This window comes from Streptomyces sp. NPDC000134 (assembly GCF_042899225.1).
In the GTDB taxonomy this organism is placed as follows: Bacteria; Actinomycetota; Actinomycetes; order Streptomycetales; family Streptomycetaceae; genus Streptomyces.
Window position 1 is genome coordinate 464,793 of the sequence record NZ_JBIAZN010000001.1, and the last position, 54,807, is coordinate 519,599.

The 54,807-nt window shown below is 73.9% G+C and carries 55 protein-coding genes, 1 other RNA gene and 1 pseudogene (1 of these 57 cut by a window edge); 26 read left to right on the forward strand and 31 right to left on the reverse strand.

The genetic code is table 11. From position 1 onward, the window contains the following. On the forward strand, positions 1-190 hold the 3' portion of the coding sequence (locus tag ACFY32_RS02050) for a DUF2277 domain-containing protein (RefSeq protein WP_390673184.1). The gene continues 47 nt to the left of window position 1, outside the view; 190 of the gene's 237 nt are visible here — the last part of the coding sequence; its start codon lies off the left edge, out of view; it ends in the stop codon at positions 188-190. A 5-nt stretch (positions 191-195) separates the two neighbouring features. Here the strand turns inward: ACFY32_RS02050 and ACFY32_RS02055 are convergent, their stop codons facing one another. After that, complete coding sequence (locus ACFY32_RS02055; RefSeq protein ID WP_390673185.1) at positions 196-807, reverse strand: DedA family protein; 612 nt, start codon at positions 805-807, stop codon at positions 196-198. Between the two features lie 305 nt (positions 808-1,112). Here ACFY32_RS02055 and ACFY32_RS02060 point away from each other — a divergent pair, with 305 nt between their 5' ends. After that, entirely contained in the window at positions 1,113-1,643 is a 531-nt protein-coding gene (locus ACFY32_RS02060) for a superoxide dismutase family protein (protein WP_359191193.1), read from the forward strand. Positions 1,644-1,697: 54 nt separating this feature from the next. On the opposite strand, the gene ACFY32_RS02065 is transcribed toward ACFY32_RS02060, so the two are convergent. The 3 genes from ACFY32_RS02065 to ACFY32_RS02075 form a co-directional block, all read right to left on the reverse strand. After that, positions 1,698-2,150, reverse strand: coding sequence for a DoxX family protein (locus ACFY32_RS02065; RefSeq protein ID WP_359191190.1), 453 nt, complete (start codon positions 2,148-2,150; stop codon positions 1,698-1,700). A gap of 194 nt (positions 2,151-2,344) precedes the next feature. After that, entirely contained in the window at positions 2,345-3,976 is a 1,632-nt protein-coding gene (locus ACFY32_RS02070; protein ID WP_390673186.1) for an alkaline phosphatase D family protein, read from the reverse strand. Between the two features lie 67 nt (positions 3,977-4,043). Next, on the reverse strand, positions 4,044-4,688 hold the full coding sequence (locus ACFY32_RS02075) for an HNH endonuclease family protein (RefSeq protein WP_359191184.1): 645 nt from the start codon (positions 4,686-4,688) through the stop codon (positions 4,044-4,046). Between the two features lie 381 nt (positions 4,689-5,069). Here ACFY32_RS02075 and ACFY32_RS02080 point away from each other — a divergent pair, with 381 nt between their 5' ends. Both ACFY32_RS02080 and ACFY32_RS02085 read left to right on the forward strand, forming a co-directional pair. After that, positions 5,070-5,651 carry a TMEM165/GDT1 family protein gene (locus ACFY32_RS02080; protein WP_390673187.1) on the forward strand — a complete coding sequence of 194 codons (582 nt, stop codon included), beginning with the start codon at positions 5,070-5,072 and terminating at the stop codon, positions 5,649-5,651. A 212-nt stretch (positions 5,652-5,863) separates the two neighbouring features. After that, positions 5,864-6,529 (forward strand): HAD-IA family hydrolase, encoded by a 666-nt coding sequence (locus ACFY32_RS02085; RefSeq protein WP_359191917.1) that lies wholly within the window; start codon positions 5,864-5,866, stop codon positions 6,527-6,529. Positions 6,530-6,568: 39 nt separating this feature from the next. Here ACFY32_RS02085 and ACFY32_RS02090 read toward each other — a convergent pair whose 3' ends face one another. After that, positions 6,569-8,098 carry a peptidoglycan-binding protein gene (locus ACFY32_RS02090; RefSeq protein WP_390673188.1) on the reverse strand — a complete coding sequence of 510 codons (1,530 nt, stop codon included), beginning with the start codon at positions 8,096-8,098 and terminating at the stop codon, positions 6,569-6,571. 170 nt (positions 8,099-8,268) lie between these two features. Here ACFY32_RS02090 and ACFY32_RS02095 point away from each other — a divergent pair, with 170 nt between their 5' ends. Beyond that, entirely contained in the window at positions 8,269-10,320 is a 2,052-nt protein-coding gene (locus tag ACFY32_RS02095) for a DHA2 family efflux MFS transporter permease subunit (RefSeq protein ID WP_390673189.1), read from the forward strand. A 3-nt stretch (positions 10,321-10,323) separates the two neighbouring features. Here the strand turns inward: ACFY32_RS02095 and ACFY32_RS02100 are convergent, their stop codons facing one another. After that, positions 10,324-10,836 carry a GNAT family N-acetyltransferase gene (locus tag ACFY32_RS02100; protein ID WP_390673190.1) on the reverse strand — a complete coding sequence of 171 codons (513 nt, stop codon included), beginning with the start codon at positions 10,834-10,836 and terminating at the stop codon, positions 10,324-10,326. A 197-nt stretch (positions 10,837-11,033) separates the two neighbouring features. Between ACFY32_RS02100 and ACFY32_RS02105 the strand changes: the two genes are divergently transcribed. The 3 genes from ACFY32_RS02105 to ACFY32_RS02115 all read left to right on the forward strand — a co-directional run bounded on the left by ACFY32_RS02105 (position 11,034) and on the right by ACFY32_RS02115 (position 12,871). Next, entirely contained in the window at positions 11,034-11,669 is a 636-nt protein-coding gene (locus tag ACFY32_RS02105; protein ID WP_359191169.1) for a hypothetical protein, read from the forward strand. Positions 11,670-11,674: 5 nt separating this feature from the next. After that, positions 11,675-12,340 (forward strand): hypothetical protein, encoded by a 666-nt coding sequence (locus ACFY32_RS02110; protein ID WP_390673191.1) that lies wholly within the window; start codon positions 11,675-11,677, stop codon positions 12,338-12,340. 138 nt (positions 12,341-12,478) lie between these two features. Then, positions 12,479-12,871, forward strand: coding sequence for a hypothetical protein (locus tag ACFY32_RS02115; RefSeq protein ID WP_390673192.1), 393 nt, complete (start codon positions 12,479-12,481; stop codon positions 12,869-12,871). Between the two features lie 199 nt (positions 12,872-13,070). On the opposite strand, the gene proP is transcribed toward ACFY32_RS02115, so the two are convergent. Continuing rightward, complete coding sequence (gene proP / locus ACFY32_RS02120) at positions 13,071-14,453, reverse strand: glycine betaine/L-proline transporter ProP (RefSeq protein ID WP_390673193.1); 1,383 nt, start codon at positions 14,451-14,453, stop codon at positions 13,071-13,073. Between the two features lie 387 nt (positions 14,454-14,840). Between proP and ACFY32_RS02125 the strand changes: the two genes are divergently transcribed. Next, complete coding sequence (locus ACFY32_RS02125) at positions 14,841-16,907, forward strand: bifunctional glycosyltransferase 87/phosphatase PAP2 family protein (protein ID WP_390673194.1); 2,067 nt, start codon at positions 14,841-14,843, stop codon at positions 16,905-16,907. On the opposite strand, the gene ACFY32_RS02130 is transcribed toward ACFY32_RS02125, so the two are convergent. The 8 genes from ACFY32_RS02130 to ACFY32_RS02165 all read right to left on the reverse strand — a co-directional run bounded on the left by ACFY32_RS02130 (position 16,861) and on the right by ACFY32_RS02165 (position 25,852). Next, positions 16,861-18,492 (reverse strand): hypothetical protein, encoded by a 1,632-nt coding sequence (locus ACFY32_RS02130; RefSeq protein WP_390673195.1) that lies wholly within the window; start codon positions 18,490-18,492, stop codon positions 16,861-16,863. The genes ACFY32_RS02125 and ACFY32_RS02130 overlap by 47 nt on opposite strands. A gap of 163 nt (positions 18,493-18,655) precedes the next feature. Continuing rightward, positions 18,656-19,069, reverse strand: a complete 414-nt coding sequence (locus ACFY32_RS02135) for a transglycosylase SLT domain-containing protein (protein WP_359191151.1) — start codon at positions 19,067-19,069, stop codon at positions 18,656-18,658. Between the two features lie 269 nt (positions 19,070-19,338). Next, complete coding sequence (locus tag ACFY32_RS02140; RefSeq protein ID WP_390673196.1) at positions 19,339-20,184, reverse strand: ECF transporter S component; 846 nt, start codon at positions 20,182-20,184, stop codon at positions 19,339-19,341. Further along, positions 20,181-21,854 carry an ABC transporter ATP-binding protein gene (locus ACFY32_RS02145; protein WP_390673197.1) on the reverse strand — a complete coding sequence of 558 codons (1,674 nt, stop codon included), beginning with the start codon at positions 21,852-21,854 and terminating at the stop codon, positions 20,181-20,183. Before ACFY32_RS02145 ends, ACFY32_RS02140 begins: the two co-directional genes overlap by 4 nt. After that, a complete protein-coding gene (locus ACFY32_RS02150; RefSeq protein WP_390673198.1) occupies positions 21,851-23,023 on the reverse strand; it encodes an energy-coupling factor transporter transmembrane component T in 1,173 nt (390 codons plus the stop codon). Before ACFY32_RS02150 ends, ACFY32_RS02145 begins: the two co-directional genes overlap by 4 nt. Then, entirely contained in the window at positions 23,013-23,660 is a 648-nt protein-coding gene (locus ACFY32_RS02155) for an SCO2322 family protein (RefSeq protein ID WP_390673199.1), read from the reverse strand. Before ACFY32_RS02155 ends, ACFY32_RS02150 begins: the two co-directional genes overlap by 11 nt. After that, positions 23,657-24,877 (reverse strand): prenyltransferase/squalene oxidase repeat-containing protein, encoded by a 1,221-nt coding sequence (locus ACFY32_RS02160; protein WP_390673200.1) that lies wholly within the window; start codon positions 24,875-24,877, stop codon positions 23,657-23,659. The genes ACFY32_RS02155 and ACFY32_RS02160 overlap by 4 nt, the downstream gene beginning before the upstream one ends. A 330-nt stretch (positions 24,878-25,207) precedes the next feature. Continuing rightward, on the reverse strand, positions 25,208-25,852 hold the full coding sequence (locus tag ACFY32_RS02165; protein ID WP_390673233.1) for a TetR family transcriptional regulator: 645 nt from the start codon (positions 25,850-25,852) through the stop codon (positions 25,208-25,210). Between the two features lie 173 nt (positions 25,853-26,025). Between ACFY32_RS02165 and ACFY32_RS02170 the strand changes: the two genes are divergently transcribed. Genes ACFY32_RS02170 through ACFY32_RS02180 form a run of 3 tightly spaced genes read left to right on the forward strand, consistent with a single transcriptional unit; the run spans position 26,026 to position 29,200 of the window. After that, complete coding sequence (locus ACFY32_RS02170; RefSeq protein ID WP_390673201.1) at positions 26,026-27,405, forward strand: glycosyltransferase family 4 protein; 1,380 nt, start codon at positions 26,026-26,028, stop codon at positions 27,403-27,405. Then, complete coding sequence (locus tag ACFY32_RS02175; RefSeq protein ID WP_359191130.1) at positions 27,399-28,133, forward strand: methyltransferase domain-containing protein; 735 nt, start codon at positions 27,399-27,401, stop codon at positions 28,131-28,133. The genes ACFY32_RS02170 and ACFY32_RS02175 overlap by 7 nt, the downstream gene beginning before the upstream one ends. Then, positions 28,130-29,200 (forward strand): prenyltransferase/squalene oxidase repeat-containing protein, encoded by a 1,071-nt coding sequence (locus tag ACFY32_RS02180; protein ID WP_359191127.1) that lies wholly within the window; start codon positions 28,130-28,132, stop codon positions 29,198-29,200. Before ACFY32_RS02175 ends, ACFY32_RS02180 begins: the two co-directional genes overlap by 4 nt. A gap of 7 nt (positions 29,201-29,207) precedes the next feature. On the opposite strand, the gene ACFY32_RS02185 is transcribed toward ACFY32_RS02180, so the two are convergent. The 5 genes from ACFY32_RS02185 to ACFY32_RS02205 all read right to left on the reverse strand — a co-directional run bounded on the left by ACFY32_RS02185 (position 29,208) and on the right by ACFY32_RS02205 (position 34,029). After that, positions 29,208-29,495: a hypothetical protein gene (locus tag ACFY32_RS02185; protein ID WP_359191124.1), complete on the reverse strand. Its 288-nt coding sequence runs from the start codon at positions 29,493-29,495 to the stop codon at positions 29,208-29,210. 124 nt (positions 29,496-29,619) lie between these two features. Beyond that, complete coding sequence (locus ACFY32_RS02190) at positions 29,620-30,468, reverse strand: hypothetical protein (RefSeq protein WP_359191121.1); 849 nt, start codon at positions 30,466-30,468, stop codon at positions 29,620-29,622. A 124-nt stretch (positions 30,469-30,592) separates the two neighbouring features. Further along, a complete protein-coding gene (locus tag ACFY32_RS02195) occupies positions 30,593-31,504 on the reverse strand; it encodes an N-acetylmuramoyl-L-alanine amidase (RefSeq protein WP_359191118.1) in 912 nt (303 codons plus the stop codon). Positions 31,505-31,526: 22 nt separating this feature from the next. After that, positions 31,527-32,177, reverse strand: a complete 651-nt coding sequence (locus ACFY32_RS02200; protein ID WP_359191115.1) for a class I SAM-dependent methyltransferase — start codon at positions 32,175-32,177, stop codon at positions 31,527-31,529. Between the two features lie 112 nt (positions 32,178-32,289). Beyond that, entirely contained in the window at positions 32,290-34,029 is a 1,740-nt protein-coding gene (locus ACFY32_RS02205; protein WP_390673202.1) for an MFS transporter, read from the reverse strand. Positions 34,030-34,193: 164 nt separating this feature from the next. On the opposite strand from ACFY32_RS02205, the gene ACFY32_RS02210 reads away from it, so the two are divergent. Continuing rightward, complete coding sequence (locus ACFY32_RS02210; protein ID WP_390673203.1) at positions 34,194-35,129, forward strand: MaoC/PaaZ C-terminal domain-containing protein; 936 nt, start codon at positions 34,194-34,196, stop codon at positions 35,127-35,129. 67 nt (positions 35,130-35,196) lie between these two features. Here the strand turns inward: ACFY32_RS02210 and ACFY32_RS02215 are convergent, their stop codons facing one another. Both ACFY32_RS02215 and ACFY32_RS02220 read right to left on the reverse strand, forming a co-directional pair. Beyond that, positions 35,197-35,367, reverse strand: coding sequence for a hypothetical protein (locus tag ACFY32_RS02215; RefSeq protein ID WP_359191106.1), 171 nt, complete (start codon positions 35,365-35,367; stop codon positions 35,197-35,199). Positions 35,368-35,464: 97 nt separating this feature from the next. Next, positions 35,465-36,607, reverse strand: coding sequence for a hypothetical protein (locus ACFY32_RS02220; protein ID WP_359191103.1), 1,143 nt, complete (start codon positions 36,605-36,607; stop codon positions 35,465-35,467). Positions 36,608-36,796: 189 nt separating this feature from the next. On the opposite strand from ACFY32_RS02220, the gene ACFY32_RS02225 reads away from it, so the two are divergent. The 3 genes from ACFY32_RS02225 to ACFY32_RS02235 are packed head-to-tail and all read left to right on the forward strand — an operon-like array spanning position 36,797 to position 39,662. Then, positions 36,797-37,636: a Nif3-like dinuclear metal center hexameric protein gene (locus ACFY32_RS02225; RefSeq protein ID WP_390673204.1), complete on the forward strand. Its 840-nt coding sequence runs from the start codon at positions 36,797-36,799 to the stop codon at positions 37,634-37,636. Then, positions 37,633-38,376, forward strand: a complete 744-nt coding sequence (locus tag ACFY32_RS02230) for a C4-type zinc ribbon domain-containing protein (RefSeq protein ID WP_359191911.1) — start codon at positions 37,633-37,635, stop codon at positions 38,374-38,376. The genes ACFY32_RS02225 and ACFY32_RS02230 overlap by 4 nt, the downstream gene beginning before the upstream one ends. A gap of 11 nt (positions 38,377-38,387) precedes the next feature. Next, complete coding sequence (locus ACFY32_RS02235; RefSeq protein WP_390673205.1) at positions 38,388-39,662, forward strand: bifunctional RNase H/acid phosphatase; 1,275 nt, start codon at positions 38,388-38,390, stop codon at positions 39,660-39,662. On the opposite strand, the gene eda is transcribed toward ACFY32_RS02235, so the two are convergent. Both eda and yaaA read right to left on the reverse strand, forming a co-directional pair. Beyond that, a complete protein-coding gene (eda, locus tag ACFY32_RS02240; RefSeq protein ID WP_359191094.1) occupies positions 39,637-40,284 on the reverse strand; it encodes a bifunctional 4-hydroxy-2-oxoglutarate aldolase/2-dehydro-3-deoxy-phosphogluconate aldolase in 648 nt (215 codons plus the stop codon). The two genes, ACFY32_RS02235 and eda, sit on opposite strands and share 26 nt — an antisense overlap. Positions 40,285-40,361: 77 nt before the next feature. Next, a complete protein-coding gene (gene yaaA, locus ACFY32_RS02245; protein WP_359191091.1) occupies positions 40,362-41,144 on the reverse strand; it encodes a peroxide stress protein YaaA in 783 nt (260 codons plus the stop codon). A 119-nt stretch (positions 41,145-41,263) separates the two neighbouring features. Here yaaA and ACFY32_RS02250 point away from each other — a divergent pair, with 119 nt between their 5' ends. The 3 genes and pseudogenes from ACFY32_RS02250 to rnpB all read left to right on the forward strand — a co-directional run bounded on the left by ACFY32_RS02250 (position 41,264) and on the right by rnpB (position 43,453). Beyond that, positions 41,264-42,091: an AraC family transcriptional regulator gene (locus ACFY32_RS02250; protein ID WP_390673206.1), complete on the forward strand. Its 828-nt coding sequence runs from the start codon at positions 41,264-41,266 to the stop codon at positions 42,089-42,091. 123 nt (positions 42,092-42,214) lie between these two features. Further along, positions 42,215-42,931: pseudogene (locus ACFY32_RS02255) on the forward strand (DMT family transporter); the annotation flags it as partial. Positions 42,932-43,049: 118 nt separating this feature from the next. Next, an RNA gene (gene rnpB, locus ACFY32_RS02260) (RNase P RNA component class A) lies at positions 43,050-43,453 on the forward strand. Positions 43,454-43,714: 261 nt separating this feature from the next. Here the strand turns inward: rnpB and ACFY32_RS02265 are convergent. The 4 genes from ACFY32_RS02265 to ACFY32_RS02280 form a co-directional block, all read right to left on the reverse strand. Further along, a complete protein-coding gene (locus ACFY32_RS02265) occupies positions 43,715-45,229 on the reverse strand; it encodes a DEAD/DEAH box helicase (protein WP_390673207.1) in 1,515 nt (504 codons plus the stop codon). Positions 45,230-45,511: 282 nt separating this feature from the next. Continuing rightward, positions 45,512-45,715 carry a cold-shock protein gene (locus ACFY32_RS02270; RefSeq protein ID WP_031055606.1) on the reverse strand — a complete coding sequence of 68 codons (204 nt, stop codon included), beginning with the start codon at positions 45,713-45,715 and terminating at the stop codon, positions 45,512-45,514. A 434-nt stretch (positions 45,716-46,149) separates the two neighbouring features. Further along, complete coding sequence (locus ACFY32_RS02275) at positions 46,150-46,485, reverse strand: MerR family transcriptional regulator (RefSeq protein WP_359191079.1); 336 nt, start codon at positions 46,483-46,485, stop codon at positions 46,150-46,152. Positions 46,486-46,943: 458 nt separating this feature from the next. Beyond that, entirely contained in the window at positions 46,944-47,813 is an 870-nt protein-coding gene (locus tag ACFY32_RS02280; RefSeq protein WP_390673208.1) for an ATP-binding protein, read from the reverse strand. A gap of 172 nt (positions 47,814-47,985) precedes the next feature. Between ACFY32_RS02280 and ACFY32_RS02285 the strand changes: the two genes are divergently transcribed. The 4 genes from ACFY32_RS02285 to ACFY32_RS02300 all read left to right on the forward strand — a co-directional run bounded on the left by ACFY32_RS02285 (position 47,986) and on the right by ACFY32_RS02300 (position 51,203). Continuing rightward, on the forward strand, positions 47,986-48,816 hold the full coding sequence (locus ACFY32_RS02285) for a helix-turn-helix transcriptional regulator (RefSeq protein WP_359191073.1): 831 nt from the start codon (positions 47,986-47,988) through the stop codon (positions 48,814-48,816). Continuing rightward, the gene (locus ACFY32_RS02290) at positions 48,813-49,016 is read left to right on the forward strand and encodes a DUF397 domain-containing protein (RefSeq protein ID WP_390673209.1); all 204 of its coding nucleotides are present in this window, start codon (positions 48,813-48,815) and stop codon (positions 49,014-49,016) included. The genes ACFY32_RS02285 and ACFY32_RS02290 overlap by 4 nt, the downstream gene beginning before the upstream one ends. Before the next feature lie 103 nt (positions 49,017-49,119). Then, the gene (locus ACFY32_RS02295) at positions 49,120-49,968 is read left to right on the forward strand and encodes a hypothetical protein (RefSeq protein WP_390673210.1); all 849 of its coding nucleotides are present in this window, start codon (positions 49,120-49,122) and stop codon (positions 49,966-49,968) included. Positions 49,969-50,210: 242 nt separating this feature from the next. Beyond that, entirely contained in the window at positions 50,211-51,203 is a 993-nt protein-coding gene (locus tag ACFY32_RS02300) for a hypothetical protein (RefSeq protein ID WP_359191064.1), read from the forward strand. Between the two features lie 54 nt (positions 51,204-51,257). Here ACFY32_RS02300 and ACFY32_RS02305 read toward each other — a convergent pair whose 3' ends face one another. The 3 genes from ACFY32_RS02305 to ACFY32_RS02315 form a co-directional block, all read right to left on the reverse strand. Then, a complete protein-coding gene (locus ACFY32_RS02305) occupies positions 51,258-52,289 on the reverse strand; it encodes a PASTA domain-containing protein (protein WP_390673211.1) in 1,032 nt (343 codons plus the stop codon). 88 nt (positions 52,290-52,377) lie between these two features. Beyond that, positions 52,378-52,719: a MazG-like family protein gene (locus ACFY32_RS02310; protein ID WP_390673212.1), complete on the reverse strand. Its 342-nt coding sequence runs from the start codon at positions 52,717-52,719 to the stop codon at positions 52,378-52,380. A 39-nt stretch (positions 52,720-52,758) separates the two neighbouring features. Next, the gene (locus tag ACFY32_RS02315; RefSeq protein ID WP_359191054.1) at positions 52,759-53,304 is read right to left on the reverse strand and encodes a DoxX family membrane protein; all 546 of its coding nucleotides are present in this window, start codon (positions 53,302-53,304) and stop codon (positions 52,759-52,761) included. A 156-nt stretch (positions 53,305-53,460) separates the two neighbouring features. Between ACFY32_RS02315 and ACFY32_RS02320 the strand changes: the two genes are divergently transcribed. The 3 genes from ACFY32_RS02320 to ACFY32_RS02330 all read left to right on the forward strand — a co-directional run bounded on the left by ACFY32_RS02320 (position 53,461) and on the right by ACFY32_RS02330 (position 54,655). Next, positions 53,461-53,787: a nuclear transport factor 2 family protein gene (locus tag ACFY32_RS02320; RefSeq protein ID WP_359191051.1), complete on the forward strand. Its 327-nt coding sequence runs from the start codon at positions 53,461-53,463 to the stop codon at positions 53,785-53,787. Positions 53,788-54,025: 238 nt separating this feature from the next. Then, a complete protein-coding gene (locus ACFY32_RS02325) occupies positions 54,026-54,367 on the forward strand; it encodes a hypothetical protein (RefSeq protein ID WP_390673213.1) in 342 nt (113 codons plus the stop codon). A gap of 123 nt (positions 54,368-54,490) precedes the next feature. After that, positions 54,491-54,655 (forward strand): hypothetical protein, encoded by a 165-nt coding sequence (locus ACFY32_RS02330; protein ID WP_390673214.1) that lies wholly within the window; start codon positions 54,491-54,493, stop codon positions 54,653-54,655. Positions 54,656-54,807 lie beyond the last annotated feature (152 nt).

The following is a 54,807-nucleotide window of genomic DNA, read 5'->3' on the forward strand; positions in this document are numbered from 1 at the left end:
GGCCACCGACGAGGAGATCCGGGCCGCCGCCCTCCAGTACGTCCGCAAGGTCTCCGGGTTCCGCGCCCCGGCCGCCCACAACCGCGAGGTCTTCGACCGTGCCGTCGACGCGGTCGCCGCGGCCACGGCCGGACTGCTGGACGGCCTGGAAGTGCGGGGGACCGCCGGGCGGACCGACGTCCCCGGCTGAAGGACTCAGGCGCCGGGGCGGCGCATCACGTACGCCGCGCCCGCGCCCGCGCCGAAGAGGGCGGCGAGGGAGACGGCCGTCGCCACCCACGTCGTGCCGAGCCACTGGCCGCCGAAGTAGCCCAGGGCGACGCTGTACGCGGCCCAGGACAGGCCCGCCAGGGCGGACCAGGGCAGGAACTCGCGGACCCGGCGGTGGGCCGCGCCCGCGCCGAGGGAGACCAGGGAGCGTCCGGCGGGGGCGAAGCGGGCCAGCACGACCAGCGCGCCGCCGCCCCGGGCCAGGGCCGCGCCGAGACGTTCCTGCGCGGTGGCCAGCTTGCGGGAGCGGGCCAGCGCCCGGTCCAGGCGCGCGCCGCCGACCCAGGCGAGGCGGAAGGCGACCAGGTCACCGAGGACGGAGGCGGTGGCGGCGCAGAGCGTCAGGAGCAGGATGTCGGGGACGTCGTGCGGCACATGACCGGTCGCCGCCTTCGAGCCCGCGGCCGCCGCCGTGGCCGCCGTGATCACCAGCACGCCGCTCGGCAGCATCGGCAGGAAGACGTCCAGGAGCACCGAGAGGGCCACCAGCGCGTAGATCCAAGGGCTGCTCACCAGCGGCCCCACACTCTCGAACACCGTGACTCCCCATCGCTTCCCCCCGCGGGCCTGACCATGCCGCGACACGCGGGGACGGCAGGGGAGGCCGATGACAGCCATACAGCGTACGCCCGGGGTGTGACAGAAGGTTCACAGGGGGCTGGTGTGAACGGCACAGCGTGTTCACCCGACTGCCGCGTCCGAGGGGGCGGTCCGGGCGGGCGTCCCGTAGCAACGACGGAGGAACGACGATGGAGCGAGGGGCCGAAAACCGTGCATCTCGCCGACCATCAACCCCGTGCACCCGAGGAAACCGCGTGCACCCGAGGAACGGAAGACACATCATGCTGGCTGGAATATGCGTGGGCGCCGCCACCGCGGCCCTGCTCGCGAGCGGCAGCGGCGGTGGCAGCGGCGGCGCCCATGACCCCGCCCTGCGGACCCAGGCCCGCTTCGAGAACCCCGGCACCGCGACGACGGCACCGGCGTACGACCACAAGCTGGTCCCGGAAGGGGCCTGGATCGAGGTGCGCCAGGAGGTGGCGCGCGACGGGGCGACCGCCGTCGGGCTGCGCGTACGGGGCATGGTCCCGGGCCACGCCTACGGCGCGCACGTGCACCAGAAGCCGTGCGGCGCCGACCCCGCCGCGGCGGGCGGGCACTACCAGCACCGGCCCGGCGCCGGCGCCACCCCGGAGAACGAGGTCTGGCTGGACTTCACGGCCGACGCCCGCGGCGCGGGCCGGGCCGGCGCCCGCCACGACTGGGGGTTCCGGCCGGGCGAGGCGGGCTCGGTGGTGATCCACGACCGGCCGGGCAACTCCGGCACCCGCGTCGGCTGCCTCACCGTGCCGTTCCGCCCGGCGGGGCGCTGACACGGCGGTGCCCTCCGCGACGCACGCGGAGGGCACCGTTTCGCTGTCGCCGGCTCAGGCCACGGCCGGCGTCGTCTCCTCGGCCGGGCGGCGCTGGCCGGAGCCGCGCCGGTCCAGCACCCGGTCCAGGCCGAAGGCACCGGAACCGGTGAAGACCAGCAGCAGGAACGCCCAGCAGAACATCGCGGAGGGCTCCCCGCCGTTCTCCATGGGCCACAGCGCACCGGGCTGGTGCACCTTGAAGTACGCGTACGCCATCGAGCCCGAGGCGATCAGCGCGGCGGCGCGGGTGCCGAGGCCGAGCAGCACCAGGGTGCCGCAGACCAACTGGATGACGGCGGCGTACCAGCCCGGCCAGGTGCCCGCGTCGACGGTGCCGCCGCTGCCCGCGGCGCCGCCGAGGACGCCGAAGAGGGAAGCGGCGCCGTGGCAGGCGAAGAGCAGGCCGACGACTATGCGGAAGAGTCCGAGGATGTACGGCTGCGCGTTTTCGAGGCGTCCTGTCATGTGGGGGGCACTCCTTCGCTGGGGCCGGATTCCGGGGAACCGGTCACTTCGGGGGACGGAAGTGGAGCCGAAAACACGTTAGGCATCCCTAAACAGTGCTTGCAACTTCAACATCCGGCCATCCCGAGATCGACAGCACCCCGACAGCACCCCGACAGCACCCCGACAGCGGGCCGACAGAACCCCGACAGGCCCTAGGACAACCGCGACTCCGTCACCGTCCGCAGACCGTCCTCCGTGGCCTTCTCCAGGCGCAGCCGGGCCGACCGCCCGGACATCGTCAGCGTCATGAGCTGGTTGCCGAACCAGGGCCCGCCCGCGCGCCGCCAGCGCACCGCCGGGCGCGCCAGCCTGCCGTGCCGGGCGAAGGCCCGTCCCAGGACCCGGGCCGGCGCGCTCCAGCCGAAGCGGAAGCCCAGCCGGATGGAGAGCGGCACGGAGTTGTGCACCGGCGAGCAGGTGAGCTGCACGACCCGGGCGTCCGGCCCGCCGTCCGGCCAGGACGGCTCGGCGACGTAGGCGTGGTGGACGTCCCCCGACAGCACGCACACCGTCGCGGGCGCCCCCGGCCCGGTCCCCGCCTCGGCGATGAGGCCGGCCAGCGCGTCGAAGCTGGCCGGGAAGGCCGCCCAGTGCTCCAGGTCGGCCGCGCGGCGCACCTTCTCGCCGAACCGCGCCCAGCGGCCGTCGGGTCCGCCGCGCTCGCCCCGGCACAGCGCGGCGTTCCACCCCTCGATGTCGTGCACCAGGTGGGGCAGCAGCCAGGGCAGCGAGGTGCCGACGAGCAGGTGGTCGTAGCCGCCGCGGCCGTCCAGCACCTGTTCGCGCAGCCACGCCTCCTCGCCCGGGTCGAGCATGGAGCGCCGGTCCTCGTCGAGCACCCGGGCGGCGCGGCTGTCCACCATCACCAGCCGGACCCGGCCGAAGTCGCGCCGGTAGCTCCAGCGCACCGAGGCCGGGTCGGCGTCGGCCCGCTCGGCGAAGGAGCGCAGCGCCTCGGTGCCGTCGGGCCGCCCGGTCACCTCGCTCCAGAGCGGGTCGGCGGCCAGCTCGGCGGGGGAGAGGTTGCCCAGGTGCTGGTGCACCCAGTACGACATCAGGCCGCTCAGCAGCCGCTCGCGCCACCAGTCCGTGGCCCGCATGTCGGCGAGCCAGGCGGCGGAGGTGTTCCAGTCGTCGATCACGTCGTGGTCGTCGAAGACCATGCAACTGGGCACCGTCGACAGCAGCCAGCGCACCTCCGGGTCCAGCCAGGACTCGTAGTACAGGCGGGTGTACTCCTCGTAGTCCGCGACCTCCGCGCCCGGCGGCCGGTCCAGGTCGCGGCGGTCGGCGAGCCAGCGGCGGGTGTCGTCGGAGACCTCGTCGGCGTACACCTGGTCGCCGACGAGCAGCAGTACGTCGGGCCGCTCGCCCCCGGGGTCGGCGGCGATCCGCGCGGCGAGGGTGTCAAGGGCGTCCGGGCCCACCGGGTCGGGTTCGCCGGCCGCGGGGGCGGCCCAGCGGCAGGAGCCGAAGGCGACCCGCACGGTGCCCTCGTCCCGCGCCGGGGTGCGGATCACCGACGGCGGGAACGGCGTGCCGGGCAGCGGCCACACCCTGGTGCCGTCGAGGAAGACCTCGTACGGCGTCGCCTTGGCCGGTGCCAGTCCGGTCACCGGGACCAGGGCGTAGTGGTGGCCCGCCACCTGGAAGGTGCCGGCCGTGCCGCCGGCGCCGTCGGCGCAGCGCACCTCCGCGGTGCACGGGCGGTCGGCCTCGATCCAGACGGTCGCGCACGAGTCGTCGGCGTACCTCAGCAGTGGTCCCAGGCGCAGGTCGGCCATGGTGATTCCCCTCCTCCGTCGCCCCGTACGGTACGGAACGACGGAGGCCGGCGGAGAGATTCCCAGGTCAGCAGCTCGCCAGATAGCTCTGGAGGGCGGACTTCTCGGCGGAGTCGACGGAGAGGCCGTAGTAGTACTTCACCTGCACCCAGGCGCGGACGTAGGTGCAGCGGTAGGCGGTGCGGGACGGCATCCAGGTGGCCGGGTCCTGGTCGCCCTTGGCCTGGTTGACGTTGTCGGTGACGGCGATGAGCTGCGGGCGGGTCAGGTCGTTGGCGAAGGACTGGCGCCGCGAGGTGGTCCAGGCGCTCGCGCCGGAGTCCCACGCCTCGGCGAGCGGCACCAGGTGGTCGATGTCGACGTCGGCGGCGGCGCTCCAGGTGGCGCCGTCGTAGGGGGAGTACCAGGAGCCGCTGGTGGCGGCGCAGGCCGAGTCGGTGACCACGCCGGAGCCGTCGCGCTTGAGGACGGTCTCGCGGGTGTTGCAGGTGCCGGACTGGGTGATCCAGTGCGGGAACAGGTCGCGGTCGTAGCCGGTGCGGTTCTCGGTGGCGACGGTGAGCGAGGCCAGGTAGGTGCGGGCGGTGGCGCCGCTGACCGGGGTGGGCAGAGCGGCGGAGGCGCTCGGGGCGCCGAACAGCGAGAGGGAGGCGGCCAGGGCCGTGAGGCCCGCGAGCACGCTCAGGCGTCGACGCGCGTAGAACTTCGGCATGCGAACTCCCTTGGGAAGTGGGGGTGGTGGAGCGCGAGCGAGGGAATGCTCGTGGCGCCGCGTTGCGGTGGGGTGAGCGCCCGGTAAGAAGCTAATGACGTGCGCATGACACGACAAGGTTCATGACAGGAACGGCGTTCGAGGAGCGGCTTCCGGGTCGCGTACCATGGACGGCGCAGAAGGGGAGTAGCTCTTCGCCGGACCGTCGACATACTGCTCAGCTCGTCTGAGCCGGCGCCCGGAGGCAGGACCCGTACCGCGTGCGGGACCGGCCAGCGAGACCTTCGGCAAGCAGTGCACGCCCGTGTGTGCTGCCGTGCCGAGGTGTCCCCGTACGGATCAGCACTCTCGGTGGGGCGGCCCCGACCGATTGAGGAACCCTTGATCAGCTTCACCGTGACGGCGCTCGTCTTCGGCGTCGTCTTCCTCGCCGAACTGCCGGACAAGACCGCGCTGGCCGGCCTCGTCCTCGGCACCCGCTACCGCGCCTCGTACGTCTTCGCCGGCGTCGCCGCCGCGTTCCTGCTGCACGTCGCCCTCGCCGTCGCGGCCGGCAGTGTGCTCACCCTGCTGCCGCAGCAACTGGTGCACGCGCTGACCGGTGTGCTGTTCCTGGGCGGCGCGGCGGTGCTGCTGTTCAAGAAGGACGAGGACGAGGAAGAGGTCCGCAAGCCCGAGAACCAGTCCTTCTGGAAGGTCGCCGGGGCCGGGTTCATGCTCATCCTGGTCGCCGAGTTCGGTGATCTCACGCAGATCATGACGGCCAACCTCGCCGCCCGGTACGACGACCCGCTCTCCGTCGGGCTCGGCGCGGTGCTCGCCCTGTGGGCGGTCGCCGGACTGGGCATCGTCGGCGGAAAGGCCCTGATGAAGCGGGTCCCGCTGAAGCTGATCACGCAGATCGCGGCGCTGCTGATGCTGGGCCTCGGGGTGTGGAGCCTGTGGGAGGCGGTGACCGGCTGAGGCCGGCGCCGCGCTGAACGCCGGATGAACGCGGCGGGGATATGCGGCCGGGGCGGTGGCGCTACCCCCCACCTGTTTTGTACCGTGGAGAAACAAAGTGGCTCCCGCCCGTTCTCCCTGACCGGCGGGCGGGGCCGCTCTGTGTTCCGGACACCGGGTCCGCCCTCCCGAGTCCCCGGGGGGCGCCCGTGCCCTCTCCCGCGTCTTGGAGTCTGCCGATGACGGCCACCACCGTGCTCACCGCCCGCGCCCTGCTGCTGGACATGGACGGCACCCTCGTCAACTCGGACGCCTCGGTGGAGCGCGTCTGGCGGCGCTGGGCGGACCGCAACGGGCTCAACGGCGACGAGGTCATGAAGGTCGTGCACGGCCGCCAGGGCTACGCCTCCATGGCGCTGCTGCTGCCCGGCCGGCCGATGGAGCAGAACCACGCCGACAACGCCCGGATGCTCGCCGAGGAGACCGCCGACACCGACGGCGTCGTGGCGATCCCCGGGGCCCCGGAGTTCCTCGCCGCCCTGCGCGGCCTGCCGCACGCCCTGGTGACCTCCGCCGACGTGGCCCTCGCCACCGCCCGGATGGCCGCCGCCGGGCTCGCCCTGCCCGACGTCCGCGTCACCGCCGAGTCGGTCGGCGCCAGCAAGCCCGACCCCGAGGGCTTCCTCAAGGGCGCCGCCGAACTGGGCGTCGACCCCGCCGACTGCGTCGCCTTCGAGGACTCCGGCGCCGGCATCGCCGCCGCCCGCGCCGCCGGGATGCGCGTCGTGGGCGTCGGGCCGCGCGCCGGGTTCCACGAGCCCGACGCCCTCGTGCCGGACCTCACGCGGGTGCGCGTGGAGGCCGGGGCGGACAGCGGTATCCGGCTGCACCTCGGCTGACCCTCCGGGGGACGTGCGCCTCGGCCGGCCCCGGGGGCGTTACGGCTCCTGGGTCTCCCGCTCCAACTGCTCCCGGGTGCGGGCCCCGTACGTGCCCAGTTCCTCGGACTGGATGCCGCGCCACCACTGGAAGGTGCGCAGGGCGTCCTCCACCTCGCGGTCGAAAACGCCGTCGATGTCGTCCCTGTAGAGGTTGATCTGCCGCAGCCGCTGCTGGAGTTCGGTGACCTCCGGGCCCCGGTCGCCGCGCCGCAGCAGCGCACCGCCGCCGTCGCCGTCGTCGCCGCCGTCCTCGTTCGCCGTCGGCGGGGCGCCCGACGCCGACGGCGTCACCGTGGGCGATGGCTCGGCCGACCGCGACGGGGACGGCGACGCGCTGGACGCCGACGCGGACGGCGAGGACGAGGGGCTCGCGCTCTCGGACGCGGAGGCCGAAGGGGACGGCGACGCGGACGCGGACGGCGAGGCCGAGGCGCTCGCGGGCGCCGTCACCGAGGGCGCGCCGGTCGACGGGTCGGGAATCCCCGCCCGTACTTCCGCGGGCTGCGCCCCGTCCCGCGACGGGCCCTCGTAGGAGAACAGCCCGCTGGCGTACCCGGCCGCGCCCAGCACCACGACGACGGCCGCGACGGCACCGGCCAGCACCCCGCGACCGCGCCGGCGCGGGTGCTCCTCCGCGGTGTCCGGCAGGTCGTCCGGCCCCGGCGGGCGGCGCGCGCCGGCCGTCTCGAACATCCGCAGGTCGGTGTCGCTGGGCGCGCTCGCCGAGGGGGCGAGGGGGGTGGGCAGGACGGCGGTGGCGTCCACGGCGGCGGGGGCGGCCGGGACGGGCCGCAGGGTCATGGTGGCGTCCGGGTCCACGCCGCGAGCGCCGGAGGCGTCCGCCGGACCGCCGGGGGCGCCGGGGGCGTCCGCCGGACCGCCGGGGGCGCCGGGGGCGTCCGCCGGACCGCCGGGGGCGCCGGGGGTGCCGGTGGCGTCCGCTGGACCGCCGGGGGCGCCGGGGGTGCCGGTGGCGTCCGCCGGACCGCCGGGACCACCCGGCGGCAGAGTCATGGTGACGTTCGGGTCCGCCCCGGGAGCGCCGGTGGTGTCCGCCGAACCGCCGCGAGCGCCGGCGACGCTCGCCGGACCGCCGGGACCGCCGGGAGCGCCGGTGGCGTCCGCCGGACCGCCGGGACCACCCGGCCGCAGGGCCATGGTGGCGTCCGCGTCCGCGCCGGTGGCATCGGCGACGTCCGCCGGACCGCCGGGAGCGCCGGCGGCGTCCGCCGTACCGCCGGGGGCGTCGGCGGCGTCCGCCGTACCGCCGGGGGCGTCGGCGGCGTCCGCCGTACCGCCGGGGGCGTCGGCGGCCGTGTGCCGGTCCGTGCCCTCGTCCGTCTCCAGTTCCACGTACGGGCGGATGCGCAGGGGGTCGAAGTCCTCCGCGGCGGCGGCCTGCGCGGTGCGGGACCGCTTGAGGGCGTCGGCCGCGCGGCGGCCGCAGGCGCAGGTCGGCGTATGGTCCGGGCCCCGGTGCGCCCCGCATTGCGGACACGGGTGCCGAGGCCCCTCGGGCTGCTCCACGCTGCTCTCCCCTCCCTTCGCGTCCCCTCGCGAACTCCAGAGATTATGCAGATCATCTCCACACCCCCGCTCACGCGCCCCCGGAATTCCCGCTTTCCGCGCGACTGAACGGGCGATAACCGGTCACACCGAACAGGATGGAAGGTGCGATCAGACGTTCGGAGGATGCCATGGCGCAGGACACGCGCGACCCGGCGGCGGAAGCGGCCCGCGGGGTGCCGCAGGAGCACGTCCCGGGAAACGTCCTGGTCTCCATCGGCGCCCTGCTGCTCGGGATGCTGCTCGCCGCCCTGGACCAGACCATCGTGTCGACGGCGCTGCCCACCATCGTCAGCGACCTCGGCGGCATGGAGCACCTGTCCTGGGTGGTGACCGCGTACCTGCTGGCGTCGACGGCCGCCACCCCGCTGTGGGGGAAGCTCGGTGACCAGTACGGCCGCAAGAGACTGTTCCAGACCGCGATCGTGATCTTCCTCGTCGGCTCCGCGCTCTGCGGAATGGCGCGGAACATGCCCGAGCTGATCGTCTTCCGGGCGGTGCAGGGACTGGGCGGCGGCGGGCTGATGGTGCTGTCGATGGCGATCGTCGGCGATCTGGTCTCCCCGCGCGACCGCGGCCGCTACCAAGGGCTGTTCGGTGCCGTGTTCGGCGCGACGAGCGTGCTCGGACCGCTGCTGGGCGGGGTGTTCACCGAGCACCTGAGCTGGCGCTGGGTCTTCTACGTCAACCTGCCCCTCGGCCTGGTCGCGCTCGGCGTGATCGCGGCCGTCCTGCACATCCCGCGCCGCTCCACCCGGCACGTCATCGACTACCTCGGGACCCTCCTCATCGCCGCCGTCGCCACCTGCCTGGTGCTGGTCGCCTCCCTCGGCGGCACCACCTGGGGCTGGGGCTCCGGGCAGATCATCGGCCTGGCGGTGCTCGGCGTGCTGCTGGCGGTCGCCTTCGTGGCTGTCGAACGCCGGGCCGCCGAGCCGGTACTGCCGCTGAAGCTGTTCCGGGTCCGTACCTTCGTGCTGTCGGCCGTCATCAGCTTCGTCGTCGGCTTCGCGATGTTCGGCGCGATGACCTACCTGCCGACCTTCCTCCAGGTCGTCCAGGGCGTCAGCCCCACCCTGTCCGGGGTGCACATGCTGCCGATGGTGGCCGGACTGCTGCTGTCGTCGACCGTGTCGGGGCAGATCGTCAGCCGCACCGGCCGCTGGAAGGTGTTCCCGATCGCGGGCACCGCCGTCACCACGATCGGCCTGCTCCTGCTGCACCGGCTCGACGAGCACAGCTCCACCGTCCAGATGAGCGCCTTCTTCTTCGTCTTCGGCCTGGGCCTCGGCCTGGTGATGCAGGTCCTCGTCCTCATCGTGCAGAACGCCGTCCCCTACGAGGACCTGGGCGTCGCCACCTCCGGCGCCACCTTCTTCCGCTCCATCGGCGCCTCCTTCGGCGTCGCCGTCTTCGGCACGATCTTCGCCGGGCGCCTCAGCGACCGGCTCGGCGACGCCTTCCGGGGAGTGCCGCTGCCGCCCGGCGTCTCGGCCGACAGCCTGAAGTCCGACCCGCGCGGCATCGGCGCCCTGCCGCCCGCGCTGCGCCCACAGGCCGTGCACGCCTACGCCTCCTCCATCACCGACGTCTTCCTGTACGCCGCCCCGGTCGCCCTCGTCGGCTTCCTGCTGGCCTGGTTCCTCAAGGAGGACCGGCTGCGCGGCTCGGTCACCGCGCCCGACGCCACCCAGACCCTGGCCAGCAACCCGGTCCAGCGGTCCTCGCGCGACGAGGTCTGCCGCGCCCTGTCGGTGCTCGGCACCCGCGCGGGCCGCCGCGCGGTCTACCGGAACATCACCGAGCGGGCCGGGTACGACCTGATGCCCGCGGCCAGTTGGCTGCTGCTGCGCATCCGGCGGTACGGCTGTGTCGAGCCGGGCCTGCTGGCCGAGCGCGGCCCCGTGCCGCTGACCGTCGTCCTGGAGGCCGCCCGCCAGATCGAGGTGCGGCACCTCGCCGTCCGCCGTGGCCTCGGCCTGGTCCTGACCGACGAGGGCCGCGAGGCGGCCGGGAATCTGGCGCGGGCCCGCGCGGAGTCCCTCGCCGCCCTGCTCGGCGACTGGTGGGGACCGGACCGCCCGACCGACCTGGCCGACCTGGTCGAGGAGCTGAACGGCGAACTCTGCGGCGCCCAGGGGGAGCGCCCGCACGACGAACGGGCCCTCACCGGCCCGCGCTGACCCTCAGCGGCAGGGGCTCGGCAGCGCTTTGGCGAAGCAGTGCTCGGCGTACGGGTCGCTCTTGTAGGGGGCGGTCTCCCGGTAGCCGAGCCGGGCGTACAGGGCGCGCGCCTCGACCAGGTCGCCGCGCGTGTCCAGCACGACCCGCCGCGCGCCGAGCGCCCGCGCCGCCTCCTCCGCCGCCCCGACCAGCAGCGCCGCCCCGCCCCGCCCGCGCAGTGGCGGCGCCACGTACACCCGGGTCAGCTCGGCCGTCGCCGCGTCCAGCAGCCTCACCCCCGCCGTGCCGGCCGGCTCGCCGTCGTACCGCGCGAGCAGCAGGGCGCCGCCCGGCGGCGCGAGGTCGGCGCCGGAGGCCGCGGCGATCTCCCGCTCCAGCTCGCCCGGGTCGGTGCGGCGGCCCCGGTGCAGCAGGTACCAGCGGTCGCTGACCTCCGTGTAGTACGCCCGCCAGAGCGCGGCGGCGGCGGGGGAGTCGTACGGCTCCGGGGCGAGGGTCCAGGTCATGCCCGGCATGGTCGGCGGCGGTCGGCACCGCACGCAACCGGTTAACGCCCGGGGTGCGCGCAACGCTCGGTGTGCCTGGGACGAGTTGGGGGCGAGCCCGGCGGAGAACCCGGCGGGCGGCACCGTTTGACGGGGGATTCGGGGGTACACGAACGGCGAACCGGCCCGGACGGAGAGCCGGTTGGGCCGAGAACCGGAAGGCATTCATGTCCACAGGCGTGATCATCGCTCTGATCGTGATCGTGGCGGCCGTGCTGATCGTCGCGGCCGTACTGACTCTGCGCAAGGGCCCGCGCCACGGCGGGAGTCTGAAGCGGCGCTTCGGGCCCGAGTACGACCGGGCCGTGGCCCGGCACGACGGCGACACCAAGGCGGCCGAGCGCGAACTGGCCGAACGTGTGGAACGCCACGGCGACCTGCGCACCAGGGCGCTGGAACCGGCCGAGCGCGAGCGGTTCGAGGCGCGCTGGACGGCCGCCCAGGAGCGGTTCGTCGACTCCCCGCGGGAGGCCGTCGCCGAGGCCGAACAGATCATCGCGGAACTGGCCGGGGCCCGGGGCTACCCGGACGGCCGGCAGTACGACGAGCAGGTCTCCGCACTGTCCGTGCACCACGCCCACCACGTCGACGGCTACCGGCGCGTGCACCACGCCGGCCGCGCGGAGGCCAACGGCAGCACCGAGCAACTGCGTGAAGCCATGGTCGGCGCCCGCGCGCTGTTCGAGGACCTGGTGCGCCAGGACCACGGCAGGCACCGCACCGGCCCGGACGGCGACGACCGGGCCGTGCACGGGTCCCGGCAGCCGTGGGCACTGAACCGTCGTCATCCTAAGGAGAGTTGAGGTACATGTCCGACGTGACCCGGCCGACCGGCGGCACCCCCGCCGAACGCGGCCCGCAGACCCCCGACGCCCGCGGCGAGACGGCCCTGGGCACCGGACCGGCCCACGACGGGACGGCGGCTCCGGGCACGGGACCGGCCCACGACGGGACGGCCCCGGGTGCGCGACCGGCCCACGACGGGACGGCGGCCCCGGGTGCGCGACCGGTCCACGGGGAGACGGCCCGTGAGGCCCGTCCCGGCCACGCCGGCGAGGAGGAGCCGCTCGGCGCCCGGTCCGAACACGGGGCCGGTGTCCGCGAGGAGGCGGCCCCGCATCTGCGGACCTCCGGCAGCGGGATCGCCGGCACCGAACGGACCACCCAGGCCCCGCCGCCCGGCCCCGGCACGCCGCTGCTGCCGCGCGAGGAGAGCGACAAGTACGGCGAGCGGCTGCACCACGCGGTCTCCGGGTTCGTCGACGACCCGCGCCGCGCGGTCGAGGAGGCCGACCGTGTCCTGGAGGAGATCGCCGCCCGCTTCACCGACGCGGTGACGCGCCGCCGCCGTACCCTGCGCGGTTCCTGGCAGGCCGCCGAGGCGGACAGCAAGCCGACGACCGCCGACACCGAGCAGCTCCGGCTCGCCCTGCGGGACTACCGCGAGCTGTCGGACCGACTCATGCACCTGTGAGGCTCGCGGACGAGATCCGCACCCCGCCGCTCGGCGGGGTGCGGATCTTTTCGTTCCGGGCCTCGCGCCGGTCCGGCCGATCTATCATGCGGCGGCGGTGAAAGGAGGCCGCACCGGACGTCTCGGGAGGAACCGAACGTGCTCGAACTCACGATGGCCGCCGTCTCCGGGGCGGACGCGGGCGCCACGGCCGGTATGCAGATGGCCGAGGCGGCCAGCGAGCCGGGGGCGGTGCTGCGGGTCGGCCGGGACGCGTCGGTGTGCGGGCTGGTGACGCCGCAGGACTGGCTGTTCGTCTCCCGGGCGCACCTGGAGTTCCGCTGCGGGGCGGACGGGAGCTGGCACCTGACCTGGCTGCGGGGGTCGCAGCCGGAGCCCTCCGCGCAGGTCGGGCTGCGGGTGGGTGAGCATGTGCGGGCGGTGGCGTACGGGGGGACCGTGCCGTTGCCCTCCGGGGGGAGCGGGGAGGTCGTGGTGCAGGACCGGTCGGGGCCGCGGAGTGTGAACGTGGGGTTCTATCACGAGGTGTGAGGTGTGAGGTGTGAGGTGCGCGACCGGTCTGTCGCGTGACCCGGCGTGAGCCGCTGGTCGGGGGCGTTGCGCGGCCCGGCGTGGCGGGGTGCCGCCCGCGCCCACCCGTGCCGCCCCCGCCCACCCGTGCCGCCCTCGGCGGCACGATCGCCCGCGGACTGACGGGGCCGGCCGGCTGCCGACTGGTGCCGCGGGTCGGTCAGCGGGGTTCCAGGGACGGGGGTGAGCCCGGGAGGGGGCGGGCCGCTGATTCGGTCAGGTACCAGGTGGCGACGCCGCCGATGACCGCCGCGGCCATCATGTAGTACGCGGGCATCATCATGTCGCCGGTCGCGCCGATCAGGGCCGTGACGACCAGGGGGGTCGTGCCGCCGAAGAGGGAGACCGAGACGTTGAAGCCGATGGAGAGGGAGCCGTAGCGGACCCGGGTGGGGAAGAGGGCCGGCAGGGCGGCGGGCATCGACGCGGTGAAGCAGACCAGCAGCAGGCCCAGCGCGGCCATGCCCAGGCCCACCGCGAGCAGGCTGCCCTCGCGGATCAGCAGCAGGGCCGGCACGGACAGCAGCAGGAAGCCCGCGCAGCCCGCCGCGATCACCGGGCGGCGGCCGACCCGGTCGGTCAGGGCGCCCGCGAAGGGCTGCACGATCATCATCAGCGCCATCACGGCCAGCACGACCAGCAGCCCGTGCGTCTCGTCGTACTTCAGCTCGCTGGTCAGATAGCTCGGCATGTACGACAGCAGCATGTAGTCGGTGACGTTGAAGACCAGTACCAGGCCGACGCAGAGCAGCAGCGCCCGCCACTGCCCGGTGACCATCTCCCGGAGCGGCACGCGCGGACGGGCCGCCTCCGACTTGGCGACCTCCGCCGCGAACGCCGGGGTCTCCTCCAGGCGCATCCGCAGATACAGGCCGACGATGCCCATCGGACCCGCGATCAGGAACGGGACCCGCCAGCCCCAGGACATCAGGTCGCCGTCGGACAGCAGCGCGGTCATCAGGGTGACCAGGCCCGCCCCGCCGATGTAGCCGGCCAGGGTGCCGAACTCCAGCCAGCTCCCGAGGAACCCGCGCCGCTTGTCCGGCGCGTACTCGGCGATGAAGGTGGACGCCCCGGCGTACTCGCCGCCGGTCGAGAAGCCCTGCACCAGCCGCGCCGCCAGCAGCAGCACCGGCGCCCAGACGCCGATCGCGGCGTACGACGGGATCAGGCCGATCGCGAACGTCCCCGCCGCCATCATGATCATCGTGACCGCGAGGACCTTTCGCCGGCCGACCCGGTCGCCCAGCGGGCCGAAGACCACGCCGCCCAGCGGACGGACCAGGAACGCGGCGGCGAACGCCCCGAACGTGGACAGCAACTGGGCGGTCGGGTTGCCCGAGGGGAAGAAGACCTTGCCCAGCGTGACCGCGATGTAGCTGTAGACGCCGAAGTCGAACCACTCCATGGCGTTGCCGAGCGCCGCCGCCTTCACCGCGCGCCGGACCAGCGCGGGGTCGGTGACGGTGGGCTCGGGGGGCGCCTGGGTGCGGGACGACGGGTACGCGGGGGCGGTGACGGTGGCAGCGGTGGCGGCCGACAAGACTTCGCTCGCCTACCTTTCGACGGGGACGGGGGGCCGGGCCCGCACGGCGGCGCTGTCGCCGGGCCGAAAAGTGACCATAGGCCCTGATGTCCCGCTTACGTCCGGTACCGACTTCGTTGCACACTGCATCGAAACCCCGCGTACGCTGGCCCGTCCCAGCCCGGCGGGCCGCCGCAGGCGGCTCCCGCTGTGATCCTTGTCGCTCCCCGGCGCGGCGGACCAACCTCGGTCCGACTATCGTCATCGGGACAAAAGGAGAGCTGCCGCCAGGTGAATCGGGGGTTGCCCGCGTCTCTCTCCGGGGGTGGTGCGAGCCTCATAGGGTTCGCTGAGGACCCGTACGCAGCGGACGTGCGGGACGACGGGGCGGGAGGCCGACGAGGCGTGGCGAATGCGGAGCACAGCGGGCGACCGGCAGGGGCCTTCGGGGCGACGGCCGCCGGGGCGACCAGGACACGCCTGCGCGCGGCACAACTGGGACTCTGGCTGGTCGCCGCGGTCCTGGCCGTGCGGCAACTGGCCGCGGTCCTCGGCTCGCCGCGCGGGGAGCGGCTGACGGACCTGGAGACCTGGGTGGGCCCCGACGGGGTGCTGCACGTCGAGGGCAGCCTGTACGACTCGACCCGGTTCACCGGCACGCCGTTCGCCGGACTGGTCCTCAAGCCGCTCACCCGGGCGGCCGAACAGGCGCTCGGCTGGGGCTGGACCTTCGGCACCCTGCTGCTGGTGGTGGCCCTCGGCGTGGTCGCGGCCCGCGCGCTGCCCCAGCCGGTCGGCCGCCGCACCGCGCTGCTGGCGGCGCCGGTCGCGGTGAGCCTGCTGATGGTGTCGCTGCCGGTGCGCAACACGCTCTGGCTCGGCCAGACCAGCGTCATACCGGTCCTGCTGGTGCTGCTCGGCTGTTTCGCGGTGCGCGGCCGGCGCACCGGCGGGCTGCTCATCGGCCTGGCCGCCGCCCTCCAGCCGACCGTGCTGCTCTTCGTGCCGCTGCTGTGGTTCACCGACCGCCGCCGGGCCGCGGTGACCACCGCGGCCACCTTCGCCGCGTGCACCGCGCTCGCCTGGGCCGCGATGGCGCACGACTCGTACACGTACTGGGTGCACCACATGGCCGGCGCCGGGCTCGGGGCCGCCGCCGACGACCTCGGCAACCAGTCCCTGCACGGCGCCCTGCTGCGGCTCGGCCTGTCCGGTCCGCTGGAGATCGCCCTGTTCGTGGCGCTGGGCGCGGCCGTCGCCGTGCTGGGACTGCGCCGGGCGGTGCGCTACGCCCGCGACGGGCAGTTGCTGCTGGCGGTGGCGGTCACCGGCTGCGCGGCGATCGCGGTGTCGCCGACCACCTGGCAGCACCAGTTGCTGTGGGTGCTGCTCGCGGTCGTCGGCCGGGTCGGCAAGCGGGCCTCGGACCGGCCGGTGTGGCCGGTGGCCGTCGTCCTGGTGATGACCCTGCCGCCGAAGATGATGCTGCCGAACATGGCGGCCCTCTACCCGCTGCGGGACAACGTCGTGCTGCTCGCGGCCCTCGCCGCCGCCACCGCCGTGCCCTTCCTCTCCCGCACCTCCCCCTACTTCCGCGACCCGGTCCCCACCGAGCACGCGGCGCCGGTGCCCACGCGGTGGAAGCACGTCCCGCTGCTGCCGTTCCTGCGCCGGGTGCTCAGCCGCCCCAACCTGCTGCTGGAACTGCTGCTGATCCGGGTGACCTACGCCGCGTACGCCAAGGTCCGGCTCGCCGCGACCGGCGGCAGCAACTCGGCCGGCCGGGCCCGCGCCGAGGAGCACGGCCACCAGATCCTCGACCTCGAACGCTTCCTGCACATCGACATCGAGCACGCCGTCAACCACGCCGTGGTGAGGGTCTCCTGGCTGCGGGACTTCTTCGACTTCTACTACACGTCGTTCCACTTCGTGGTGCCGCTGACCGTGCTCGGCCTGCTGTACTGGCGGCGCCCGGTCGACTACCGCTGGGCCCGCGCCTCGCTGGGCTTCGCCACGCTGCTGGCCCTGGTCGGCTTCTGGCTCTACCCGCTGGCCCCGCCCCGGCTGATGCCCTCGCTCGGCATCATCGACACCGTGCACGGCGTGCAGGACTTCACCAAGCCCGACTACGGCACGCTGACCGCGCTGACCAACCAGTACGCGGCGATGCCGTCGCTGCACTTCGGCTGGTCGCTGTGGTGCGGGCTGGTGATCGCGATCATCGCGCCGAAGGCGTGGATGAAGGCGCTCGGCCTGCTGCACCCGCTGTTCACGGTGTCGGCGATCGTGGCGACCGGCAACCACTGGGTGCTGGACGCGGTGGGCGGCGCGGCCGTCGTCGGCGCCGGCTTCGGGCTGACGTACCTGCTCCAGGGCCCCCGGGCCCGGACGGTCACCACCGCCGCGACCACCACCGCCGCCGCCGTCAGCAGCGACCCCCCGGCGCCGGCGAAGGACCGTACCGCGAGCTGATCCGGTACTCGCCCGGCCGGCCGACCGTCAGCCGGGCGAACTCGCCGTGCCGGGCGAGGCAGCCGCCGTCCGCGCGCAGCCACGGCGACCAGGCCACCCGCACGGTCGCCGTGCCCGGCTCGGACATCCGCAGCACCAGGTCGGCGCCGGTGGTGCGGACGACGGCGCCGGGCGGGGAGACCAGCGGCACCGCGTCCCGCACCCGGTACACCCGCCAGTGCGCGTCCCGCCAGACCGGCTCCAGCCAGGCGGGACGCCGCTCCCGCACGAGGCGCGCCTCCTCCTCGGCGAACCCGTCGGGCTTGCCCATCGGCAGCACCACCAGGCCGACCGCCCACCGGTCCAGCCACGCCCGGTAGGCCGCCGCCGAGAAGGTGCCGTCGTAGAAGAGGCGGGCGCGTTCCATGTCGAGCTGCCGGTTCCAGCCACGGGCCAGGTTGACGTGCGGGGCGAGCGAGGCGGCCTCGCGGTGGTTGCGGGCCGGGACCACCTCGACCCGGGTGCGGTCGGCGCCGAGCCCCTCCAGCGCCCGCACGACGCCGTCGGTACGGGCGGCCCAGGCGGGCACGGTGGTCGACACCACCAGGTCGTCGGCGGTCTTCTTGCCGACCCAGGCCACGGAGAACACCAGCGCCGCGATCAGCAGGTTCCGGGCGGCCCGCCGCAGCCCCGGCACCGCCAGCAGCGCCGCGAGCAGCACGGCGGGCGCGAACAGCTCCGCGAACCGCTCGACGTTGGTCCCGACCGGCGAGGGGACCAGGTACGCCAGCACGGTCCCGGCCGCGTACACCGCCCCGCTCCACCGGGCCACCCGCCACTCGCGCGGCGCCAGCAGCGCGACCGCCAGTCCCAGCAGCACCGGCGGCCAGATCCGCGCCGGGGGCATGAGCTGCTCCCCGGTGAACGGGAACAGCAGCGTCGTCACCCCGACCACCGCGGCCGGCGGCACCAGCAGCGCCAGGGCCCGCCCCCAGTCCCGGACCGCCAGGAAGGCGGCGCCGACGACGGCCAGGAACAGACCGGCCACCGGGGAGGCGGTGGTGGCCAGGGCCGCGCAGGCGGCGTCGAGGGCCGGCCGCCGGCCCCGGGCCGGCGGCAGACAGGCGGCCAGCGCGAAGGCGACGCCGAGGGCGAACGTGCTGCGGCCCGAGGCGACGTTGCACCACAGCGCGAGCGAGGCGAGCAGCGCCGGGCCGAGCGGGCGGCGGACCCCGGCCCGGATCAGGAGCACCGCCGCCAGCCAGGACGAGGCGAGCCCGGACAGCACGGTGACCGTGCGCACCCCGACCGCGGCCATCAGGTACGGGGAGAGCAGGCTGTAGTTGGCGGTGTGCATCCCGCCGTACCAGAACAGCCCGTACGCCGATCCGCCGTGCCGGGCCGCGAAGTCCGCCCACGCCTGCTGGGCGGCCAGGTCGCCGCCGCCGGTGGCCAGCCATCCCCACCACAGCGCGTACAGCGGCAGGACCGGCGCGGTGGCGAGGACGGGGACGCGGTGCCGCTCCCAGAACGTGCGGAGGGCGGGATTCCGGCGGTCGGCCGGGAGCCGTCCCGGCCGGGTGGCGGTGTACTCGGCAGGGACCACGGGGGAAGGCTTCCGTTCGACGTCTGCGGGCGGGCACGGTGGTCGGGGCACCAGCGAAGACGTGAAATCGAACAAAAACGTTGATCGGGAGCCGGGGCCGGGCATGACGCGGGCGGCGGCCCCGGGGATCGGGGGACCGCCGCCCGCGTGCCGTGGCGCCGGGTCAGTACCAGCCGTTGGCCTGCCAGAAGCTCCAGGCGTCGCAGACGCCGCCGTACCGGTCCTTCATGTAGTCCACGCCCCACGTGATCTGGGTCGCCGGGTTGGTCCGCCAGTCGGCGCCGGCCGAGGCCATCTTGGAGCCGGGCAGCGCCTGCACCAGGCCGTAGGCGCCGCTGGAGGCGTTGGTGGCGTGCACGTCCCAGCCGCTCTCGCGCTCCACGATCTTCGAGAAGCAGCCGTACTCGGCCGGGTCGCCGATCAGCTTCTTCGCGGTCGCCTGCGCCGAGGAGGCCGGCGTCGCGGCCTGGGCGGGCGCCGCGGCGATCAGCGTGCCGGCGGTGGCGGCGGCCACGGCGGCACCGGCGAGGGCCCGCTTCGGGGCGGCGGCACGGCGGAGGAGGGAAACGGCGGTCAAGGCGGGGCCTTTCGTCGGGGACAGGGAGTCGCCGGCGGGTCCCTCGCGATCGGACGGCGGACCGGTGCGGGAGCGCCTGGGGCGCCCGGCGACCGGTCCAGAGAAACAGGCGCCGCGGACGCCCGCAATCACCCCTCTTACTAGTGGCGGTCGCATACGCCGGTCCGGTCCGTACGGTGACCGGGCTCGCAAACCGCAGGTCGGGACGGGTGCCCCGGGGTGCTCGCGGAGGCGGTCCGGCTACGACCCCGGTTCGTAGGTGACCCCGCTCACGTGGGGCGGCTCACCCCGGCCGGCTCCTCGAACGTGACCGGCGTCTCGAACGCCGCCCGGCGGGTGGCCCGGCGCAGCGCCCGCAGCACCGCCGGCCCGAGGACCAGGGTCAGCACCACCGTGACGACCGCCCGGCCCAGGTCCCAGCCGAGGGAGGTGGCCAGGCAGTACGCCAGGAAGCGGGCCAGATTGGCGGGGAGCGCGGCGTCCGGGTCGAAGGCCACGCCCGAGGCGAGGGCGCCCATGAACGGCCAGCCCGCCAGGTTCATCACCGTGCCGTACGCGAACGCGGCGAGGAAGCCGTAGCCGGCCAGCAGCGCCACCTCCGTACGGCCCCGCAGGCGGTCCGGGAACGGCAGCAGGCCCGCGCCCATCGTGAACCAGCCCATCGCCAGCATCTGGAACGGCATCCAGGGCCCCACCCCGCCGGTCAGCAGCGCGGACGCGAACATCGTCACCGAGCCCAGCACGAAGCCGAAGCCGGGGCCGAGGACCCGGCCGCTGAGCACCATCAGGAAGAACATCGGCTCCAGCCCGGCCGTGCCCGCGCCGAGCGGCCGCAGCGCCGCGCCGGTCGCCGCCAGCACACCGAGCATCGCCACCGCCTTCGGGCCGAGGCCCGACTCGGAGATCGTCGCCGCGACCACCGTCACCAGCAGCACCAGCAGCCCCGCGAACAGCCAGGGCGCGTCCGCCGCGTGCGCGGCGACCTGCGAGTCGGGGGGCGCGAGGAACGGCCAGCCGAACCCGGCCACGCCGACCGCGCTCACCAGGACCAGGGCGGCCACCGAACGCGGCCCGAGCCGCACCGCCCGCACCCGCCGCCGGGTCCCCGGCGTCATGCCAGGGCCTCGCGGACCTGGGCGACGGTGAGCCACTTCTGCGGCGCCAGCACCTTGGCGACCTGCGGCGCGAACGACGGCGAGGCCACCGCCACCTCGGCCGTCGGCCCGTCGGCGATCACCTCGCCCTCCGCCAGCAGCACCACCCGGTGGGCCAGTTCCGCGGCGAGTTCCACGTCGTGCGTGGCCAGCACGATGGCGTGCCCCTGCCCGGCCAGCGACCGCAGATGCGCGACCAGCCGGTTCTTGGCCGCGTAGTCCAGGCCCCGGGTCGGCTCGTCCAGCAACAGCAGCGGCGGGCGGGCCGTCAGCACCACCGCCAGGGCGAGCGTCAGCCGCTGCCCCTCGGACAGATCACGCGGGTGCGTGTCGTCGGTGACGCCGGGCAGCAGCCCGGACAGCAGGGCGCGGCAGGTGCCCGGCGCCGCGTCCGCGTCCCGGTCGGCGGCCCGGCACTCGGCGGCGACCGTGTCGGCGTACAGCAGGTCGCGCGGCTCCTGGGGGACGAGACCGACCCGGCGCAGCAGCTCGCGCGGGGGCGTGCGGTGCGGGACGGCACCGCCGGTGCGGACGGCCCCGGCGGCCGGTTCGACCAGCCCGACCAGGGCGCCGAGCAGGGTGGACTTCCCGGCGCCGTTGCGGCCCATCAGGGCGACGGTCTCGCCGGGGGAGACGGTGAGGTCGACGTGGCGCAGCGCCTGGACCCGGCCGCGCCGCACGGCGAGCCCGCGGACCTCGGCGGCGTACGCGGGGGCCGCCGGGTCCGGCCCGGGGCGGCGGCGCCAGCGGGAGGCCGGGGCCGGGCGCGGGGCCGGGAGGGCGGCGGGCGCCGGGGCCGGGCGCGGGGCCGGGCGGCCGGCCAGGCGGTCCCGGAGCGGGGCCGCGCGGCGGCGGGCGTCCCGGACCGTCAGGGGCAGCGGGGACCAGCCCGCCAGCCGGCCCAGCTCCACCACCGGCGGGCGGACCGGGGAGACGGCCATCACCTCGGCGGGCGTGCCCAGCACCGGCGCCGCCCCCGGCTCGGCCAGCAGCACCACCCGGTCGGCGTACTGCACCACCCGTTCCAGCCTGTGCTCGGCCATCAGGACCGTCGTCCCCAGGTCGTGGACGAGCCGCTGGAGCACCGCGAGGACCTCCTCGGCGGCGGCCGGGTCCAGCGCGGAGGTCGGCTCGTCGAGGACCAGCACCCGGGGGTGGGCGGTGAGCACCGAGCCGATCGCGACGCGCTGCTGCTGTCCGCCGGAGAGGGTGGCGATCGGCCGGCCCCGCAGCGGGGCCAGCCCCAGCAGGTCGAGGGTCTCCTCCACGCGGCGGCGCATCACCTCCGGGGGCAGGCCCAGCGACTCCATGCCGTAGGCGAGTTCGTCCTCGACGGTGTCGGTGACGAAGTGGGACAGCGGGTCCTGGCCCACCGTGCCGACCACGTCGGCGAGTTCGCGCGGCTTGTGGGTGCGGGTGTCGCGGCCGGCCACGGTGACCCGGCCGCGCAGCGTGCCCCCGGTGAAGTGCGGCACCAGCCCGCTCACCGCCCCGAGCACGGTCGACTTGCCGACCCCGGACGGGCCGACGAGCAGCACGAGTTCGCCCTCGGGCACTTCGAGGTCCACGCCCCGGACGGTGGGTCCGGCGGCCCCGTCGTACGTCACGGAGACATCCTCGAAGCGGATCACGACGGTTTCCTCACGGCGGGGTCGGGGGCGGCGGAGTCGGGAACGGGGGCGTCGGGGACGGCGGGGTCGGGGACGGCGGGGTCGGGGACGGCGGGGTCGGGGGCGGGGGTGACGAAGGCGGGCAGCAGCCCGAGCAGACAGGCCGCCGCCGGCCACAGCGGCAGCGCGGGCGCGACCAGCGGCACGGTCCCCGGGTGCAGCGCGGCCGGGTCACGGGCACCGGCCAGGACGAGCAGCGCCGCGACCGCCGCGCCGGAGCCGGCGACCAGCCAGGCGCGCGGGTCCCACCGGTCGGGACGGTACCGGGTGCGCACCGACCGGCGGCCCCCGAGCCGGAGCCCGGCCAGCGCCGCGGCCACCCCGGCCGCCAGCACCGGCAGCCCGTACGAGCCGCCCTCGGCGGTCAGCACCCCGTACGTGCCCGCGCACACCCCGAGCAGCCCGCCCAGGGTGAGCGCGGCGGTGGTGCGGCGCACGGCGGCGGGGACCTCGGCGGAGCGGCCGTAGCCCCGGGAGTCCATCGCGGCGGCCAGCGCCACCGACCGCTCCAACGCCCCCTCCAGCACCGGCAGTCCGACGTGCAGCAGCCCCCGTAGGCCCTTGTCGGGGCGCCCGCGCAGCCGGCGGGCGGCGCGCAGCCGGTGCACGTCCGCGATCAGGTTCGGGGCGAAGGTGAGGGCGACCACGACGGCGACGCCCGTCTCGTACAGGGCGGCGGGCAGCGACTTCAGCAGCCGGGAGGGGTTGGCGAGGGCGTTGGCGGCGCCGACGCAGACCAGCAGCGCGGCCAGTCTCAGCCCGTCGTACAGCGCGAAGGCGAGGCCCTCCGCGGTGACCCGGCCGCCGAGCCGGATGCCCTGCGCCCAGTCGGGGAGCGGGACTTCGGGGAGGGTGAGAAGCACCCGGGTGCCGGGGACCGGCGAGCCGAGGACGACCGCGAAGACCAGGCGGATCACCAGCACGGCCAGCGCCAGCTTGACGAACGCCCCGTAGGAGCGGGCCCAGGGGGCGTGCGGGCGGCGGGCGGTGACGACGTACGCGGAGACCGCGAGCAGCAGCGCCAGCAGCAGCGGGTTGGTGGTGCGGGTGGCGGCGGTGCCCAGGCCCAGCGCCCAGACCCACCAGGCGCCGGGGTGCAGCGGCGTGCGGCGGCCGCTGCTACCGGCCATTCCCGCGCCGCCTCGCCTGCCGGAACGCCGCCGCGCCCAGCACCGCCACGACGGCCACGCCCGCGAGCAGCCCGACCGACGGGCCGCCGCCGTCGTCGTCGGCCGCCGTGTCCTTGCCGGGGGCCGGTTCGCGCTCGTCGGACACCTGCTCCCCGCAGCCCGCCTCCGGGTAGCCCGCGATGGCGCACAGCAGGGCGTCGGTGTCGTACCGCAGCGGACCGGCGACGGCCGCGAGGGCGTCGGCGGTGGTCGCGTCGGACGCCACCCGGGCGCAGGCGGTACGGGGTCCGGGCGGCGTCTCGCCGGACGGGGCGTCGGCCGCCGTGCCGAAGTCGAGGACCAGGGCGACCCGCTTGTCGCCCTTCTTCGCGGGCGTGTCCGCGCAGATCTCCGCGAAGTCCGCCGCGCCGCGCGGCCGGGCCGCGTCACCGGAGTCCTCGCTCACCGCGAACCGGAACCCCTGCACGTCCCCGTCGCCGGGGCGGGCGGTGGAGGGGCCCTCGGTGGCGTACGTCCAGCTCGCGCCGTCCCGGTCCCAGAACGACCAGTACCGGTACCCGGCGGCCCCCGCCTGCCCCGCGCCCGCCACCAGCAGCAGCAGCGCGGCGAGGACCAGCGGAGCCGACCGGCGGATCACAACTGCCGCTTCCGGTTGCGGCCGCTGAGCAGGAAGCCGATGCCGATGCCGAAGACCAGGCAGACGCCGACGAACCACCAGACGCCGAACCCGGAGTCGTCCTCGTCGCTCGCCTCGGCCTTCGCGGAGGCCGAGGCGTCCGCCTTCGCGGCCTCGGGCGCCGGACCGGTCGCGTTCAGCCGGGCCACCAGGTCGGTGCCGCCGAAGTGCCGGGGGTCGGTGCCGGTGGCGTGCGCGGCGAGGACCAACTGGGCCCAGGCGGCCGGTCCGCTCCGACCGGCCCACCGGGGACCGTTCTTCTCCAGCCAGGCCAGCGGCTTCGCCGCCCGCTCGGCGCCGCCCTGCGCGGCCAGCGCTACGACGGCGTCGGCGGTGTTGCCGTAGTCGGGCTGCTCGGCGGAGCCGCCGAGGGCGGAGGTCAGGTACCCGTCCTTCGCGACGGCACCGGCGAGGTGGGCGGCCCCGTTGGCGGCGGCCTGCTCCGGGCCGGCGGGGTCGGCGCAGGTGGCGTCGGCCGCCTTGCCGGGGCCGGTGACCAGGCCCTTGCCGAGGGCGCCCAGCACGCCGGCGGCGGTCGCGTCCGCGTTGGCGGTGAGCTTGCCGTCCTTGTCGGGCTGGAAGGCGAAGGCGCCGTCGCCGTCGTCGCAGGGCAGGGCGAACGTCAGCAGGGCGTCGTAGGGGGACCTGCCGCCCTTGCGGACCGTGCCGGGGTCGGCGCCGGTGGCGGCGAGGGCGCCGATGACGACGGAGGTGGAGTTGGCGTCGCTGGGGCCGCCGGGGGAGTAGCCCCAGCCGCCGTCCTTGTTCTGTACGGACTTCAGCCAGGCCACGGCATCCTCGACGGCGTCGCCGTGTCCGCCGAGGGCGGCCAGCGCCTGCACGGCGGCGGCGGTGCTGTTGGTGTCGGTCTGCACCTCGGCGTCGCACTTCCCGGCCGGGTCGGCGCGGTACGCCGGGAACGCCCCGTCGGCGCACTGCTGCCCGGTGAGCCAGTCCACCGCCGACTCCGCCGGGACCACCCCCGCGGTGTCCTGGGCGAGCAGGGCGAGGGACTGCCGCCACACGCCGTCGTACTGCGGATCGGCGGTGCCGTACAGGCCCGGTGCCCGGGAGGCGCTGGGCGACGGTGACGGATCGGCGGCGACCGCGGGCGCGGCGGCGCTGCCGGCCACGGCTATGGCGGCCAGGGCCGCGGCGGTGCGGCGACGGACGTTCATGAGCGGCGGGTGCCTTTCCCTGTGCGGGGCGGACAGCACGGGAGACCCCCGGGCGGCTCGGCCCCGTATGCCTCGACGGTGCCCGTGCACGGCGGGTGCCGGACACGTGAGCCGGTCACGGTCCCGTACCGGGCGGTCCGGCTCACCGCCCTCGGCGGGCGGCTCACGGACCGGGGTCTCCCCGGTTCGATCGAAGCCGGGAACGGGGGAAGGGCCGGCGCCGGAATTGCACCGGCTTCCCCCCGTACGGGCGTGATACGACCTGGCTACTTTACCCGCCGGGGAGAGGCCCCCCGCAGGGGACGTCGGGGAGGCGGACCCCGGCATCCGTCATCCGTCCTCCGGCGGGCCGATCAGCCGGCACGCCGTCTCGATGTCCGCCCGCACCTGGTCGATGGAGGCCCGCCCCGCCAGCCAGGCGATCAGCGCCGAGTGCCAGGTGTGCTCGATCACCCGCACCGCGGCGAGCTGTCCGGGCCCGGGGTCCGGTACGCCCATCGCGTCCAGGACGATCGCCGTCGTCTGCCGGGAGACCCGGTCCACCTCGGCCGACACGCCCCGGTCGGCGAAGGTCACCGCCCGGACCATGGCGTCGGCCAGCTCCGGCTCCCGCTGGAGCGCCCGGAACGCCCGCATCAGGGTCCGCGCCACCCGCTCCGCCGCCGTGTCACCGGCCGGCGGACGCCTGCGCAGCGTGCCGTGCAACTGCTCCAGCCGGTCCTGCATGGTGGCGACCAGCAGATGCACCTTGGACGGGAAGTAGCGGTACAGCGTGCCCAGCGCCACCTGGGAGACCTCCGCGACCTCCCGCATCTGCACCGCGTCGAAACCGCCCCGCCCGGCCAGCTCCGCGCTGGCGTCCAGGATGCGGCGGCGGCGCGCCTCCTGGCGCTCGGTCAGCGGCGCCGCGGCGGGCCGCGCCACCACGGCCGCCGCCGGGCCGCCCGCACCGCCGGTGCTGGTCGCCTTGGTCACGTCGACCACCTCGGTCACCCCGGCCGCCGTGGCGCGAATCACCTGACCCACTGCTCGCGCCATCCTTACCAGCCGGTAGATTCGGAGCCTCTGAACGATCAAGTCTGAAACTTGTTCTAGATTAGCGTCCCGGCGTAATCTCGCGGGACCAGGCAGGGAGAGAGGGGCCCGGAGTGACCGCTGAGGCCAGTCAGGCGGGTCCCCGCCAGGACCTCGCCGCCGACGGCATGCGACCGCTCCGGATCGCACTCCTCACCTACAAGGGCAACCCGTTCTGCGGCGGCCAGGGCGTCTACGTCCGCCACCTCTCCCGCGAACTGGCCCGCCTCGGCCACCGCGTCGAGGTCATCGGCGCCCAGCCCTACCCGGTGCTCGACGTCGTGACCGGCCGGGACGGCCCCACCCTCACCGAGCTGCCCAGCCTCGACCTCTACCGCCAGCCCGACCCCTTCCGCACCCCCGGGCGCGGCGAGTACCGGGACTGGATCGACGCCCTGGAGGTCGCCACCATGTGGACCGGCGGCTTCCCCGAGCCGCTGACCTTCTCGCTGCGCGCCCGCCGCCATCTGCGCGCCCGCCGCGGCGACTTCGACGTCGTCCACGACAACCAGACACTCGGCTACGGCCTGCTGGGCGACATCGGCGCCCCGCTGGTCACCACGGTCCACCACCCCATCACCGTGGACCGGCGACTGGAGCTGGACGCCGCCGAGACCTGGCAGCGCCGTCACTCGGTGCGCCGCTGGTACGCCTTCACCCGGATGCAGAAGCGCGTCGCCCGCCGCCTGCCGTCCGTGCTCACCGTCTCCGGCAGCTCCCGGCAGGAGATCGTCGACCATCTCGGCGTACCCGCCGACCGCGTGCACGTCGTCCCGATCGGCGCCGACACCGACCTGTTCGCCCCCGACCCGGCGGTGCCGAAGGTGCCCGGCCGGATCGTCACCACCTCCAGCGCGGACGTCCCGCTCAAGGGCCTGGTCTTCCTCGTCGAGGCGCTGGCCAAGGCGCGGGCCGAGCATCCCGGCGCCCACCTCGTCGTGGTCGGCAAGCGGCCCGCCGGCGGCCCCGTCGCCCAGGCGGTGGAACGGTACGGGCTCCAGGACGCCGTCGAGTTCGTCAAGGGCATCTCCGACGCCGAACTGGTCGACCTGGTGCGCTCGGCCGAGGTCGCCTGCGTGCCCTCCCTGTACGAGGGGTTCTCGCTGCCCGCCGCCGAGGCCATGGCCACCGGCACGCCGCTGCTGGCCACCACCGGCGGAGCCATCCCCGAGGTCGCCGGACCCGACGGCGAGACCTGCCTGGCGGTGCCGCCCGGCGACGCGCAGGCCCTGGCCGCCGGGCTGGCCACGCTGCTCGGCGACCCGGAGCTGCGGGCGCGGCTCGGCGCCGCCGGACGCGAGCGGGTGCTCAGCCGCTTCACCTGGGCACGGGCCGCCGAGGGCACGGTCGCCCGGTACCGCGAGGCCATCGCCGGCGCCCCCGCCCGGACCCGCCCGAACCCCGGCCGTCCCGCGGCGGCCACGGCAGAACACGAAAGCAGGGCCACGTGCTGACCGTCGACTTCTCCCGGTTCCCGCTCGCCCCGGGCGACCGCGTGCTGGACCTCGGCTGCGGCGCCGGCCGGCACGCCTTCGAGTGCTACCGGCGCGGCGCCCGCGTCGTCGCCCTGGACCGCAACGGCGAGGAGATCCGCGAGGTCGCCAAGTGGTTCGCGGCGATGAAGGAGGCGGGCGAGGCCCCCGAGGGCGCCACCGCGACGGCCATGGAGGGCGACGCGCTCGCCCTGCCGTTCCCCGACGAGTCCTTCGACGTGGTCATCATCTCCGAGGTGATGGAGCACATCCCCGACGACAAGGGCGTCCTCGCCGAGATGGTGCGGGTGCTCAAGCCGGGCGGGCGGATAGCGGTCACCGTGCCGCGCTACGGCCCCGAGAAGGTCTGCTGGGCGCTGTCCGACGCCTACCACGAGGTCGAGGGCGGCCACATCCGCATCTACCGGGCGGACGAACTGCTCGGCAGGATGCGCGAGGCCGGCCTGAAGCCCTACGGCACCCACCACGCGCACGGGCTGCACTCGCCGTACTGGTGGCTGAAGTGCGCGTTCGGCGTCGACAACGACAAGGCGCTGCCGGTGCGGGCGTACCACAAGCTGCTGGTCTGGGACATCATGAAGAAGCCGCTGGCCACCCGGGTCGCCGAGCAGGCGCTGAACCCGCTGATCGGCAAGAGCTTCGTCGCCTACGCCACCAAGCCGCACCTGCCCGAGGCGGCCGCCCGGTGACCACTCCCCGGACGGAACACCTGGTCCTGCCCGGGGTCCTCACCGCCGAGCAGGCCGCCGCGACCGTACGCGGCATCCTCGGCGTCCAGCGCGAGGACGGGGCGATACCGTGGTTCCGGGGCCACCATCTCGACCCGTGGGACCACGTCGAGGCCGCGATGGCCCTGGACGCGGCCGGCGAGCACGAGGCCGCCGAGCGGGCCTACGCCTGGCTCGCCCGGCACCAGAACCCGGACGGCTCCTGGTACGCCGCCTACGCCGACGGCGACTGCGCCGAGGTCACCGACCGCGGCCGGGAGACCAACTTCGTCGCCTACGTCGCGGTCGGCGTCTGGCACCACCACCTCGCCACCGGCGACGACGCGTTCCTGGACCGGATGTGGCCGTGCGTGTACGCCGCCGTCGAGTTCGTGCTGCGGCTCCAGCAGCCCGGCGGGCAGATCGGCTGGCGCCGCGACGACGACGGCACGGACACCACCGACGCGCTGCTGACCGGGAGTTCCTCCGTCCACCACGCGCTGTGCTGCGCGCTGGCGATCGCCGAGCAGCGCGAGGAGCCGCAGCCCGACTGGGAGCTGGCGGCGGGCGCTCTTCGGCACGCGATCCGGCGGCACCCCGAGCGGTTCCTCGACAAGGGCCGCTACTCGATGGACTGGTACTACCCCGTCCTCGGCGGCGCGCTGACCGGCGCGGAGGCCGAGGCGCGCATCGAGGAGGGCTGGGACCGCTTCGTCGTCCCCGGCCTCGGGGTGCGCTGCGTCGTCCCCAACCCGTGGGTGACCGGCGGGGAGTCCGCCGAACTCGCCCTCGCCCTGTGGGCGGTGGGCGAGTCCGACCGGGCCCTGGAGGTCCTCCAGTCCATCCAGCACCTCAGGGACCCGGACAGCGGCCTGTACTGGACGGGGTACGTCTTCGAGGACGACACGATCTGGCCGCGGGAGCTGACCACCTGGACGGCCGGCTCGCTGCTGCTCGCCGTCGCCGCCCTCGGCGGCCACGAGGCCACCTGCCAGGTCTTCGGCGACGGCCACCTGCCCCGCGGTCTCGACCCCGACTGCTGCGGCTGACCCCGGCTCAGTACCGGTGCAGGCGGCCGGCGATGGCGTGGCCGATGAACAGGTAGACGACGGCGGCGAGTCCGTAACCGGCGACGACGCGCGCCCAGTCCTCGTCGAAGGTGAACAGGTCGCGTGACCAGCCGGCCAGCCAGTTGGCCGCGTCGTGGACGAACTGCACCAGGTCGTTGGCGCGGTTGGCGTCCAGCAGGTACATCAGAATCCACAGTCCGAGAATGAGGGCCATGATGTCCGCGATCACCGCGATGGCCGTCCCGGCGGAGTTGGAACCACGATAGCGAGACATGCCTTCCGTCTGGCCCCGAATACCTGTCCGAAACCTGGAGTGCCGTACGGGATGCGGGAGTTGAACCGGACGCCGACGGCCCCCCGCCCGGTGGGCGGGGGGCCGTCGAAGGCGTCGGACGCGGTCAGCCGCGCTGGATGCCCGAGGTGTCCTGGAGCACCCCGCGGCGCCCGTCCTGGGTCTGCGCGACCAGCGCGGGCCCGCGCTGCTCGACCGCCAGGTACCAGGTGCCGGGCGCCAGTTCGGCGATCGGCGTGGGCGAACCGTCCTCCGCGAACAGCGGACGCGGCACCGGCACCGCGAACCAGAACGGCGAGAAGTCCGCGGCGGGCTGGGGCTGGGCCTGGGCCTGGCCCGGGGCCGGGGTCTGGTGGGCCTGCTGCGGCTGGCCCGGGTACGGCGCACCCGGCTGCGGCCCCGGCTGCCCGCCGTACGGCGCCTGCGCGCCCGCGCCCGGGTAGCCGTAACCACCCTGCGGCTGACCGCCGTAGGGCTGGGGCTGGGCCGGGCGGGGGGCCGGCAGCAGGGCGCCGCGGAGCGCGGGCACCAGCGGGGTGGCGAGGGCCGCGGCGGCCATGACCACCGTGGCGATCAGGGCGAGGATCAGTCCCGTACCGGCGCTCGGCCCGTCCGAGGAGTCGCCGATGTTGTCGACGCCGCCCGCCGGGTCGAAGATGTTGCCGAGCGCGCTCCACGCGGCGAACAGCGCGAACGCGGCGCCCAACTGGCCGAGTTCGAGGCCCGCGATCTTCCGGGGCTGCGACTGCGACCGGGCGACGACGACGAGAGCGGCCCCGATGAGGCCCGCGAGGACGACGCTGAGCACGACCGGCCCGCTGGCCCACAGGCTGGGCAGGTCGAGGCCGTCCGGCGCACCGTCGATCGAGTAGAGGTCGAGGAACGACGCGATGAACAGCAACACCGCTGCTCCGATCACCACGCCGTCGCCTCTAGTGAGGGAGCGGATATTCACTACAGGTCCTTCGAGTCGTCTCGTCGTCGGTGGAGGCAAGCGGGGGGAGTGACCCCTCGTCGTACGGACGACGACACTATCGTCCGTACGATCGGGCTGTCCGCCGGGATCAGCGCGCTGATCGTCACCCGCGCAGGAAACTCACGATTCCCTCAGAGATCCCCTGCGCCGCTTTCTGCCGCCAGGCACCACTGGTCAGCAGTGCCGCGTCCTTGCTATCGCGCATGTTCCCGCACTCGAGGAAGACCTTCGGAACCGTTGACAGATTGAGACCGCCCAGGTCGGTGCGCGTGACCAGGCCGGTGCCGTCGCCGAGGTAGTCGGCGGGCGCGCTGCCCGTGACGCCGGCGAACCGGTCCGCGACGCGCTCGCCGAGGGCGCGGGAGGGGGCGGCGATCGGCCGGGTGTCGGCGGCGCCCGCGTGCACCGGGCCCGGCAGGATGACGTGGAAGCCGCGCTGCCCGGCGCCCGCCCCGTCGGCGTGGATCGAGATCGCGGCGTCGGCCTCCGCCTCGTTGCCGATCCGGGCCCGCTCGTCCACGCACGGCCCGTACGGCCGGTCGCCGTCCTGCGTCAGCCTCACCGTGACGCCCTGCTGCTGGAGCAGGGCGCGCAGCCGGTGGGCCACGTCGAGGGTGAACGCCGCCTCGGCGTACCCGTCGTCGGTGGCGGTGCCGGTGGTGTCGCACTCCTTGTGGTTCGTCCCGATGTCCACCTGGCGGCCGATCTCGGCGGGGTGCCGGAAGTTCTCCGGGTTGTGCCCCGGGTCGACCAGGACGACCTTCCCCTTCAACGGCCCTTCGGCGGCGGGCCCCTCGGCGTCCTCACGGGCGGCCGCCGAGGAGGGCGTCGCGACGACGGTGGTGGCGGGGGCCGCCGAGGCGCCGCCGGTACCGCCCCCGCCGCCGACGGCCGCGTACACCCCCCACCCGAGCAGCGCGCCCGGCACGAGCGCGGCCAGCGCCACGGTCAGCGGGCGGCGCAGCGGAGAGCGGCGGGGCTGGGGCGGTTCGGGGTCCGGGCCTGTGTACGACACGACTGCGACTCTAACCGCGCCTTCAGATACCCGACCCCGTGCGCCGCAGCACCCGCAGCGAGCCGGTCGCCGAGACCTCGGTGAACGCGCCGGAGGCCAGCGCCCGGAGGTGGACGCGGTACGGGGCCTGCCCGGTGAACTCGTCCACCGGGTCCGGGAACACGTCGTGGATGACGAGCAGCCCGCCCTCGGCCACCCGAGGGGCCCAGCCCTCGTAGTCGGCGTTCGCGTGCTCGTCGGTGTGGCCGCCGTCGACGAAGACCAGGCCGACCGGTGCCCGCCAGAGCGCGGCGAGCTGCGGCGAGCGGCCGACCAGCGCGACCACGTGCTCCTCCAGACCGGCCCGGTACAGGGTGCGGCGGAACGCGGGCAGGGTGTCCATCACGCCCAGCTCCGGGTCGACGGTCTCCGGGTCGTGGTACTCCCAGCCCGGCTGCTGCTCCTCGCTGCCGCGGTGGTGGTCGACGGTGACCGCGGTGACCCCCGACCGGCGGGCCGCGTCGGCGAGCAGCAGGGTGGAACGCCCGCAGTACGTGCCCACTTCGAGGAGTGGCAGCCCGAGTCGTCCCGCCGCCACGGCCGCCGCGTACAGCGCCAGCCCCTCGTCGGCGGGCATGAAGCCCTTCGCGGCCTCGAACGCGGCAAGGATCTCGGGCGGGGGCGCCGCGGTCATGGGGGTCCTCTCATCGGCTCTGCGCGGGGTGACGGCGCCCTATGCTGCCGCACCCCCCGGCGCGCGGGGCGACGGGGGGTGCGGAAGGGATCTTCCCGGCAGGGGGCGCGGGTCAGGCCGGGACCGTCTCGCCGGGCAGGGAGAGGTCCACCTCGACCGGGCGTTCCTCGCCGGGGTGGGTGGCCGCGTGGGCGAGCGGGCCGTGCCCGGCGGCGCGGGCGGCCAGCACGTACGGGCCCTCGGCGGGCACCGCCAGCGCGTAACCGCCGTCCGGCGCGGAGAGGGTGGCGCCCGCCTGGCGGCCGTGCCGGTCGATCAGGGTGACCTTGGCGCGGGCGACGGGCGCCCCGTCGGCGGCCAGCACCCGGCCGCGGAAGCCGGCCAGGACCTCCTCGGCGCGGGCCAGGTTGGCGTCCTCCTCGCTGCTCGCGCGGAGCTGCGGACGCGTCGCCGGACGCCGGCCGGGCAGGAAGAAGGCCAGCACCAGGCCGACGGCGACCGCGCCGGCCGCGATCAGGAACGAGACCCGGAAGCCGTGCAGGGTGGGGACGGCGACACCGCCCACGTCGTTCGCGGTGTTGGCCAGCACCATGCCGATGACGGCGCTCGACACCGACGTACCGATGGACCGCATCAGCGTGTTCAGGCCGTTGGCCGCGCCGGTCTCCGAGGCCGGGACCGCGCCGACGATCAGCGCGGGCAGCGAGGAGTAGGCGAGGCCGATGCCCGCGCCGAGCAGTACCGAGGTGACGACCGTCTGCCAGGCCGCGCTCATCAGGCCGAGGCCGCCGCCGTAGCCGACCGCGATGACCAGCAGGCCGGTGATGAGGGTGGTGCGCGGCCCGTACCGGGCGGACAGCCGGGCGTACACGGGCGCGGTGAACATCATCGTCAGGCCCAGCGGGGCCACGCACAGACCCGCGACGACCATCGACTGGCCGAGGCCGTAACCGGTGGCGGTGGGGAGCTGGAGAAGCTGGGGGAGGACCAGGGAGACGACGTAGAAGCTGACGCCGACCATGATCGAGGCGAGGTTGGTGAGCAGCACCTCGCGGCGGGCGGTGGTGCGCAGGTCCACCAGGGGTGCCTTGACGCGCAGTTCCATCAGGCCCCACAGCCCCAGTACCACGGCGGCCGCGGCGAACAGGCCGAGCGTGGTCGGCGCGGTCCAGCCCCAGTCGCTGCCCTTGGTGATCGGCAGCAGGAACAGCACCAGGCCGGCGGAGAGCCCGAGCGCGCCCGGCAGGTCGAAGGTGCCCTTGGCGCGCAGCGGGGACTCCGGTACGACCAGCAGGGTCAGGGCGATGGCGAGGACGCCGAGGCCGGCCGAGCCGTAGAACAGGGCGTGCCAGTCGGCGTGCTGGGCCACCAGCGCGGCGGCGGGCAGCGCGAGGCCGCCGCCGACGCCGATCGAGGAACTCATCAGCGCCATCGCCGAGCCGAGCCGCTCGCGGGGCAGCATGTCCCGCATCAGGCCGATGCCGAGGGGTATCGCGCCCATCGCGAAGCCCTGGAGGGCACGGCCGACGATCATGGGCAGCAGGGCATCGGTGAACGCGCTGACCAGCGCGCCGACCACCATCACGGCCAGGCTGGTGACCAGCATCCGCCGCTTGCCGTACAGGTCGCCGAGACGGCCCATGATCGGGGTCGCCACGGCGCCCGAAAGCAGCGTCGAGGTCATCACCCAGGTCGCGTTGCTGGGCGAGGTCGCCAGGAGCTGGGGCAGGTCCTTGATGACCGGGACGAGCAGGGTCTGCATCACCGCGACGACGATGCCCGCGAAGGCGAGCACGGGGACGGTGGTGCCGCTCGCTCGGCGGGCGTGCTCGTCGGTCGTCGTGTGGCTCATCGAGTGGGGCCTCCAGGCCGGAGTCGGTCGGCGGATCGCGCGGAGCGATGTGTGCAGTCTGAACTCCGTACGCCGGGGCACCTATTCCGTTGCTTCGGGCCGCTAACGTTTTCTTGACCTTCTCTTGGCACGGGTGCCGCCCGGCCGTGATGATCCGGGGAACCATGCCCATCGACGCAACCGCCGCGCTCGCCGCCGCCCCCCGCACCGGCGAGATCGCCTGGGAACCGGGGGACGTCCAGCTCTACCACCTCGGCATCGGCGCCGGCCGCCCCGCCACCGACCCCGCCGAACTCCGTTACGTCCTGGAGTCCCGGCTGCGCGTCCTGCCGAGCTTCGCCACCGTCGCCGGGGCCGGCGTCCCGGGTGTGCTCAGGGCGCTGTCCGTGCCCGGCGTCGACGTCGACCTCGCCCGGGTCCTGCACGCCGGGCAGCGCCTCGAACTGCACCGGCCGGTCCCGCCCCGGGGCACCGCGAGGACCGTCACCCGCATGACCGCCGTGTACGACAAGGGCGCGGCGGCGCTGCTGGTGGCGCGCACGGACGCGGCGGACGCCGACGGACCGCTGTGGACGGAGGAGGCGGACGTCCACGTACGGGGCGAGGGTGGCTGGGGCGGCGAGCGAGGCCCCTCCGCGCGCACCGCGCCGCCGGCCGGCCCGCCCGACGCGGTGGCGGAACGCCGGACCCGCGAGGACCAGGCGCTGCTGTACCGCCTGTCCGGCGACCTCAACCCGCTGCACGCCGACCCGGCGTTCGCGGCCCGCGCCGGCTTCGGCCGGCCCGTCCTGCACGGGCTGTGCACCTACGGCATCACCCTCAAGGCCGTCGCCGACACCCTGCTCAACGGTGACACGACCCGGGTGCGCGGGTACGGCACGCGCTTCACCGGGGTGGTGTACCCGGGGGAGACCCTGCGGGTGCGGATGTGGCGGGAGGGCGGCGGCACGGTGCGGGTGACGGCGGAGGCGGTGGAGCGGGAGGCGCCGGTACTGGCGGACACGGTGGTCCGGTACACGGTGGCCCGGCACGGGGATGAGGCCCGGGGGCGAGGGCGGGGTGGGGCCGGGGACGACCGCGGCCCCGGCCGTCGTGGGTGACGGGCGGGGCCGCGACGATGTGCGCGCCACTGGCGCCTGACGGACCGTCAGGCCCGGTGCGGGACCGTCAGGCCGCCGTACCGGACTGCTCGGCCGGCTTGCGGTGGCGGCCCCGCGGAGCCGTCTCGCCGTCCCGCGTGGAGACCGGTCCGCGGTGCCGGCCGTGGCCGGTCGCGGACCTGTCCCGGACATCGGCACCGGCGCCCTGCATCGGCTGGTTCGTGCTGGTGTCGTTCATCGGAAGGAATTCACCCCGTCAACATCATCTTTCCTACAGCCCGGGGAGTGTATCCGGCGCCCCTCGGACCCGATCCAGACGGCCGCGCCAACCGGCACTAGTTCGTTACACGCTGCCCCAGGGGCGCCTGCTGAAGCGGAACGGGACGCGGCGCGGCGGGCGACGGGGCCGCCTCGGCGCAAGGTCGCCGGGGCTCCCCGCCGGGCGCCGCCTCCGTCAGGGCCGGGTTCAGGGCGGCCACTCCGCAGGGCGTCTCCGCCGTGGCGTACGGCAGCTTCAGTACCCCCTCCGGCGTCCACAGCCCCGCGCCCGCCAGCCAGCCGGCCGGGGCGGGCAGGTGACGCACCCGCCGTTCGGCGGGCCGCCACACCCCGATCCACCGGCCCGGCGCGCCGTCCACCCGCAGCGCCACCGCGCACCGCTCCGGCATCAGCATCTGCCCCGGCTGGATCGCGAACGGCGTCACCACGCAGTCCGGCAGCCGCAGGCACTCCGGGAACCGCACCGGCAGCGTGCTGCCCAGTACCCCCCAGCCCAGTTGCCCCCGGCCCGGCGAGGGCGCGTCGGAGCGGATCAGCAGCAGCCCGCTCTCCGGGTCGGCCAGCAGCAGCCGGTCGTCGCTGTCGGCGGCGATCTGCAGCAGCGGCGACACCTCGCCGCCCCGCTCCAGGTCCACCACGACCGTCTTGACCCGCCCGCCCGCCTCCCGGTCCAGGGCCAGCAGCCGGGCCGTACGGTCCAGCCAGGCGCCGCCCGAGCAGCGGCCCGGCACCTCGGCCAGGTGCTCCGGCCCGAAGGCGCCCCCCGCCACCAGCCACACGTCCGTCGACCGGGCCCCGACCGCCACGGCGTACGCCCGCTCCCCGCCCGGCGCCGGGGGCAGCAGCCGCAGCCGGGTGCCCTGGTCCGGACACTTCACCGCGCCCAGCGGCAGCTCGCCGGTGCCCGGACCGGTCGGGTACAGCAGCGTGAAGATGTGCCGCCCGGCCGCCCGCCGGTGGATCAGCACCCGTCCGTCGCCCATCGGCTGGACCTCGGTGTCCGGTTCCTCCGGCTGGTTGCCGGGCAGCGGCACCGCGTACGGCTCGGGCCCGTCCAGCGTCCAGCGCTCCGGGTAACGGGCCTCGCCGCGGCCCGCGAGCCGCGCCGCGTAGGCCCCGTCCGCGGTGATGGCGCAGCCCGCCCGCGGGGTCCCGTCGTTCCCGTGGTCCGCCGAGGGTTCGATAGCACACGCTGTCATCGTTCGGTCACCTCCAGCGACGAAGCTAGTTTTCGCCAAGCACGGGCGGGGCGCCGCCGATCGTCCGCTTCACACGAACGGATGGCCCAGGAACGATTCGCCTGAGCGGGAGCGGACGGGTGTGCTCGCCCGGCACCGGGTCGACGGTGGCGGTACTGCGCCGCAGAACAGGCAGGTAGCCTTTCCTGCGTGCCCCGTCTGTCAGAAGTCATCGCCGCGCTGGAGAACCTGTGGCCCGCCGAGCGGGCCGAGTCCTGGGACGCGGTCGGCACCGTCGTGGGCGACCCCGGTCAGCGGGTCCGGCGCGTCCTGTTCGCCGTCGACCCGGTCCAGGACATCGTCGACGAGGCGGTGGAGCTGGGCGCCGACCTGCTGGTCACCCACCACCCGCTGTATCTGCGGGGGACGACCACGGTCGCCGCGTCCACCTTCAAGGGCCGCGTGGTGCACACCCTCATCAAGCACGACATCGCGCTGCACGTCGCCCACACCAACGCCGACACCGCCGACCCGGGCGTCTCCGACGCCCTCGCCGGAGCGCTGGACCTGCGGGTCACCGGACCGCTGGTGCCGGACCCGAGCGACCCCGCCGGCCGCCGCGGCCTCGGCCGGATCTGCGCCCTGGACCACCCGCTGACCGTCCGCGAACTGGTCGACCGCGCCGCCGGGCGACTGCCCGCCACCGCGCAGGGCATCCGGGTCGCCGGCGACCCGGATGCCCTGGTGCGCACCGTCGCCGTCAGCGGCGGCTCCGGCGACAGCCTCTTCGACCACGTACGCGAGGCCGGCGTCGACGCCTTCCTCACCGCGGACCTGCGCCACCACCCGGCGTCCGAGGCCGTGGCGCGCTCTTCGCTCGCCCTGCTGGACGCCGCGCACTGGGCCACCGAGTGGCCCTGGTGCGAGCTGGCCGCGGGCCAGCTCGACGAGATCTCCGACCGGCACGGATGGGACCTGCGCGTCCACGTCTCGAAGACGGTCACCGACCCCTGGACCAGCCACTCCCCTTCACCTGGAGCCCCCAACTGAACGCCGCGCCCGCCGACCAGATCCGACTCCTCGACGTCCAGGACCTCGACGTCCGCCTCCAGCAGCTCGACTACCGGCGGAGGTCCCTGCCCGAGCACGCCGAACTGGAGTCGCTGACCAAGGACGCCACCCAGTTGCGCGACCTGCTCGTGGCCGCGCAGACCGAGGAGAGCGACTGCTCCCGCGAGCAGACCAAGGCCGAGCAGGACGTGGACCAGGTACGCCAGCGCGCCACCCGCGACCAGCAGCGCCTGGACTCCGGCGCGGTCACCTCCCCCAAGGACCTGGAGAACCTCCAGCGCGAGATCGTCTCCCTCGCCAAGCGGCAGGGCGACCTGGAGGACGTCGTGCTGGAGGTGATGGAGCGCCGCGAGTCCGCGCAGGAGCGGGTCGCGGAGCTGACCGAGCGGGTCGCCTCCGTGCAGTCGAAGATCGACGACGCGACCGCGCGCCGGGACGCGGCCTTCGAGGAGATCGACGCCGAGGTCGCCTCGGTGACCAAGGAGCGCGAGGTCGTCGCCGGGTCGGTCCCCGCGGACCTGCTCAAGCTGTACGACAAGCTGCGCCAGCAGCAGGGCGGCATCGGCGCGGCCAAGCTGTACCAGCGGACCTGCCAGGGCTGCCGCCAGGAGCTGGCGATCACCGACATCAACGAGATCCGGTCGGCGGCGCCCGACACGGTGGTGCGGTGCGAGAACTGCCGCCGCATCCTCGTGCGGACGTCCGACTCGGGCCTGTAAGGGGCGCACGGGTGCGGGAGTTCGTCGTCGAGGCCGACGGCGGGTCACGGGGCAACCCGGGCCCGGCCGGATACGGCGCGGTGGTCCGGGACGCGGTGACGGGGCAGGTGCTGGCGGAGACCGCCGAGTACCTCGGCGTCGTCACCAACAACGTCGCCGAGTACCGGGGCCTGCTGGCCGGCCTGCGCGCCGCGCACGCGCTGGACCCGGCGGCGACGGTCCACGTCCGGATGGACTCCAAGCTCGTCGTCGAGCAGATGTCGGGCCGCTGGAAGATCAAACACCCCGACATGAAGCCGCTCGCGGCCCAGGCACGGGGCGTGTTCCCGGTGGACCGGGTGACGTACGAGTGGTTCCCCCGCGCCGAGAACAAGCACGCCGACCGCCTGGCCAACGAGGCGATGGACGCGGGGACGCGGGGGGAGCGGTGGTCGGCGGCGGGGTCACGGGCGGAGCTGGCGGCGGCAGGGTCGCCCGGGGCGGGGGCAGGGCCCTCCGGAGCGGAGACGGCCGGAGCCGCTGCCGCGCGCACGGCGGGAGCTGAAGCCGCCGAGGCCGCCGAAGCCGCCGCCGTACGTACCACCGGAGCGAGCGCCCCCAAGGCCGATGACGTACGCGCCACCCGGAAGGTCGCCACCCCCGGCTGGGGACCCCCCGACATGGGCGCCCCCGCCACCTTCGTGCTGCTGCGGCACGGCGAGACCCCGCTCACCCCGCAGAAACGCTTCTCGGGCACCGGCGGCAGCGACCCGTCGCTGTCGGACACCGGCCGGGAGCAGGCCGCGCGGGCCGCGCGGAGCCTGGCCCGGCGCGGCACGATCCAGGCGGTCGTGTCCTCGCCGCTGGCCCGCACCCGGGAGACCGCCGGGATCGTCGCCGCCGAGCTGGGCCTGGACGTGACCGTGGAGGAGGGCCTGCGGGAGACCGACTTCGGCGCGTGGGAGGGGCTCACCTTCGGCGAGGTCCGCGAGCGCTGGCCGGACGACCTGAACGCCTGGCTGGCCTCCCCGGACGCCGAACCCACCGGCGGCGGCGAGAGCTTCGCGGCGACCGGCGCGCGGATCGCCGCCACCCGGGACAAGCTGGTCGCGGCGTACGCGGGCCGCACGGTCCTGCTGGTGTCGCACGTGACGCCGATCAAGACGTTCGTCCGCCTCGCCCTGGGCGCCCCGCCCGAGTCGCTGTTCCGGATGGAGCTGTCGGCGGCGTCCCTGTCGGCGATCGCCTACTACGCGGACGGCAACGCCAGCGTCCGCCTGTTCAACGACACGTCGCACCTGCGCTGAGCCCGGCCGCCTCGCGGGCCAGTGCCTCGACGCGCGCCCAGTCCCGCGCGCCGACCGCGTCCTTCGGCAGCATCCAACTGCCGCCGACGCAGCCGACGTTGGGCAGCGCGAGATACTCCGGCGCCGAGTCGGCCCCGATCCCGCCGGTCGGGCAGAACCGGGCCTGCGGCAGCGGGGCGGCGAGCGCCTTGAGGTAGGCGGTGCCGCCCGCGGCCTCGGCCGGGAAGAACTTCATCTCCCGCACCCCGCGCTCCAGCAGCGCCACCACCTCCGAGGTGGTCGACACCCCCGGCAGGAACGGCACCCCCGAGGCCCGCATCGCCGTCAGCAGCGCGTCCGTCCACCCGGGACTGACCAGGAACCGCGCCCCGGCCGCCACCGTCGCCTCGACCTGCTCCGGCGTGATCACCGTCCCGGCCCCGACCACCGCGTCCGGCACCTCGGCGGCGATCGCCCGGATCGCGTCCAGCGCGACCGGCGTGCGCAGGGTGACCTCGATCGCGGGCAGCCCGCCCGCCACCAGCGCCCGCGCGAGCGGCACGGCATCGGCGAGATCGTCGACGACCACGACGGGCACGACGGGAGCGAGATCGAGTACGGAGGGGGACGGCGCAGAGGTCATGCCCTCATCGTGCCGTCGAGAAGCGCTCTGCGCAAAGGTCGTTGCACATACCGCAACGCACCCTCAGTGAATCACCCTCAGTGAATCTCGTCCACCAGCACATCCAGCGACCAGGCCCGCCCCGCCTTCCCCGGCGCCTCGGCCTCGACCACGTACCCGAGGTCCCGCAGCGCCGTCACCAGCTCGGCCGGCGTCCCGGGCTCAGCGCCCTCCGTCAGCAGACTCCGTACGATCCGCCCCTTGGTCGCCTTGTTGAAGTGGCTGACGACCTTCCGGGTCGGCGCGTGCAGCACCCGAACCGCAGCCGTCCGCCCGGCCACCTCGCCCTTGGGCTTCCAGGCCGCCGCGTACGCCGACGACCGCAGATCCAGGACCAGCCCGTCCCCGGCCGCCTCCGGCAGCACGTCGGCCATGGCGGCCCGCCAGTGCGCGGCGAGCGCCCCGATCCCGGGCAGCCTGACCCCCATCGAACACCGGTAGGACGGAATCCGGTCGCTCACCCGCACGGCCCCCCACAGCCCGGAGAACACCAGCAGCGTCCGCGCGGCCCGCCGCCGGGCCGCCGCGTCCAGCGTGGACAGCCCCAGCGCGTCGTACAGCACACCCGTGTAGATCTCCCCGGCCGGCCGCGCCCCCGCCGTGCGCAACCGGGCGTTCTTGGCGACCTCGCCCCGCAGCCCCTCGCTCAGCCCGAGCACCTCACGCGCCTTCTCCTCGTCGCCCGAGCACAGCTCGACCAACTCCTCCAGCACGACCGCCCGCGCCCCCGCGAGCCCCGGCAGCGACAACGCCCCGGGCTCCAGCGGGGCCCCCTGACCGGACGACGCCTTCCCCTCGGACGGCGGCAGCAGGACAAGCACACGTACTCCTCGAAATTCCGGTTCTCGGCCCCCGCAAGGGTACGGCGCCCCCGCACGCCGACCCCGCCGGCCTGGACACCGCCGGTTTCCTCTGATCCCCTGGTCCGGGGGGTGCGGGGGTGGACGTTCGGGAGTGCGCTCGGTGGACGCGGGCGCGGTTGGGGCGGTGCGGGCCGGCGCTGGATCTGCTCACCGCGCGGTTCGACCGGCACACCTACGCGCCGCACGCCCACGCCGAGTACACGGTCGGCGTCACCGTCGGCGGCCTGGAGGCCATCGCCTACCGGGGCGGGCGGATCGTGTCGGGGCCCGGCTCCATCGTCGTACTGGAACCCGGTGAGATGCACACCGGCGGGCCCGCCGCGCCCGAGGGGTACGCCTACCGGGCCCTGTACGCGGCGCCGGAGCTGCTGACCGACGGCACGCGCGGTGCCGCCCTGCCGCACTTCCGCGAGCCCGTGCTCGACGACCCGTCCCTCGCCGCCGCCCTGTGCGCCGCCCACACCGACCTGGCCCACTGCCCCGACCCGCTGGAGGCCGAGTCCCGGCTGCCCTGGCTGCTCGCCGCGCTGGCCCACCGGCACTCCACGGCCCGCTCGGCGGACGACGCCGTGCCCGGCGCCGGCCGCGTCGCCCGCGCCGTACGCGACCGCCTCGCCGACGAACTGAACGCCCCGCCCTCCCTCGCCGCCCTCGCCGCCGACCTCGGCCTGTCCCGCTACCAACTGCTGCGCGCCTTCCGTACGACGATGGGGATACCGCCCTACGCCTGGCTCGCCCAGTACCGGGTGACCCGGGCCCGCGCCCTGCTGGAGTCCGGGCTGCGCCCCGCCGAGGTGGCCGGCCTGGTGGGCTTCGCCGACCAGGCGCACCTGACCCGCTGGTTCCGCCGGGTACTCGGCGTGACGCCGGCGGCGTACCGCAACAGCGTTCAGAACCGCGGGTGAGGACGGCGTACCGCAACAGCGTTCAAGACCGCGGGTGGGGGCGGCGCGCAGACTGCCGCCATGACTGCACGCGGCTGGGCCCTGTTCTCCCTGATGGGAGTGGTCTGGGGCATCCCCTATCTGATGATCAAGGTGGCGGTGGAGGACCTCTCCCCGTCCGTGGTGGTGTTCGCGCGGTGCGCGCTCGGCGCCGCGCTCCTGCTCCCCTTCGCCCTGCGCCAGGGCGGACTCGGTCACGGCGTCCGGGCCCACTGGAAACCCATGCTGGCCTTCGCGGTCATCGAGATCATCGGCCCCTGGTGGACCCTCACCGACGCCGAACGCCACCTCTCCAGCTCCACCGCCGGCCTGCTCATCGCGGGCGTCCCCATCGTCGGCGTCCTGCTGGCCCGCTTCTTCGGCGCCGGGGAACGGGTCGGCGCCCGCCGGATCGCCGGGCTCGGCCTCGGCCTCGGCGGCGTCGCCGTCCTCACCGTGCCGCACCTCACCGGCGGCGGCGCGCGCTCACTGGCCGAGGTACTGGTGACGGTCGTCGGCTACGCCACCGCGCCCCTGATAGCCGCCCGTTACCTCAAGGACGTCCCGACCCTCCAGCTCATCACCCCCTGCCTCGCCCTGGCCGCCGTCGTCTACGCCCCGGCCGCCTTCCTCACCCGCCCCGCCGCCCTCCCCCCGGGCGAGGTCCTCGCCGCCCTCGCCGGGCTCGGCGCCGTCTGCACCGCCGTCGCCTTCGTGGCCTTCCTGGAGCTGATCAAGGAGGTCGGTCCGACCCGCGCCGGCGTCATCACCTACGTCAACCCCGCGGTCGCCGTCGCCGCGGGCGCCCTCTTCCTCGGCGAGGACCTGACCCTCGGGGTCGGCGTCGCCTTCACACTGATCCTGGCCGGCTCCGTCCTCGCGACGGCCGCCGCCGGTCCGCGACGTCAGGTCCGCCGGGTACCATGGTCGACACGGCAGACGAGCCGGGCGGACGGCCGCGTGGAGTCCCCTTGACGGGGCTTCCCGAGGAACGTCCGGGCTCCACAGGGCAGGGTGGTGGCTAACGGCCACCCGGGGTGACCCGCGGGACAGTGCCACAGAAAGCAGACCGCCGGGGACCTCGGTCCTCGGTAAGGGTGAAACGGTGGTGTAAGAGACCACCAGTGCCCAGGGCGACCTGGGCAGCTAGGTAAACCCCACCCGGAGCAAGGTCAAGAAGGAAGCGCCCCGGCGCTTCTGCGCGGACGACCGAGGGCGGCCCGCCCGAGTCCGCGGGTAGACCGCTGGAGGCCGGTGGCAACACCGGTCCTAGATGGATGGCCGTCACCCCGACGCCCGCGAGGGCCCGGGGGACAGAACCCGGCGTACAGCCCGACTCGTCTGCCGCCACCTGCGGCTTTGCCTCAGAAAGGGCCTCCGACCTGCGTCGGAGGCCCTTTCTGGGCCCCGCATACCCCCGAAACACCGCAGCACCCGCGCGGGACGAGTTCTCCGAAGGATGCCTCGAAACCAGCGGTTCGGCTCAACGATCGTCCGCCGGATCAGGACCCTGCCAAGATCCCCGACAGCGTCAGGCACTGAACCATCGTCACAGCGTGCCTCCCGCAGGGGTGGGCCGGTTTCCTGAACCTGAACACGAAGTTTTTACGCCGCCGCCTTGAACGACGACTGCCGGCCGGTCCTGCGCCGGGCAGCCGAGGCGGGGCTGCGTCGGCCGCGTGAGGACGACGTGCTGCGTGCGCGCCGCTCGGCGACCGGCGCGGTGATCGTCACGGGGATGCCGGAGGGCGTCCGGGCGCCGGTGATCTGGCCGAGGGCCTCTTCGCCGGTGCGGACCTGGGTGGTCTGGGGCGTGATGCCGGCGGCCGCCATGAGGCGGCTCATGTCGCGGCGTTGGTTGGGGGTGACCAGGGTGACGACCCTGCCGGACTCGCCGGCGCGGGCGGTACGGCCGCCGCGGTGCAGGTAGTCCTTGTGGTCGGTGGGCGGGTCGACGTTGACGACCAGGTCGAGGTTGTCGACGTGGATGCCGCGGGCGGCGACGTTCGTGGCCACCAGCACGGTGACGTGCCCGGTCTTGAACTGGGCCAGGGTCCGGGTGCGCTGTGGCTGCGACTTGCCGCCGTGCAGGGCGGCGGCCCGCACCCCGCTGTTCAGCAGGTCCTGCGTCAAGCGGTCGACGGCGTGCTTGGTGTCCAGGAACATGATCACCCGCCCTTCGCGCGCCGCGATCTGCGTCGTCGTCCAGTGCTTGTCGGCGCCGTGGACTTGCAGCACGTGGTGCTCCATCGTGCTGACTGCGCCCGCGGACGGGTCGACGGAGTGGACGACCGGGTCGGTGAGGTAGCGGCGGACCAGGCGGTCGACGTTGCGGTCGAGGGTGGCGGAGAACAGCATCCGCTGGCCCTCGGGGCGGACCTGGTCCAGGAGCGCGGTGACCTGGGGCATGAAGCCCATGTCGGCCATCTGGTCCGCCTCGTCCAGGACGGTGATCGCGACCTGGTTCAGCCGGCAGTCCCCGCGGTCGATGAGGTCCTTGAGCCGACCCGGTGTCGCAACGACGACCTCGGCACCGCTGCGCAGCGCATTGGCCTGCCTGCCGATCGACATTCCCCCGACGACCGTGGCGAGACGCAACCGCACCGAGCGGGCGTAGGGGGTGAGCGCGTCGGTCACCTGCTGAGCCAGCTCACGCGTCGGCACCAGGACCAGAGCCAGCGGCTGACGGGGCTCGGCGCGCTGTCCGACGGTGCGGGCCAGCAGGGCCAGGCCGAAAGCGAGGGTCTTGCCGGAACCGGTGCGCCCGCGTCCCAGGGCATCGCGGCCCGCGAGGGTGTTGGGCAGCGTCGCGCCCTGGATCGGGAACGGGACGCTCACACCCTGCGCGGTCAGCGCCGCCAGCAGATGCTTGGGCATGTCGAGATCGGCGAACGCCTCGACCGCGGGAAGCGCGGGAGTGATCGTCTCCGGCAGGGCGAACTCGCCCTGGGCCACTGCGGGCCGCCGGCCATAGCCGCCCGAACGGCTCGGGCCCCCGGAACGGCTCGGAGCGGACGATCCGAAACGGCTGCCCCGCCTCGAACCGGCCCCGGCGCCAAGAGCAGGGCCGTCGCCACGGCTGCGGCGGGAAGAACGGTCATTGGTACGTGCGGAGTTCATGGAGAACCTTCCTTGATACGGCACGTATCAAGGAATTCCCGCAGCAAAAGCAGCGCGGGGAACCACGAGAAACGGACCGAATGGAATGTAAAAAAGAATGAGGGGTGCGGTAGTCTGGCGCGGATTGCATCGACGGGATTTCTGACGCCATGTGGACGTGAAATCCTGGACGCCTACCGGTTGCGCCTTCGTCCCGCAGGTCGTACCGCTGCGGGAAAACGTCCGTAGCTGGGGCCCGCACCCCGAGGGATGCGGGCCCCAGCTACGAAGTGCGCGGCAGCGTCAGGCGAGGACGATGTTCTCGGCCGTCGGGCCCTTCTGGCCCGACGCGATGTCGAAGGTGACCTTCTGGCCTTCGAGCAGCTCCCGGAAGCCCTGGGCGGCGATGTTCGAGAAGTGGGCGAACACGTCGGCACCCCCACCGTCCTGCTCGATGAAGCCGAAACCCTTGGCTGCGTTGAACCACTTCACAGTACCTGACGCCATGTCATATCTCCTCTTGGGCAGTACGCCGAGACCCGCGATGCACGGATACCGGGTCGCCGCGATGATGCCCCGCCCGGAAAATGACCGGCCATACGAAAACGCCGCCAGCGGCTGAGAATGCCGGCGAAGGCGCTTGAAGTTTTGGGAACCACAACTGCAACTGAGATCGACAGTAGCATGAGATGGCGGGCCGAGTGCGGTAAATAATGCTGCCCTGCTGATTACAGCAAAAACACTGCACGTGCAACGTGTCAAACCCTCACCTCGCGGTCACAGATTTTGACCGACCCGAAGTGAGTAGATGCGTCTGCTCCTCCAGAAGAACGCCCACGCCGAAGACGTGGACGATGGAGAACTTCCCCACCACGACAGTCTGACGCAGGCGCTGCACACCCGTACATCCTGTCGATCCAAGGCAATGATCACGCACTGCGTCAGGCTGCGGGTGCTTTGGACGCCTCGGCGGCGCGGCGGTGTTCGGCGTTGATGCGCTGGGCTTCTTGGAGTTGGTCTTCGAGGATGATGATGCGGCAGGCTGCCTCGATGGGGGTGCCCTGGTCGACGAGTTCGCGAGCGCGGGCGGCGATACGCAGTTGATAGCGGGAGTAGCGGCGGTGTCCGCCCGCGGAGCGCAGCGGGGTGATGAGGCGGGCTTCGCCGACGGCACGGAGGAAGCTTTGGGTGGTGCCGAGCATCTCGGCGGCCCGGCCCATGGTGTAGGCGGGGTAGTCGTCGTCATCGAGACGGCCGAAGGCATCGTCTGCTGTCATTGCACCTCTCTGCTGAAACGCATGGAGGGGCCCTGGTGCCATGTCGCACCAGGGCCCCGAAGGAACTGTTACACCATCTGCCGGCCCCAGTAATGCGTCGGCCTTCTGTTTCCGCGCGCCCGGCCTGAACGCTGCCGGGGGTGCGGGGATCGCGGATGCGTGACCGGAGACCACCTCACTATCGATGTCCTGCGGTACCCGGACCCACTACTCGTCCGGGCGATCCTGATGGCGCTCGGCTCCTCCGTTCTTCCCTCTGATCTTTCACTTGCCGAACCGGTACTGCTAGTGGCCTACAACAGCGCCACTCTCCGGCAGCCAGCCCCGTCGCCCGTCCTGCATCTGCTCTGGCTCAGAACCCCACTGCCGAACTTCCCGGTACGCGCGCCCGCAGTCAGGCGCCTTTACCGGGGTACCACTCGAAACTGCACTGCGGTCCTGCTCATGGCGGCCCCTGATCACTGCGGGCCACCCGGTCCGGCCGTCAGTCCCGTCACCGTCCTGCAACAACCCTGGCTTCGGAACTCCACCGCCGCACCGTCCTGCGCACTGCAACTGCGTACTGCTGCCCGGCAGTTCATCTCTGCCGGAGCCCTCTTGATCTCGGCTACGAGAGAAACCATATCCGGCCTGCCACCCAAATGTCTACTCTGGCCAAGACAGATTTTCGTGGTCCTGGCTGTGAGGTAGTCGCCCACGAGCGGAGCAGCGGACAAGCAGGCGCCTGGCCCCCGGCGGCTGGGCAGCCGCTCCGGTCGGCGCACTTGCGTCAGCGCCGTCTCGGACCACAACGTCGTCGAGGGTGTCGTCACGGCCGGCGGCGAGGCCCTCATGTTCTCGGTGCCGCGCCCGTCCGTCGATGCCGTGTCCTTCGTTGTCACGTACAGCTCAGCCCATACGGTCTTGCCGGGGGCCGCCCGGCGGGGCCTGACGCCCCAGTCGTCCGCGAGGGCGGTGACGAGGAGGAGGCCGCGGCCGGACTCGGACGTGGTGTCGGGGGCCGGCGCGGTGGGCGGGGGGTGGGCCTCCCCGCGGGTGTCCGTCACCTCGACGCGGACGACGTCCTCGGTCATGCTGAGCCGCAAATGGAAGTCCCGGCCGGGGACATGGCCGTGCCGTACGGCGTTGGCGGCCAGTTCCGCCGTGATGAGGGTGAGCGTTTCGTTGACCGGGGTCGGGTACGGGTGGCCCCAGTCGGCCAAGCGGTGCGAGACCAGTCGGCGGGCCAAGCGGGCACCGCGTGGGGTCGAGGTGAAGCGCATGGTGAACTCGCGCGTGGGGGCGCGGTGCTGTGGCGCATGCTCGTTCGGGGGAGGCGCTGACTTCATGGTGTAAACGGTCGTGCACCTTGCGTAGCGTTGAACAGTGGTGACGCGGCGACGGGCGCGGGCTGTACACGTCGTCGGCGCGCTTGTACGCGGTGTCGGACGTGACCCGGCTGCCGGCCGTGCGTTGGGTGAACGCGTGCGGTGACTGCCGGGGCGCATGGGAGGAGTCGGCGTGGACGACGAGGTTCAGCAGCCGGAGTGCGAGTTCGGGACGGGCATTCTGTGCGTGTTCGGGCGGCAGTTGAAGTTGTTCCGGGAGCGGGCGGGGATGGACCGGGCGCGGCTCGGGGCGCTGACCGGTTACTCGGCGTCGACGATCGCCTCGTTCGAGCAGGGCAGACGCATCCCGCCGTCGAAGTTCATCGACCTCGCCGACGAAGTGCTGGAAGCGGGCGGGGTGTTGAAGGCGAGCAAGAAGGAGGTGGCTCGGGCTCAGTATCCGGCGTTCTTCCGGGATGCCGCCAAGCTGGAGGCCGAGGCGGTTGAGCTTCATGTGTACGCCAACCAGGCGGTGCCGGGATTGTTGCAGACTGAGGAGTATGCGCGGGCCATCTTCACGATGATGCGGCCGCCCATGGATGACGAGCTGATTGAACAGAGGGCCGGTGCACGCTTGGCTCGACAGGAGGTTCTGTCCAGCCGTGACGCACCACTTGCCAGCTTCGTCGTTGACGAGGCAGTGCTGCGACGTCCCATCGGAGGTCGGGGCGTCCTGCGTGGCCAGCTTGAGCACATCCTCTTGATGGGTGAACGGCGGAACATCGAGATGCAGGTGATGCCGCTGGGCCGTGAGGAAAACGCTGGCATGGCTGGTCCCTTCACCTTGATCGAGACGAAGGAAGGGCGGAGGATGGCGTACGCCGAGGTGCAGAACGTAAGCCGGTTGCAGACGGAGCGGGACCGTGTCCGTGCGCTGGAAGTCAAGTACGGCATTATCCGGGCACAGGCGCTGACTCCTCGTGAATCGTCGGCGTACGTAGAGAAGTTGCTGGGGGAGCTATGAACGTGCACGCGCAACAGCCGCCCATAGGTCAGTTGGTGTGGCGCAAGAGCAGGTACAGCAGTGAGGAAGGCGGCGAGTGCATCGAGGTCGCCGTCCGCCCCGGCGAGGTCCACGTCCGGGACTCGAAGGACACGACCCGCGCCGCACTCACCGTGCACCCCGCGGCGTGGACCGCGTTCGTCGGGTTCGCGGTCGCCTGACAGTGACAGGGTCCTCGGCGGGCGGGCACCGCGTCGCCTGCCGAGGGTTCTGCCGTGCGCAGCGGCTGTTCATTGCGGCGCGGAGTCGCTGTAGGTTCCTGCCATGAAGCAGGGTAAAGACGTCGAGAACCCCGAGTCGCGTTTCTTCGCGGTGCTGCTGGCGGCGGCGAAGCTTCCGGGCGTGCGCATCCAGCGGGAGGCGTACCTCCGCAGTGCGCTGGCCCGGCACTGTTCGCAGGACGACATCCGAAGGGCGGTGCGGGAGACCCCCGCCGCGGCGGGGATCACCGTCGAGGTCCTCGACAAGGTGGCCAACGACTCCATCCGCTACGAGACCGCCAAGGTCAGCGCGCTCTCCGCCGCCGCCGGGATACCCGGCATCCTCGCCCTGCCCGCCACGGTGCCCGCCGACACGGCGCAGTACGTCGGCCACATGCTGCGTATCGCGCAGAAGCTCGCCTACCTCTATAGCTGGCCCGATCTGTTCTCCGAGGAGGGCGAGGAGGCCGACGACGCGACCAAGGGAGTGCTCACGCTGTTCTTCGGCGTGATGTTCGGCACCCAGTCGGCGAACGCCGCCGTGGGGAAGGTCGCGGGGATGATGTCGGAGCAGGTCGCCAAGAAGCTGCCGCAGAAGGCGCTCACCCAGGGTGTCGTCTATCCCATAGTCAAGAAGGTCGCCGCCTACCTGGGCGTCAAGATGACGAAGGAGACGTTCGCGAAGAGCGTCTCCAAGGCCATCCCTCTCGTGGGAGCCGCCGTCTCCGGCACCCTCACTTTCGCGACCTACCTGCCGATGGCCAAGAGGCTGAAGAAGCACCTCTCCGGCCTGCCGCTCGCGGAACCGTCACGCCGGGCGGCCGACGGGGACGTCATCGACGGTGAGGTCGTGGAGGAGTACGAGTCGTTCTCCGACGCCCCGGCCGGCGAGCTGGAGAAGCCCCAGTCCTGACACCGCGGACGGCACGACCTCACGGTCTGTTCGGCGCGGGCGGGCCAGGGTTGCGGCGTCATCCCGCCAGTTGCCGGTGACGGTGTGTTTCGCGTATTGCCCCCGGGTCGGAGCGTTCCCTACGGTGCGGTCGCGGCTTCGCCATTCTCGGAACACCGAAAACTGGGGGGACCATGAGACGTACGAACAGCGTCACCCGTATCGCGCTTTCGACGGTACTGCTGGGAACACTGGCCGGTGCCGTGGCGCCGGCCGCCGCGGCCGCCGAGCAGGCGGCCTGCGTGTGGACACCGGCCATCCTGCCGCTGCCCGCCGGCGCGCTCACGGGTCAAGTGGTCGAGTCCGACGGGAGCGGCGGCTACGCGGGCACCATTTCGTACGGCGCGCGTTCCGAAGAGGGCGGCCACGCCGTGCTGTGGAAGAACGGGACGTTCACCGATTACGGCAACCTGGCCGATCCCGAATACCAGAACTGGGTCATCGTCACCGGGGTGAACGACGCCGGGACGGTCACCGGGAACGCCTACCGGGAGACGGACGGACTGCCGAGCGCCATCCGCTCGCACAACGGCCAGATGGAACGCCTGCCGGAATTGCCCCGTGCCGAGGCTTCGGTGGCGGAAGGTGTCAACGACCACGGGGACATCGTGGGCGCCGTCGAGACGCCGAGCAGCGACGGGCCGCGGTACCAGGCGGTCATCTGGCCCGTCGACAAGCCCGGAACAGTGGTGAAACTGACCGGACTGCCCAACGGCGAGACCTTCGCCACGGGTATCGACCAGGACGGAACCGTGCTGGTCACGGTGGACACCGGCTCCGGGCGGGTGCCGTATCTCTGGAAGGACGGCAAGGCGCGTCGACTGACCCTCCCCCGCGGGGCCTTCGCAGTCGTCGTGCGCGGAATATCGAACGGCCGTGTTATCGGCGAGGTCACGGGGCAGCCGGGCAGCGGCGCGCCGAGCGTGCTGTGGGAGCAGGACGGCCAGCCGCAGGCCGTGACGCGGTCTGCGGATATCCGGGACATCAACCGCGACGGTCAGATCGTCGGTCGCACCGATGACCCGAGCTGGCACGAGTTCGGCGTGTGGCAGCGGACGGCACTCGGAGCCACGTTGAGCTACGCCCCCGACCGCGGGTTCGACCTCGCTGTCTCCAGTGACGACGGCACGATCGCCGGCCGGAGCTGGAAGATTCCCGGTGGCCTGGACGAGCCGACCGTCTGGACCTGCCGCTGAGCGACTTCCCGGGCCGCCGTTCGACCGAACGGCGGCCTCAGGTCACTCCCGGCGTCAACACCACCGCGTCCGCGGGCAGTTCCACCCGCCCCCGTGCGAGCCGCCGTCCGAGGAGTCGTCGTCGGAGTGGTCGGGGAGGCCGTTCGGCATGGTGGTGGTGCGGTCGGGGTCGCCGGGGTACGGGTCGCGGTAGTCGGGGTCGCCGTCGTCGTCCCGGTCGGGGAGGTCGACGGCGTGGCCGCGGTCGGAGTCGGGCTCGGGGCAGCCGTTGGCCTGGTCGGTCAGCTCGACGGTCACCCAGGTGTCGACGGTGACGTCCGCGCCCTCGGCGGGGTCGGTCGCGCACACCCGCCAGTCCTCGTACTCGCCCTCGTCGGGCAGCCAGTCGTTGCCGTACGCCGTGTCGGCGCGCAGGTGGTGTTCCGGTACCACCTTCAGGGCGGTGAGCCGCACGCGGGCCGTCTTCCAGGTCTTCCAGACCAGGTCCGGCATCCGCGGCCACGGCACGGCTGCGCCGTCCGTCTCCGGGCAGGGGGCGTCCGTCTTGACCACGCCGAAGTCGATCGTCTTCGTGCCGCTGGACGTCCAGCCCGTCTTCTGGAAGCAGACGGTCCAGTTCATCCGCATCATGATGCTCTTGCCGTCGTCGGACGCGTTGTGCTCGTCGACCCCGAAGCCCGCCTCCTCCGCCTTCTCCCGGGCCTCGTCGAGCGGCCGGCCCCGGTAGTCCGCCGGGGCGGGGGGCGGCGGGGACGGCCGTTCGGGCGAGGCGGTGGGGGTGGGGGAGGGCCAGGTGACGGCCGGGGGAGGGGTCGTCGCCTGCGCTCGGGCCACCGGGTCCCGCCCGCCGTCCTCCGGCGGGTCCGGCAGGACCGCGCCGAGCAGCGCCATCGCGGCGATCGTCGCGGTCACCTTCGCCGCCTTCTGCCAGGGGCTGTCCTTCCAGACCAGGACGATCGCGGCGATCATCGCCACAAAGCCCAGATACTGGTTGAGCAGGCCGAGTACGGGGACGGCGAGGACGTATCCGAGGCGGGCCGGAGTGCTCAGCCAGCGGGAGGTGCCGGGGGCCGGCGGGCGGGACATGGCGCTGTTCTTTTCTGCGGAAGCGGAGAGCAGGCGTACCTGCGCGTGATCGATCGCATCGTACAGAGGTACGTACGTACGGAATCGGTCAGTCCGGCCGCTTCGACGACCGGGCCGCCACCCGCTCCAGGTGGCATTCGAAGACCTCCCGGGTGTCCGGGGTCAAGGTGCGCAGGGCGACCAGGGCCGTGAGGGCCACGTCGCAGAGTTCCGCCTCCACGTCCTGCCAGGTGTGGGTGACGCCCTTGCGGGGGTTCTGGCCGGTCGCGCCGATCACCGCCTCGGCGACCTCCCCGACCTCCTCCGACAGCTTCAGCATCCGCAGCAGCAATCCCTCCCGGCCGTGCACCGGTTGGCCGGCTTCCAGCCGGTGCCACAGGTCGTCGACGGTGTTCCACAGGGCGGCGGTGCCGGCGCGCTCGTCATTCATGCCGGGCAGCCTGCCACGTACGGCGAGCGCCGCGGTACGTCAGGTCACCAGCGGGTCCCGCTCCGCACGCGACGCCTCCCGTACCCGCTTGTTGCGGGCGCCCACCACCACCGCCGTGGCCGTCGCCGTCACCGCGAAGGCCACCGGCACCATCCAGTTCCGGTTGACCGCGTGACCGAGGACGTGGTCGAGGGAGAGCCGGCCGGGGCCGGTCACCGCGAGGCCGGTCGCGGTCAGGCCGAGGGACGCGGCGTACTCGTAGCCGCCGCCCTGGGCGAAGAAGCCGTTGGGGGCGTGCACCGCCGCCGCGCCCACCATCGCGCCGGTCGCCGCCGCGCCGGCCGCCGGGGTCGCCAGGCCCAGCGCGAGCAGCGCCCCGCCGCCCGCCTCCGCGACGCCCGCCGCCACCGCGCTGGCCTTGCCCGGCGTGTAGCCCATGGCCTCCATCGCCTGGCCGGTGCCGGTGATGCCACCGCCGCCGAACCAGCCGAGCAGCTTCTGCGCGCCGTGCGCGGCCAGGACGACGCCGGTGCCCAGGCGGAGCAGCAGCAGGCCGACGTCACGCCGGTCGAAACAGCAGGTCATGGTGGCTCCTTCAGGCAGACGGCAACGGCGGGTCACCCCCTGCCGTCCACCGTCGCACCCCCCGCCCGGTCCGACCTCCCGCGGGCCCGGCCACGACCGCCGTTCGGGTGGTGCCCCCGGTGGCGGGACCCGGGGGCCGGTGTGAGGCTGGCCGCCATGACGATCCAGATCACCCGGCTGAGCGACCCGGCCGTCCGTGCCTTCGTCGCCGCCGTGAACGCCCGTGACCGCGACGCCTTCCTGGCGCTGCTCGCGCCCGGCGCCACCATGTCCGACGACGGGGCCGACCGTGACCTCGCCGACTGGGTCGACCGCGAGATCTTCAGCTCGCACGGTCACCTGGAGGTCGACAACGAGTCGCACGGCGGCCGGGCCCTCCTCGCCCGCCACCGCAACGACACCTGGGGCGAGATGCGCACCCGCTGGGCGTTCACGGTCGACGAGGACGGCCGGATCGCCCGGTTCGAGACCGGGCAGGCGTGATCCGCCGCGTCGCCCGGAGCGCGGCGGCGACCGGCCGGCGAGGCGCTCCGGGCCGGCGGCCCGCGCCTCGGCGCACGAGAGCCACGAGAGCGACGAGGCAGCGGCTTCCTGCGTCCCGCCCAAGAACGGGAACCGGCCGAATCGACACCCGTGACGGCACTTCTCCGGTCTTCCTCCCCCGCGCACGGCCGGGGCGCGGTTGGATGTCCGCATGACCTCCGCCGAGTAAGCCCGGCTGATGCGCGCCAACCAGGCGAACTGGGACGCCCGCACCCCGGTCCACGTCGCCAGCCGGTTCTACGGCCTGGACGAGGACCTGGACCCGGAGCGCTGGTTCGCCGCGTACGAGTGGGAGGACCTCGGCGACTTGTCCGGCCGGGACGTGCTGCACCTCCGGACGCACGGGATCGCGGAGGTCGCCAACGCGCTGACGGACGCGGGGATGAGCGTCCGGCAACTGCGGGAGAGCGACGAGCTTCCCTGGCCGCGCTGGCCGCGGATGGTCCGTACCGAATCCGGCTGGTGGCGGCTGCCCGAGCCGCGCATCCCCCTCCTGTACGGCCTGCTGGCCGTCCGTTGAACCTCCCCCCGACGGAAGCGCCTTGCCTTCGCGTGGGCTCCAACTCCTAGCGTTCCGGGGCATGCAGACCAATGCGACGACCCACAGGACGCTCGGTTTCGGATGCTGGGCCATCGGCGGCGAGTGGCAGTCGGCCGACGGCCGGCGCTGTGGGCGCGCGGCTCGCACACCGTGCCGATCCCGGGCTTCCGGTCCGTCGCGCAGGCCGAGGAGAACGCGGGCGCGCTGGCCGGGGGACCGCTCGACGAGGAGCGGATGGCCGAGGTGGAGCGCATTCTCGGCCGCTGAACGGGGGCCCCGGCAATCCCATGGGCGTACGTCCCCCGGGGCCCATGGTCGTACGGCAGCCGCTCCGCGCTTCGGCGTGTCCCCCCGGACCCCCCCGGCCGGACGCGGAACGGCTGCCGCCTTCCCCCCCTCCCTGCGGACCGTGACGGGCG

Bases quoted from the DNA above. Each gene is read 5' to 3' on its own strand.
- ACFY32_RS02315 (WP_359191054.1), bottom strand. From the start codon at position 53,304: ATGACCTGCTGTTTCGACCGGCGTGACGTCGGCCTGCTGCTGCTCCGC.
- ACFY32_RS02305 (WP_390673211.1), bottom strand. From the start codon at position 52,289: ATGTCCCGCCCGCCGGCCCCCGGCACCTCCCGCTGGCTGAGCACTCCG.
- ACFY32_RS02280 (WP_390673208.1), bottom strand. From the start codon at position 47,813: ATGAAGTCAGCGCCTCCCCCGAACGAGCATGCGCCACAGCACCGCGCC.
- ACFY32_RS02210 (WP_390673203.1), top strand. From the start codon at position 34,194: ATGCCCATCGACGCAACCGCCGCGCTCGCCGCCGCCCCCCGCACCGGC.
- ACFY32_RS02265 (WP_390673207.1), bottom strand. From the start codon at position 45,229: ATGAACTCCGCACGTACCAATGACCGTTCTTCCCGCCGCAGCCGTGGC.
- ACFY32_RS02220 (WP_359191103.1), bottom strand. From the start codon at position 36,607: ATGACAGCGTGTGCTATCGAACCCTCGGCGGACCACGGGAACGACGGG.
- eda (WP_359191094.1), bottom strand. From the start codon at position 40,284: ATGACCTCTGCGCCGTCCCCCTCCGTACTCGATCTCGCTCCCGTCGTG.
- ACFY32_RS02110 (WP_390673191.1), top strand. From the start codon at position 11,675: ATGTCCGACGTGACCCGGCCGACCGGCGGCACCCCCGCCGAACGCGGC.
- ACFY32_RS02070 (WP_390673186.1), bottom strand. From the start codon at position 3,976: ATGGCCGACCTGCGCCTGGGACCACTGCTGAGGTACGCCGACGACTCG.
- ACFY32_RS02205 (WP_390673202.1), bottom strand. From the start codon at position 34,029: ATGAGCCACACGACGACCGACGAGCACGCCCGCCGAGCGAGCGGCACC.
- ACFY32_RS02310 (WP_390673212.1), bottom strand. From the start codon at position 52,719: ATGAATGACGAGCGCGCCGGCACCGCCGCCCTGTGGAACACCGTCGAC.
- ACFY32_RS02270 (WP_031055606.1), bottom strand. From the start codon at position 45,715: ATGGCGTCAGGTACTGTGAAGTGGTTCAACGCAGCCAAGGGTTTCGGC.
- ACFY32_RS02200 (WP_359191115.1), bottom strand. From the start codon at position 32,177: ATGACCGCGGCGCCCCCGCCCGAGATCCTTGCCGCGTTCGAGGCCGCG.
- ACFY32_RS02140 (WP_390673196.1), bottom strand. From the start codon at position 20,184: ATGACGCCGGGGACCCGGCGGCGGGTGCGGGCGGTGCGGCTCGGGCCG.
- ACFY32_RS02105 (WP_359191169.1), top strand. From the start codon at position 11,034: ATGTCCACAGGCGTGATCATCGCTCTGATCGTGATCGTGGCGGCCGTG.
- ACFY32_RS02075 (WP_359191184.1), bottom strand. From the start codon at position 4,688: ATGCCGAAGTTCTACGCGCGTCGACGCCTGAGCGTGCTCGCGGGCCTC.
- ACFY32_RS02100 (WP_390673190.1), bottom strand. From the start codon at position 10,836: ATGCCGGGCATGACCTGGACCCTCGCCCCGGAGCCGTACGACTCCCCC.
- ACFY32_RS02325 (WP_390673213.1), top strand. From the start codon at position 54,026: ATGCGCGCCAACCAGGCGAACTGGGACGCCCGCACCCCGGTCCACGTC.
- ACFY32_RS02215 (WP_359191106.1), bottom strand. From the start codon at position 35,367: ATGAACGACACCAGCACGAACCAGCCGATGCAGGGCGCCGGTGCCGAT.
- ACFY32_RS02295 (WP_390673210.1), top strand. From the start codon at position 49,120: ATGAAGCAGGGTAAAGACGTCGAGAACCCCGAGTCGCGTTTCTTCGCG.
- ACFY32_RS02065 (WP_359191190.1), bottom strand. From the start codon at position 2,150: ATGACAGGACGCCTCGAAAACGCGCAGCCGTACATCCTCGGACTCTTC.
- ACFY32_RS02320 (WP_359191051.1), top strand. From the start codon at position 53,461: ATGACGATCCAGATCACCCGGCTGAGCGACCCGGCCGTCCGTGCCTTC.
- ACFY32_RS02095 (WP_390673189.1), top strand. From the start codon at position 8,269: ATGGCGCAGGACACGCGCGACCCGGCGGCGGAAGCGGCCCGCGGGGTG.
- ACFY32_RS02275 (WP_359191079.1), bottom strand. From the start codon at position 46,485: ATGACAGCAGACGATGCCTTCGGCCGTCTCGATGACGACGACTACCCC.
- ACFY32_RS02160 (WP_390673200.1), bottom strand. From the start codon at position 24,877: ATGAACGTCCGTCGCCGCACCGCCGCGGCCCTGGCCGCCATAGCCGTG.
- ACFY32_RS02290 (WP_390673209.1), top strand. From the start codon at position 48,813: ATGAACGTGCACGCGCAACAGCCGCCCATAGGTCAGTTGGTGTGGCGC.
- ACFY32_RS02150 (WP_390673198.1), bottom strand. From the start codon at position 23,023: ATGGCCGGTAGCAGCGGCCGCCGCACGCCGCTGCACCCCGGCGCCTGG.
- ACFY32_RS02185 (WP_359191124.1), bottom strand. From the start codon at position 29,495: ATGTCTCGCTATCGTGGTTCCAACTCCGCCGGGACGGCCATCGCGGTG.
- ACFY32_RS02060 (WP_359191193.1), top strand. From the start codon at position 1,113: ATGCTGGCTGGAATATGCGTGGGCGCCGCCACCGCGGCCCTGCTCGCG.